Here is a 56,035-nt window from a genome sequence, read left to right on the forward strand (position 1 = left end):
GCGCAGGCCGTGCCGGCTCGTGAAAGCCTGCGGCTCAAGCAGCCTTCGGAGTTTCGCTACATCGGCAAAGAGTCGACCCGGGCGATTGACGGTGCGGACATCGTCAATGGTCGTGCGGTCTACGGTGCCGACGTGCACTTTGACGGTATGCTCTTCGCCACCGTGGCGCGGCCGGCGGTCTATGGCGGCAAGGTCAAGTCTTTCGATGCCAGCGCGGCGTTGAAAGTCCCTGGAGTAGTCAAGGTCATCCAGATTGAAAGCCGCCCATTGCCTTCGGAATTCCAGCCGTTGGGTGGGGTGGCGGTGGTTGCCAGCAATACCTGGGCGGCGATCAAGGGGCGTGAGGCGTTGAAGATCGAGTGGGATGACGGTGCCAATGCCGGTTACGACTCGATTGCCTATCGCAAGGAGCTGGAAGCCGCAGCCCTGAAGCCGGGCAAAGTGGTGCGCAGCACCGGCAATATCGAAGAGGCCATGAACAGCGCCGACAGCAGTCTGGAAGCGGCTTACTACTTGCCGCATCTGGCGCAGTCGCCGATGGAGCCGATGGTTGCCGTTGCGCGCTTCAAGGATGGCCATTGCGAAGCCTGGGCGCCGAGTCAGGCCCCGCAAGTGACCCGCGAGCGTATTGCCGAGCGTTTGGGCGTTCCATTCGACAAGGTCACGGTCAATGTCACCTTGTTGGGCGGTGGTTTCGGCCGCAAGTCAAAGCCGGACTTCATTCTGGAAGCAGCGATCCTGGCCAAGGAGTTTCCCGGCAAGGCTGTGCGCGTGCAATGGACCCGTGAAGACGACATCCACTGCTCGTACTTCCATACCGTCTCGGCGGAATACCTCAAGGCCAGCCTGAACAAGGACGGCATTCCGTCCGGCTGGTTGCACCGCACGGTGGCGCCCAGCATCACCGCGTTGTTCGCGCCAGGTATGAATCACGAGGCGGCCTTCGAGCTGGGCATGGGCTTTACCAACATGGCCTATGCGATTCCCAATGTGCGCCTGGAAAACCCTGACGCGGCCGCCCATACCCGAGTCGGTTGGTATCGCTCGGTGTCGAACATTCCTCACGGTTTCGCGATTCAGAGCTTTGTCGACGAGTTGGCACACAAGGCCGGACAAGACCCGCTGAAGTACCAGATCAAGCTGTTGGGACCGGACCGTCAGATCGATCCGCGAACCCTGAGCGAAGAGTGGAACTACGGCGAATCCCCTGAGCGTTATCCGATCGATACGGCGCGCCTGCGTGGCGTTCTGGAAGCGGCGGCCAAGGGTGCCGGCTGGGGGCGAAAACTGCCCAAGGGTCGTGGTTTGGGCCTGGCAGTGCATTACAGCTTCGTCACCTATGTGGCGGCGGTCATCGAGGTTGAAGTCAAGGATGACGGTACGCTGATCGTGCACAAGGCCGACATCGCGGTCGATTGCGGCCCGCAGATCAACCCGGAGCGGATTCGCTCGCAGTTCGAAGGCGCCTGCGTGATGGGCCTGGGTAACGCGGTGCTGGGTGAAATCAGCTTCAAGGACGGCAAGGTCCAGCAGGACAACTTCCATATGTACGAAGTGGCGCGCATGTCCCTGGCGCCGAAAGAGGTGGCGGTGCATTTGGTCACGCCGGCGGGCAACGTGCCGCTGGGCGGTGTCGGTGAGCCGGGTGTGCCGCCCATCGCTCCGGCGTTGTGCAATGCGATCTTCGCCGCCACCGGCAAGCGTATTCGCAGCTTGCCAGTTCGCTACCAGTTGCAAGGCTGGCAGCAGACCAACGCCTGATGCGCAGCGTCGAGCAGAGTTTGAAGCTGGGCGCGATCATTCTTGCGGCGGGGCAGGGTAGTCGTTATCGACTAGTGGCAGGTGCCGATCAGGACAAGTTGCTGGCGATGTGCGAAGGGCGCGACGGCAGTGTGCGACCGGTGATCGAACAGGTACTGCGCAATCTGCCGATGGGCGTGGGCACCCGGTTGTTGGTGACGACGCCGGATCGTCCAGAGGTTGCACGGCTGGCCCGGGCTTATGGTTGCCAAGTGCTGGTATTGGCGTCGGCGGGCATGGGCGACAGTATTGCGGCGGCGGTCGCTGCGTGCCCGGCGCTGGATGGCTGGCTGGTGGTGTTGGGGGATATGCCGTTTATCTTGCCGTCGAGTATCGAGCGGATTGTTGAGGGGATAGCGGTCGATACCATCAGCGTTCCCGTGCAGGGTGGCGAGTTTGGGCATCCGGTGGGGTTTGGGCGTTCGCTGGGGGCGGCGTTGATGGCGTTGTCCGGCGACCGCGGGGCCAAGCCGCTGTTTGCCTCGGTGAAAGTGGTTGAGGTGGCGGTGGAGGATCCGGGCGTGTTGTGGGATGTGGATGTGCCGGTCGCGCTGGTCTTTCAATAATCGTCGATTGGTCGTGTTACCTCGCGGGCCGAGGCCAGCCCTGAGGCCTCTATAGGGCAGAGTACTGAACTCTGCCCTTCTACTGCCTATTCGTATTTATCGATGGGTGCCAGATATAAAACTCGTTATTCATCCGTTTTTATCCGACATACGATCTTGTTGCGTGCGGTGTTCACTGTTGCGGTGTATGCCCGGTTAGTACTCATCAAGATAATAAAGAGCCTACATGATAAAGCAGTATATGGATGCGTCGGTTAGTGTTAACCCTATTGAACTGGACAGTGAGGTCCAAACGTTGGGCGCCTTGGAGCGGGCGTTGAGTTTTGACGATGTTTATCAGCCGGTTCCCCGTTATGTCAACACGCTGCGTCAACTCAGAAAGGCTTCTCAAACGATAAGTTGTCACCGTGACGAGATTAAGTTTGGTGTTACGTTTAGTGAGCGCTTGCAAGTACTCACCGATGACTTCGGCTTGTCAAAGGAGCACTTTTCGATCAATACCAGTGGCTCGCCATTGATTGTCAAGGAGCAAGTCGGGGAGCACCTTATTTCGCCCACTCACTTTGAAAACGGTGCGTATTTCAGCCATCCCCATGCGGATCATCAACTCGATCACTCGGCGGATGAGTTGCCTTCGATCAAGATTGGCCAGTATGTGCGTTTTGGTCGTAATGCCGCAGTCAACGCCGGTGGCGATGTGGATATTGGCGACGGTGTCTGGCTGTCGCCGGGCAGTCAGTTGCTTCGTCAGGACCATGATCCTTATGGCCGGCTCTCCATCGGTTCGCGGACCGTTGCGATGACGCGCCTGCCACCCGTGAGGTTGTGCGATTACGCATGGGTCGGGCGTGAAGCGATCGTCGGCTGGAACGCGGATTATCTGGGCAAGGCTAGCATCGTCGGCATCCGCTCCTTTCTCAATACCTGGGTCGGCGACTATTCCATCGTTGGCGATCAGGGGAAAGTCCTGCAATACCTGCCGTTCAAGGCTCACCTCATGGAGACGTATCAGCCGTCGATCGAGCAGACGCTGCAAGTCAGCGATTGGGCCGCAATCAATTCGGACTGGTTGATGATCTACCGTGATACCCCGAAGCGTGAGACATCGCTATTGCCAGCCTCCCTGGCGGAGTATCTGGACACGCCGGGCAAGAAGTCCGTGTTGCTGATTGCGCCGACCGATAACGCCCAGCTTCAAGCATTCGCCCGGCACAGTCTCGATGTCATCTCCACTACCCGGCAGCAGTTTGCCCACCACTTGCAGTGGGCGCAGGACCACGGCCACAAGCAGCTCAGACTGCGCGCCGACCTGGATTTTTCGAGGTTGCCGTTTGCCTCGGCCGGCGATTTTCACTATCGCCGTCGATTGGGTTATTCACTCATTGTCGCAAACAGTTCGCCTGTCGACGCCGAGCCTTGTCGAGTCTTTGTCAATGAGCTGGCCCGGGTGTTGGCGACAGAGGCACTTATGTTGGTGCCCATCACAGATGTGTTGCAGGCGCAATTGTCTGTGTATCAAGACGCGTTCCATCTGCTGGGGGAAGTCGAGTTCGACGGCGCCTCTTTCATGTTAATGAAGAAGATCTAACGAGGGTTCCAATGCCGTACTTACTACTTTCACTCGCTGCCGTGTTCTGGGGCGGTAATTATGTCGTCGGAAAATTGATGGTGGTGGATGTTGATCCTGTGCTGCTGTCGCAACTTCGATGGCTGATTACCAGTGCATTATTGCTGGTGATTAACTATAAGTCTGTGGTCGCCAGTTTGCCGGCTGCACGCAAATCATGGTTAACCCTGGTGATGTTGGCGGTCTGTGGGCAGGTTATATTTCCGCTGACATTGTATATAGGGTTGCAATACACCAGTTCTTTGAATGCAGCGATTTACCTGTCGGCTACGCCGTGTCTGGTACTGGCCCTCAATCGTTTCGTTTTCGGTGATTTCATCTCCAGGTCGAATATGCTTGGCGTGGTCATCAGTACGGTTGGTGTGTTCTGGCTGGTGACCATGGGGCACCTTTCCGATTTGAGTTTTCTGGAGGGCTTCAACAAAGGCGATTTCTGGACCATGGCCTCGGCCGCTAGTTGGGCTGTCTATTGTTCCTTTCTGCGGACAAAGCCCAAAACCATAGCTGGCAACGCCTTTGTGACGTATTGCGCGGTGGTGGGCGCGCTATGCCTGATTCCGTTCAGCCTGGGGGTTTGGGTCTTGCATCCTGACTTAACCTTCAACCTGGGGCAGGGCACAGCCCCCTGGCTCGGTCTGGCGTATCTGGTGATCTTCCCGTCCTGGTTGTCGTACTTGTTCTGGAGCAAAGGCATCGGTGAAATCGGTGCCACTCGTGGCGAGATCTTCACCCATCTGGTGCCACTGTCCGGGGGGCTGTTTAGTATTCTGTTCCTGGACGTACAAATGCATGCCTATCACTTGGTCAGTCTGGTGCTGATTGTGTTTGGGGTGGTCCTCTGTTCCATCAAGCGACGGGCACCGGTTGCTCTACGTACGGAGGTCGCGTGATGGACAGAATCATCGATTCGGTCGATCGTCAGGGCGTTCGGTGGGTGGGCCTTGTACAGGGCAAGGGGGCATCGACTTCGGTCTGGCAGGTCGCAGGTGTCGAGACCTCTCAGGCGTTGGCCGTGCGGTTCATGCGTAGCAAGCAATCCTGGGAGCGCTTCAGGAGCGGCTTGTCCCTTGCTGCGGTGCCGCTTGAGGCGCTTTCATCGATGGCCTTTAACGTGCCGCTGCGACCTGCTCAAGATGCCGTATGCATGGTGAGCGGTTTCGGTTACACGCACCGCTCGGTCAATGGTCTGCCCATGCCTGAGCGGTCCTCCCCGGACTGGTACTACAAAGGCAACGGCAAAGGGCTGGTTGCTGCTTCTCGGGCGATTAAATCACCGTGCCATGCCAGTGGGGCGGGAGTCGAGATCGAGTACGCCTGTGTATACCTTATCGACGACTGCCGAAACCCACGCTATATCGGCTATACCTTGGCAGTGGATTTCTCTGACCCGGTGCTGCGCCACGCTCAACCCGGGCTGGCCGGTCTTTCCAAGTTGCGCAATACCGCGTTGTGCCACGAACTGGTAATCGCTGAGCCACCGCACCATTCGGTGGTGAGGAGTTCGATTGTCCGGCGTGGAGAAACTGTATGGAGCAAACAGTCGCTATTGGGGCTCGATCAATTGATGTTCACCAAAAGCGAACTCGAAGCCTTGTTGTTCCAGCATGAAGAGCTCTGCGAGCCAGGTACGGTCCACTACGTTTTGCTCGGCGCTTCAATAAGTACTGACAAGGATGCCTTCGAGTTGCAGCACGGTGACGTGATTCAGGCGAGCAGCCAAGAGGAGGGGCTGCAACTGTCCAACCTTTTCGAAGATGAAGTGGTGCGTCAATCGTGTAACTGCTGACGAGTGCCCGGCCTGTTATATCGCTGTTGCCTTCAGCGGTAAGCGGGCCGACTTTTCGTAGTCCAGCACCCATTGCGCCAATGCCCTGGGGGCCGGCTTGCCGGGGTGATCGAAATACACGAATTCAGTGGTCAGCGAGGCATATGGACCACTCAGGAAGTAAGTCTGCACCTGTTCACTGCGGCAGCACGAATCGACCAGTGACAATGGCACCATGGCGACACCCACGCCGTTGATCACATTTGAAAACAGCAGCGGATAAGAACCGCACTCGATGATCTTTTCAGGGGTGATGTTGCCCATCATAAACAGTTCATCGAGATTGCGTTGCGAAGCGCTACGCCGGCTGTTGACGAGGAATACTTGACCACTGAACGCTTTCAAGTCCTGGACAGCAGGCTGTGTCGCACTGTAGATCAGGGCCAGCGGATCGTTGAACAGTGTCACCCGGCGATAATGCGCAGGCGCAAAGCCGGCGCCGACAATTACTGCGTCGAGTTTGCCGGCCTCAAGATCCTTGAGCAGTGACTGTGTGTTGCCAATGCTGACATCCACCGCCAGGCCGTCGGGATTGGCAACGATGCTTTGCAGCAGATTCTGGCGAGTGATGGTGAGATTTTCGATGACTCCCAGGCGAACGCGTGTTTCGGTTTTTACCTGATTCAGGCTGGCTTGAGCGAGAGCAACCAGATCGAGGATTTTTGAGGCGTAGGCATAGAGTTCCTTGCCTTGAGCCGTCATCGTGATGCCGCGACCGGAGCGTTCGAACAACTTGGTATCGAGTCGTGATTCGAGTGTCTTGATTCGGAAGGAAATACTGGATTGAGCGCGGTTTAATCTGATCGCGGCTTGCGTGACGCTGCCATAGTCAACAATCGCCTTGAAAGCGTCCAGTTCAGCAATTTCCATAGTCATGCACTCTTTGCTCCATAACGGGCCGAAGGCTTTCGGGTCGTGGCAGGGGCTGCTTTTAGCCCTGCAGCCGCTCTATTCTGCACGTTGCGTTGTTATTTTGTAAAAAAGTAATACAAAGTATTAAGCAAGTGTTTAACCGGGAGCGCAGGAACTTCGGTAATGAGCCATTGTTAAGCCACGATGGGCTATCAGTATTCAAAGGCATAAAAAAGCCCCGCCTGGGTTACCAGGCGGGGCTTTTTAGTGGCTGATGGAATCAGGCGAGGGGTTTAGGCTCGTGTTCTTTTTCCAGGGCCTCAGGTTTGTGCTCTACCACTTCTTCGACGGAACGCAGGTTTTCGTCGATGGTTGGGGTAGCAGGCTCGGCAGTCACTTCGGCGGCCGGGGCAGGGGCTGCCTCGACGACTTCAGCAACAACCGAAGCAGGCTCGGCAGCAACAGCCGGTGCAGCAGCGGCAGCCAGTTCGGCTTCCTTCTGCAGGCGCTCGGCTTCACGCTTGCGGCGACGCACTTCACGTGGATCGTTTGGCGCGCGGCCACTTGGCGTCAGGGCGCTGACCGGAGCGGCTTCGACAACCGGTGCAGCCACTTCGGCGACAACCGGCGCTTCAACCACCGGAGCAGGCTCGGCAACAACAACCGGGGCTTCAGCGACTGGCGCTGGAGCTTCGACAGCTGCTGTTTCTGCAACCCAGTTGAACGCAGTTTGCTCTTCGCGAACCTCAGGCGCTTTTTCAGCGACCGGGGCTTCGACCACAGGCTCGGCAGCGACTACTGGCTGTTCGGCAACTACGGCTGGTTCAACAGCAGCGCGAACTTCAGGCTGTGCTTCACGAACTGGAGCTACTTCAATGGCAGGGGCGACTGGTACTTCGACCGGAGTGGTGGCTTCCACGACTGGCGCTTCAACCTGAGCCACTTCCTGGACAGCCTCTTGAGTCACGGCGGTAGCGCGTTCAGCTTGCTGATGAGCCTGAGCTTCGGCAGGAGCGCTGATCACAGTGCTGGCAACAGCGGCGGTAACGGCCAGGCCGGCAGCCAGTTCAGCGCCGGTTGGCTCTTCGCTGGTTTCGGACTCTTCCGAGCCTTCGATTACGTTGCCGTTGGCATCGCGTTGACGCTCGCGACGGTTGCTGCGACGACGCTGACCACGGGAACGGCGGCGTGGACGATCGCCTTCGGCGTTTTCCTGGCCCTCTTCCTGCAGTTGCTCTTCGTTGGTTGGCAGCTCTTCTTCAGCAACCGCGGCAGCGGCTTGCTCGGCACGTGGTTGACGTTCTTCACGCGGTGGGCGTGGAGCGCGCTCTTCACGTGGCTGACGAGCCGGACGCTCTTCAGCAACAGCCGTTACAGCGGCGGCAGCGGCTGGCGCGGCATCCAGAGGTTCACGCAGTTCACGAACCGGGCGCTCTTCACGCTCGCCACGTGGCTTGCGATCTTCACGAGGGGGGCGTGGTGCGCGCTCTTCACGCGGTGGACGCGGTGCGCGTTCTTCGCGAGCGACTGCTGGAGTCTCTTCGCGGGCTTCGCGTGGTTGACGCTCTTCACGAGGCTCGCGCGGTGCGCGTTCTTCACGAGGGGCGCGTTCTTCGCGTGGTTTGCGTTCTTCGTCGCGGCGACCGTTACGGTTGCGGCTCTGCTGACGACCGTTACGACGCTCTTCGTTGCGTGCCGGACGCTCGGCGGCTGGTTTTTCAACCACAACCGGAGCAGCAGGCTCTTCCTTGGTGGCGAACAGGCTCACCAGCGATTTCACCAGGCCTTTGAACAGGCTTGGCTCTGGCGCTGCGACCGGAGCGGCAACCGGGGCAGCAACGACTTCGGTCGGAACCGGAGCGTTGGCACGGGCTGGAGCGGTTTTCACGGCGGCTTCCTGGCGAACCAGGGTGCGGGTAGCGGCGGCCGGTTGAACTTCTTCCACTTCAGCAGCGGCAGCAGCGATTTCGTAGCTGGACTGGTTGATGTGGGCTTCCGGGCTGTCATCGCGCAGACGCTGAACTTCGAAGTGCGGCGTTTCGAGGTGATCGTTCGGCAGGATGACGATGCGGGCACGGGTGCGCAGTTCGATCTTGGTGATCGAGTTGCGTTTTTCGTTCAGCAGGAACGCAGCGACCGGGATCGGCACTTGTGCGCGAACTTCGGCAGTGCGGTCTTTCAGGGCTTCTTCTTCGATCAGGCGCAGGATCGCCAGCGACAGCGATTCAACGTCACGGATGATGCCGGTGCCGTTGCAGCGTGGGCAGACGATGCCGCTGCTTTCGCCCAGCGATGGACGCAGGCGCTGACGGGACATTTCCAGCAGGCCGAAGCGCGAGATGCGACCGACTTGCACGCGAGCGCGGTCGGCTTCCAGGCATTCGCGGACTTTCTCTTCCACGGCGCGCTGGTTCTTGGCAGGGGTCATGTCGATGAAGTCGATGACGATCAGGCCGCCGATGTCGCGCAGGCGCAACTGACGGGCAATTTCTTCGGCGGCTTCAAGGTTGGTCTGCAGGGCGGTTTCTTCGATATCGCTGCCTTTGGTGGCGCGCGCCGAGTTGATGTCGATGGACACCAGGGCTTCGGTCGGGTCGATAACGATGGAGCCACCGGAAGGCAGTTCAACGACGCGCTGGAAAGCGGTCTCGATCTGGCTTTCGATCTGGAAACGGTTGAACAGCGGAACGCTGTCTTCGTACAGCTTGATCTTGCTGGCGTACTGCGGCATCACCTGGCGGATGAAGGTCAGGGCTTCGTCCTGGGCTTCAACGCTGTCGATCAGCACTTCGCCGATATCCTGGCGCAAGTAGTCGCGGATCGCGCGGATGATCACGTTACTTTCCTGGTAGATCAGGAATGGCGCGGAACGATCCAGCGAGGCTTCTTTGATGGCAGTCCACAGTTGCAGCAGGTAGTCGAGGTCCCACTGCATTTCTTCGCTGCTGCGGCCAAGGCCGGCAGTGCGCACGATCAGACCCATGTCGGCCGGGGCAACCAGGCCGTTCAGGGCTTCACGCAGTTCGTTGCGCTCTTCACCTTCGATGCGACGGGAGATACCGCCGGCACGCGGGTTGTTCGGCATCAATACCAGGTAACGACCGGCCAGGCTGATGAAGGTGGTGAGGGCGGCGCCCTTGTTGCCACGTTCTTCTTTTTCGACCTGAACGATGACTTCCTGGCCTTCGCTCAGGACGTCCTTGATGTTGACGCGGCCTTCAGGGGCTTTCTTGAAGTATTCGCGGGAGATTTCTTTAAGGGGCAGGAAGCCGTGGCGCTCAGAGCCGAAGTCGACAAAGGCAGCCTCAAGGCTTGGCTCGATGCGAGTGATCCGGCCTTTATAGATGTTGGCCTTCTTCTGCTCGCGTGCACCGGACTCGATGTCCAGGTCGTAGAGGCGCTGGCCGTCTACCAGTGCAACACGCAACTCTTCGGGTTGAGTTGCGTTAATCAGCATTCTTTTCATGTAGTACCGTCGGTTTCCGGGCTGCCGGAAACGGCGTTCGGCACACACGACTTCTCACGGTCGGTGTCAGGTGCGTCAGGAGTGGTTGGCCACTCCAGTGTCTAGCGAGGTTCGACCAATTGGGCCGGAGTCGCGACGTACGCGTCCTGCTTGCTGTGGCTACTTAAGCACTCAGTCAGGAGGAGGAATCAACCGGCGACTGTGGACGAGATGAAGCGTCTAAATATAAGCCTAGTGCTACACAGTCCGACGGTTGTGCATCTCCACCCTACACGTATCCCTGATAATTCGGGTGCTGCCGCGCGCAGAATCCGCAGCGGGTTGGCATTTACCGTGTTCTCCAATGGGGAGTTCACGCTCATGGCTACACAAGACTGGGTGACAGCTGTTTTGCTAGCACTCAGCTTGTAACAGGCGTTGTTTCCGAAGCACTCGCTCAAGGGCTGGTTCGGGACTGACTGCACTTTGTGAACTGGCCGTAAATATCGGCGCATCAGATGAGTGGTTACTCTGTTGCTGCGCTCGCTTCAGGCCTCATGTCACCTGCGCTTGTTACAATCACAAACCTTCCAATCGTTGCGAAAGCCCCGTAGGACGGCCTCGCGTCCTGATGAATTGCGTTGGTCAGGGCCGGCAATTTGCCGTTTGTCCTCTGTCCAGGCCGCTTTTGGCGGCGTTCGCGACTATAGCAGCAATGATTAAGTGCTTCAATTCCATAAAAAATTGTTATCATTCGCGGCATGACGACTACTGCCCCCTCGACCCCAAGCGTACAACTGCTGGAGGTCTCGCCGGAATATGCCGGCCAACGTATTGATAACTTCCTTCTTGCTCGGCTCAAAGGCGTGCCCAAGACCTTGATTTACCGCATTTTGCGTAAAGGCGAAGTGCGTGTGAACAAAGGTCGGATCAAGCCCGAATACAAGCTGCAGGCGGGCGACATCGTGCGCGTGCCGCCGGTGCGTGTGCCGGAACGCGATGAGCCTGTGCCATTGGCGCAAGGGTTGTTGCAGCGACTCGAAGCCTCGATTGTCTTCGAAGACAAGGCGCTGATCGTGGTCAACAAGCCTTGCGGCATCGCTGTTCACGGCGGCAGCGGGTTGAATTACGGCGTGATCGAAGCCTTTCGTCAGTTGCGTCCGGATTGCAAGGAGCTTGAGCTGGTCCACCGTCTCGATCGTGACACTTCCGGCCTGCTGATGATCGCCAAAAAACGCAGCATGTTGCGTCACTTGCACACGGCATTGCGCGGCGATGGCGTCGATAAGCGCTATATGGCGCTGGTCCGCGGTAACTGGGCTACCTCGATCAAGCAAATCCGTGCGCCGCTGGGCAAGAGCAATCTGCGCTCCGGCGAGCGCATGGTCGAGGTTGACGAGGAGGAGGGCAAGGAGTCCGTGACCGTGTTCAAGGTCCTGCGTCGCTTTGGCGACTTTGCCACCCTGATCGAAGCCAAACCGATCACCGGCCGGACTCACCAGATTCGCGTCCACACCTTGCACGCCGGGCACTGCATCGCCGGCGACACCAAGTACGGCGATGACGACTTCAGCAAAGAGATTCGCGATCTGGGCGGCAAGCGCCTGTTTCTCCATGCCTACATGCTGACCGTGCCGCTGCCTGATGGCGGTGAGCTCAAGCTTCAGGCGCCGGTGGATGAAATGTGGGTCAAGACCGTGGAGCGCCTGAGTGCATCCTGATTACAAGTTGCTGATTTTCGATTGGGACGGCACGTTGGCCGACTCCATTGGTCGGATTGTCGAGGCGATGCATGTGGCGTCGCAGCGATCCGGTTTTCAGTTGCGTGATGATCTTGCTGTCAAAGGCATCATTGGTCTGGGGCTGCCCGAAGCGATTCGCACGCTGTATCCGGAGATTGGCGATGACGAGCTGGTGGCATTCCGTCAGCACTATGCGGATCACTACATCGCCTCGGAGGCCGTGCCTTCGCCGTTGTTTGACGGTGTTGTCGAGTCGCTTGAGGCATTTCGTGCAGAGGGTTATCACCTGGCAGTGGCTACCGGCAAAGCGCGTCGCGGGCTGGATCGCGTGCTGAAGTCCCACGGCTGGGGGGATTATTTCGATATCACTCGCGCCGCCGATGAAACCGCCAGCAAGCCGCATCCGCTGATGCTCGAGCAGATTCTCGCCCATTGCGACGTCCGCCCTGAGCAGGCGTTGATGGTGGGGGATTCGTCGTTCGATCTGCAGATGGCGCGCAACGCCGGGATGGATTCGGTTGCCGTCAGCTATGGTGCTCAATCGATGGAAGCCTTGCGCGTGTTCGAGCCGCGTCTGGCCATTGATCATTTTTCGCAATTGCACGCCTGGCTGGGTCAGCGGGCCAATTAAGTTTTTGTTGGGGTGGATGGAATGACCGACGAATGGAAGGCGCCAGCCAAGGCCAGTGCCGAAGAGGGCGAAGACAAGAGCTGGAAGCTGCTTGAGAAAACCCTGCTTGCGGGGGTGCAAGAGCAGCGTCGCTCACGGCGTTGGGGGATTTTCTTCAAGCTGCTGACCTTTGTTTATCTGCTCATCGCGTTGGTCCTCTTCACGCCGCTGATGGATATTGAAAAAAGCGCGACTCGCGGGTCGAGCTACACGGCGTTGATCGAAATAACCGGGATGATCGCCGACAAGGAGTCGGCCAGTGCCGACAACATTGTCGGCGGTTTGCGCGCGGCGTTCGAAGATCCGAAGGTCAAGGGTATCGTGCTGCGAATCAACAGTCCGGGCGGCAGTCCGGTGCAGTCGGGTTATGTCTACGATGAGATTGGTCGTCTGCGTGCCCTGCATCCGGCGATCAAGGTGTATGCAGTGATTTCCGATCTGGGGGCTTCGGGGGCGTACTACATCGCCAGCGCGGCGGACCAGATCTACGCCGACAAGGCGAGCCTGGTGGGTTCGATTGGTGTGACGGCGGCCGGTTACGGGTTTGTCGGGACTATGGAAAAGCTCGGTATCGAGCGTCGGACCTATACGTCGGGTGAGCATAAGTCGTTCCTCGATCCGTTCCAGCCGGAAAAGCCGGATGAGATCAAGTTCTGGCAGGGCGTTCTGGATACCACTCACCAGCAGTTTATCAACAGTGTCAAAAAGGGCCGCGGCGATCGCCTGAAAGACAAAGAGCATCCGGAGCTGTTCTCCGGGCTGGTCTGGTCGGGCGAGCAGGCGCTGCCATTGGGCTTGATCGATGGTTTGGGCAGTGCCAGTTCGGTGGCGCGTGACGTAATCGGCGAGAAAGAGCTGGTCGACTTCACGATCCAAGAGTCGGCGTTCGACCGCTTCTCGAAAAAACTCGGCGCCAGCGTGGCTGAGCAGTTGGCGATGTGGATGGGCTTTCATGGGCCGGCATTGCGCTGATCGTCGCGCAATATAAAAAAACCGGCCTGCGAGGCCGGTTTTTTTTGAGCAAAAGGTCGCAGCCTCAGGGAATCTGCACGCCTTCAGCCAGCAGCATGTCCACCAGGCGAATCAGCGGCAGGCCGACCAGGCTGGTGGCATCCGGGCCTTCGGTGCTTTGAAACAGGCTCACACCCAATCCCTCGGCCTTGAAGCTGCCAGCGCAGTCGTAGGGTTGTTCGGCGCGCAGGTAGCGTTCAATGCGCGGCTGATCCAGTGTGCGCATGTGTACGGTGAAGGGGATGCAGTCGAGCTGGCAATGGCCGGTCTGGCTGTTGAGCACCGCCAGGCCGGTCAGGAAGGTCACGCTGGCGCCGCTGGCGGCCAATAATTGATCGCGAGCCTTCTCGAACGTATGGGGTTTGCCAATAATCCGTCCGTCGAGCACGGCGACTTGGTCCGAGCCGATAATCAAATGGGCGGGATGACTGCCGGCCAGCGCCTGGGCTTTTTCGCGGGCCAGGCGTTTTACCAGTTCGATGGCTGGCTCTTCCGGTTGATGGCTTTCGTCGATATCCGGTGAGCTGCAGGTGAATGGCAGTTGCAAGCGGGTCAGTAATTCGCGGCGATAGACCGAGCTTGAAGCAAGTAATAAAGGCAGCATACGGCTCTCCAAAAGTCAGTCGCAAATTCTAGCGGGGCTTCCAAGTGACGGACAGGACTGAATTTCCTTTGACATGGCTGGGGGCATCCCTATAATGCTGCGCCTATGTTGAATGACCCGATTCCACCTCACGTTGACCCGCGCAAATTGGCTGATCGTGGCACCACCCTTCAAGGTGAAATGCTGCTGGCCGATTTGGAGAGACTCTGCGACCCGCTTTCCGACACTGTCGGTACGGTGCAGGCTAAATTCGTTTTTGAACGAGATGAACGTAAATCTGTGGTTATCCACAGCTTTATCGACACTGAAGTCAAAATGGTTTGCCAGCGTTGTCTTGAGCTGGTCACCCTGCCGATTCACAGCGAATGCAGTTATGCTGTGGTAAAGGAGGGTGCGAATACCCAGTCGTTGCCGAAAGGTTATGACGTGCTGGAACTGGGCGAAGATCCTTTGGATCTGCAGTCACTGATCGAGGAGGAGCTTTTGCTCGCCTTGCCCATTGTGCCTGCTCATCATCCGGAAGAATGCCAGCAGCCGGCGGGTCTCGATGAGCCCGAACCGAGCGAGGACGAGGTAACGCGGTCCAACCCGTTCAGTGTATTGGCGCAGTTAAAGCGTGACCCAAACGTTTAGGAGTTAATCAATTATGGCTGTTCAGCAGAACAAAAAATCCCGCTCCGCCCGTGACATGCGTCGTTCGCACGATGCTCTCGAGGCAAGCACCCTGTCCGTAGAAAAGACCACTGGTGAAGTTCACCTGCGTCACCACGTATCGCCAGAAGGCGTATACCGTGGCCGTAAAGTGATCGACAAGGGCGCTGACGAGTAATCCTTGTCCGCTCAAGTCATCGCGATTGACGCAATGGGCGGGGACTTCGGTCCCCGCAGCATTGTTCAGGCCAGCCTTGCTTGTCTGTCAGCTACGCCCTCGCTGCACCTGACCCTCGTCGGTCAACCCTCCCTTTTAGAAGAATTGATCGCCAGCCAGTCGGCTGTGGATCGCGCGCGCCTGACGATTGTGCCGGCCAGCGACGTGATTGGCATGGACGAGAAGCCTTCCCAGGCCCTGCGTGGCAAGCCGGACTCCTCAATGCGGGTTGCGCTTGAGTTGTTGCGTGATGGCAAGGTTCAGGCGTGTGTCAGTGCCGGCAATACCGGTGCGCTGATGGCGTTGTCGCGTTATGTGCTCAAGACCTTGCCGGGTATCGATCGACCGGCCATGGTGGCGGCGATCCCGACGCAACGTGGTTATTGCCAGTTGCTCGATCTGGGGGCGAATGTCGATTGCAGTGCCGAGCACCTGTTCCAGTTCGCGGTGATGGGCTCGGTGGCGGCTGAAACCCTGGGCATTGCTCGGCCGAAGGTCGCATTGCTGAACATTGGCACGGAAGACATCAAGGGCAATCAACAGGTCAAGCTGGCGGCGACGCTGCTGCAAAACGCTCGCGGGCTGAATTACATCGGCTTCGTCGAGGGTGATGGCTTGTACCGCGGCGAGGCTGACGTGGTGGTGTGCGACGGTTTTGTCGGCAATATCCTGCTCAAATCCAGCGAAGGGCTGGCGACCATGATCGCCGGGCGGATCGAGGCATTATTCAAGCAAAGCCTGGCGTCGAGAATGGTCGGGGCTCTGGCGTTGCCGCTGATGAGGCGTTTGCAGGCTGATCTGGCGCCTGCGCGACATAATGGCGCAAGCTTCCTCGGTTTGCAGGGGATCGTCGTTAAAAGTCACGGTTCGGCCGGTGTGCAGGGCTTTCAGAGTGCCATTCAGCGCGCCTTGATCGAGATTCAGGAGAACCTCCCGCAGCGGCTTCACGGTCGCCTCGAGGATTTGTTGCTTTAGGCATTTTCGCTCGACAATGCTTAAATGTGACCGCTCAGTTCAATTAGCCATCCAACTGTCAGTTTCTTGCGTCCAGCAGTACAGGACGTTAATTCTCCGACGACAAGATCATTAGGGGCTTGTTACATGTCTGCTTCCCTCGCATTCGTCTTTCCAGGACAGGGTTCGCAGTCCCTCGGCATGCTGGCCGAGTTGGGCGCGCAACATCCGTTGATCCTCGAAACTTTCAAAGAAGCCTCCGATGCCCTGGGTTACGACCTGTGGGCACTGACCCAGCAAGGGCCGGAAGAGCAGCTCAATCAAACCGACAAGACCCAGCCGGCGATTCTCACCGCTTCGATCGCTTTGTGGCGCCTGTGGCTGGCTGAGGGCGGCGCACGTCCGGCTTACGTTGCCGGTCATAGCCTGGGTGAGTACAGCGCGCTGGTCGCGGCCGGCAGCCTGAGCCTGGGTGATGCAGTGAAGCTGGTAGAGCGTCGCGGTCAGTTGATGCAGGAAGCGGTGCCGGCCGGGCAGGGCGGTATGGCCGCCATTCTCGGTCTGGACGACGCTGATGTGCTGGCTGCCTGTGCCGAAGCGGCGCAAGGCGAAGTCGTCAGCGCGGTCAACTTCAACTCGCCGGGCCAGGTGGTAATCGCCGGTGCCAAGGCGGCTGTCGAGCGCGCCATTGAAGGCTGCAAGGCGCGTGGCGCCAAGCGCGCCATGCCGCTGCCAGTCAGCGTGCCGTCGCACTGCGAACTGATGCGCCCGGCTGCCGAGCGCTTTGCCGAGTCGATCGCTGCGATCAACTGGCAGGCTCCGCAAATTCCGTTGGTGCAGAACGTCAGCGCTGATGTGGCGCCGGACCTGGAAACCCTCAAGCGCGATCTGCTCGAGCAACTCTACAAGCCGGTTCGCTGGGTTGAGTCGGTCCAGGCGCTGGCCGCCAAAGGCGCTACTCAACTGGTTGAATGTGGTCCGGGCAAAGTCCTGGCTGGCCTGAACAAGCGCTGCGCCGAAGGCGTGTCGACCTCTAACCTGAACACCCCGGATGCTTTCGCTGCTGCTCGTGCAGCGTTGGCCTGAACTTAGGAGAAGCCTGCATGAGTCTGCAAGGTAAAGTTGCACTGGTTACCGGCGCGAGCCGTGGTATTGGCCAGGCTATCGCACTGGAACTGGGTCGTCAGGGCGCTATCGTGGTGGGCACTGCGACTTCCGCTTCGGGCGCTGAGCGCATCGCTGCAACCCTGAAAGAAAACGGCATTCAAGGCACTGGCCTTGAACTCAATGTCACCAGCGACGAGTCCGTAGCGGCCGTGCTGGCGAGCATTCAGGAGCAGTTCGGCGCGCCGGCGATTCTGGTGAATAATGCCGGTATCACCCGCGATAACCTGATGATGCGCATGAAAGATGACGAGTGGCATGACGTTATCGACACTAACCTGAACAGTCTGTTTCGCCTGTCCAAGGGCGTTTTGCGTGGCATGACCAAGGCGCGTTGGGGTCGAATTATCAGTATTGGTTCGGTTGTGGGTGCCATGGGCAACGCAGGCCAAGTAAACTATGCAGCCGCCAAGGCAGGTCTGGAAGGTTTCAGCCGCGCTCTGGCGCGTGAAGTGGGTTCGCGCTCGATTACGGTCAACTCGGTGGCCCCAGGGTTCATCGATACCGATATGACCCGCGAACTGCCAGAGGCACAGCGTGAAGCCTTGCAGACGCAAATTCCGCTGGGCCGTCTGGGGCAAGCTCAAGAGATCGCGTCCGTGGTCGCTTTTCTTGCATCGGACGGTGCGGCTTACGTTACTGGGGCTACAATCCCGGTGAACGGCGGGATGTACATGTAATTCAAATGTGACGGATTGCTTCAAAAAAATGTCATACGAGCTGTCTAAAATCCGTTATAAAGCTGCAATCTATTTATAGGCAGAGGGTCGTCAGGGTTTGAGGAGTGAAGCTTTCAGTTGAAAAACTGAAAAGCCTTTCTATACACTTACCCACTGGCCAGCTGCCTGAATTTGTCCATTAGGAGTGAAAACAAGGTATGAGCACCATCGAAGAGCGCGTCAAGAAAATCGTTGCTGAGCAACTGGGCGTTAAAGAAGAAGAAGTTGTGAACACTGCTTCCTTCGTTGAAGACCTGGGTGCCGACTCCCTTGACACCGTTGAGCTGGTGATGGCTCTGGAAGAGGAATTCGAGACCGAAATTCCTGACGAAGAAGCTGAGAAGATCACTACTGTACAAGCTGCCATCGACTACGTTACTAGCCATCAGGCGTAATAGTTTGTAGCCGTTGTTAGCTGTCATGGAAAAACCGCACTGCCATCACGGCGTGCGGTTTTTTCCTTTAGGCCTGATGCAAAGTCGTCATTTGAAAAAAGGAGAGTGCTGTGTCGCGTAGACGCGTCGTAGTCACCGGTATGGGTATGTTGTCGCCACTGGGCACGGATGTGCCGAGCAGCTGGCAGGGTATTCTGGCTGGCCGCAGTGGCATTGGTCTGATCGAACACACCGACCTTTCTGCCTATTCCACCCATTTTGGCGGCTCGGTAAAGGGCTTCAATGTCGAGGAATACCTGTCGGTCAAGGAAGCTCGCAAACTCGACCTGTTCATTCAATACGGTCTGGCAGCAGGGTTTCAGGCAGTGCGTAACGCTGGCCTGGAAGTCACCGACGCCAATCGTGAACGCATCGGCGTGGCCATGGGCTCGGGTATTGGCGGTCTGACCAATATCGAAGAAACCAGCCGCACGCTGCATGATTCGGGGCCACGGCGGATTTCTCCGTTTTTCGTGCCGGGCTCGATCATCAATATGATTTCCGGTTTCCTGTCCATCCATCTGGGTACGCAGGGGCCTAACTACGCCATTTCGACAGCCTGTACCACCGGTACGCACTGTATCGGTATGGCGGCGCGCAACATTGCCTACGGCGAAGCCGACGTGATGATTGCCGGTGGTGCCGAGATGGCCGCTTGCGGTCTTGGCATGGGGGGCTTTGGTGCTGCTCGTGCGTTGTCGACCCGCAATGACGAGCCGACCCGCGCCAGCCGTCCATGGGACAAGGGCCGTGATGGCTTCGTGTTGTCCGACGGTGCCGGTGCGTTGGTGCTTGAAGAGCTGGAGCACGCCAAGGCGCGTGGTGCGACCATTTACGCCGAGCTGATCGGCTTTGGCATGAGTGGCGATGCGTACCACATGACCTCGCCGCCGGCCGATGGCGCAGGCGCTGCACGTTGCATTGTCAATGCACTGCGTGACGCCAAGCTGAACGTCGACCAGGTCCAGTACATCAACGCCCATGGTACGTCGACCTCGGCCGGCGACCTCGCCGAAGTCTGCGCGATCAAGTCGGTGTTTGGCGATCACGCCTACAAGCTGGCGGTCAGCTCGACCAAGTCCATGACCGGTCACCTGCTGGGTGCGGCGGGCGCGGTTGAAGCGATTTTCAGTGTGCTGGCAATCAACGGCCAGGTGGCGCCACCGACCATCAACCTCGATGAGCCGGATGAAGGTTGCGACCTCGACTTCGTGCCACACGTGGCGCGTGATACGAAGATCGATGTGGTGCTCTCCAACTCGTTCGGTTTTGGCGGTACCAATGGCTCGCTGGTGTTCCGTCGGTTTGCCGATTGATGGAAAGCTGGGTCGACGGTCAGCCGGCTGACGCACTGTCGCTAAAAGACCGCGGCCTGGCGTATGGCGATGGTCTGTTCGAGACCATCGCCGTCAAGGGTGGGCAGCCATTGTTGCTGGACCGACATTTGAGTCGTCTGGCCGATGGCTGCTCGCGCTTGGCGATTAACGCGGATCATGCATTGATTCGCAGTGAGCTACTGATGTACGCCACTGCCCTTGGCGAAGGTGTGCTCAAGCTGATGCTGACCCGTGGCGATAGCCAGCGTGGTTACGCGGCCGATCCTTCGGTGTCGCCGCGACGTATTCTTCTAGGCAATCCTCCAGCGGCTTATCCTGCCGTGCATGCGCAGCAAGGTGTTCGGCTGTTTCCCTGCGCTACTCGACTTTCCGACCAGCCGTTGCTGGCTGGCCTCAAGCACCTCAATCGTCTCGAACAAGTCATTGCCCGTTCCGAATGGCAGGATACCGAGCACGCCGAAGGCTTGATGCTGGATCTTCAGGGGCGGGTGATCGAGGGTGTTTTCAGCAATCTGTTCCTGGTGCGTGATGGCGCGTTGTTGACGGCTGATCTGAGTCGTTGCGGCGTTGCCGGAGTGATGCGCGCCGAACTCTTGTCCCAGGCCGAGAGGTTGGGGATTGTCACGCATGTCACTGACATCAGCCTTGATCAGCTGCAACAGGCTGATGAAGTTTTCGTCTGCAACAGCGTGTACGGCATCTGGCCGGTACGCGCTTATGCTGCACTGAGCTGGCCGGTTGGGCCGCTCACCCGTAAACTGCAAGGCATTGCCCGCGCGCTACTGGATGCTTGATTCGTGAGACGTAAATTCTTGCTGCTGCTGGAAGCCGGACTGGTTCTGGCGGGGCTACTGCTGGGCGCTTCGGCCTGGAAGATCAACTCGGCGCTGGAGCAGCCACTCAAGATTACTCAGGAAGAGTTACTGGATGTACCGAGCGGTGCGACACCGTCCGGGACCTTCAATCGCCTCGAAACCGATGGCGTGCTTCAGGACGCCTTCTGGCTGCGCCTGTACTGGCGCTTGAACCTTGCCGCGCAGCCGCTGCACAGCGGTGAATACCGCATGCTGCCGGGGATGAATGCACAGGGCTTGATCGGTCTTTGGCAGCGCGGTGAAGTGGTTCAGTACAGCCTGACGCTGGTCGAGGGCTGGAACTTCCATCAGGTCCGTGCGGCGCTGGCAAAAAATGACAAACTCCAACAAACCCTTGCGGGGCTGAGCGACAGCGACGTGATGGACAAGCTCGGTCACGCCGGAGTGTTTCCGGAGGGCCGGTTTTTCCCGGACACCTATCGTTTTGTGCGGGGCATGACCGATGCCGAGCTGCTGGAAAAAGCTTACGAGCGCCTCGACGACGTCCTCGCAAAAGAGTGGAACAAGCGCTCCCCTGACGCACCCTATACCGAACCCTATCAGGCGCTGATCATGGCCTCGCTGGTCGAGAAGGAAACCGGTGTGCCGCAAGAGCGAGGGCAGATTGCCGGGGTGTTCGTGCGGCGCATGCAGATCGGCATGTTGCTGCAAACCGATCCGACGGTGATCTATGGCCTGGGTGATCGCTACAACGGCAAGTTGACCCGCGCCCACCTGAAAGAACCGACGCCCTACAATACCTATATGATCGCTGGGTTGCCGCCGACGCCGATTGCCATGGTCGGTCGTGAGGCGATTCACGCGGCGCTGAATCCGGTGTCCGGCACCAGTTTGTATTTCGTGGCGCGCGGTGACGGCAGTCACGTGTTCTCCGATGACCTGGATGCCCACAACAGTGCTGTGCGCGAGTTCCAGATCAAACGACGCCCCGATTACCGTTCCAGCCCGGCGCCGGCCAATGGGGTCGCGGCACCTGATGCGCAGGCGCCGACTCCTCCAGCGTCGCCCGACACGGCACCAGAGGCGGCACCGCAACTGCCGTCATCGCAACCGGCTCCGGCCCCAGCTCCGGCACCGAATGCCGATGAGCCGCAAAGCCCGCAATGACTCTGACTAAGGACTGCCTGTGACTGGCTTGTTTATTACTCTGGAAGGCCCGGAAGGCGCGGGCAAGAGCACCAATCGTGAATACCTGGCCGAGCGTCTGCGCGCCGGGGGTATCGAAGTCGTGTTGACTCGCGAGCCTGGCGGCACACCGCTGGCCGAGCGGATCCGCGACGTGCTGCTGGCTCCGGTCGATGAGGTCATGAACCCGGATACCGAGCTGTTGCTGGTGTTCGCAGCGCGAGCGCAGCATCTGTCCGAGGTCATCCGCCCGGCGCTGGCGCGGGGCGCGGTGGTGTTGTGCGACCGCTTTACCGATTCGACTTACGCCTATCAGGGCGGTGGTCGCGGATTGTCGCTTGAGCGTATCGCGACCCTGGAAACCTTCGTTCAAGGCGATCTGCGCCCGGACCTGACGCTGGTGTTCGACTTGCCGATTGAAATCGGCATGGCGCGTGCCAGTGCTCGCGGTCGGCTGGACCGTTTCGAGCTGGAAGGTCGAGTGTTTTTCGAGGCGGTGCGCAACGCGTTCCTGAAGCGTGCCGAGGCTGATCCGGCGCGTTACCTGTTGGTGGACGCCTCGCAGCCATTGGCACAGGTTCAGCAATCGCTGGATGCCTTGCTGCCGCGTCTGCTGGAGCTGGCCCGTGGCTGAAGCCTATCCGTGGCAAGACAGCCTCTGGCAGCAACTGGCCGGTCGCGCCCAGCACGCCCACGCCTATTTGCTGCATGGCCCGGCCGGGATCGGCAAGCGTGCGCTGGCCGAGCGGCTGATGGCCAGTTTGCTCTGCCAGCGTCCAACCGCAGAAGGCGCCTGCGGCGAGTGCAAATCCTGCCTGCTGCTCAAGGCCGGCAGCCACCCCGACAACTACATCCTGGAGCCTGAAGAGGCCGACAAGGCGATCAAGGTCGATCAGGTGCGTGATCTGGTCAGCTTCGTGGTCCAGACCGCGCAGATGGGCGGGCGCAAAGTCGTGCTGATCGAGCCCACCGAGTCGATGAACATCAACGCCGCCAACGCCTTGCTGAAAAGTCTCGAAGAACCCTCGGGCGATACCGTGTTGCTGCTGGTCAGTCACCAGTCCAGCCGTCTGCTGCCGACTATCAAGAGTCGTTGCGTGCAACAGGCCTGTCCGTTGCCGAGCGAAGCCATGAGCTTGCAATGGCTGGCCAAGGCCTTGCCCGATTGCACCGAAGAAGAGCGTGCCGAGCTGTTGACCCTGGCCGCAGGTTCGCCGCTGGCGGCTGTCAAGCTGCAAGGGCAGGGTGTGCGTGAGCAGCGTGCGCTGGTCGTCGAGGGCGTGAAGAAGTTGCTCAAGCAGCAACAGTCGCCGACGCAACTGGCTGAAGAATGGAAATCCATTCCGATGTTGCAGCTGTTCGACTGGTTCTGCGACTGGTCGAGCCTGATTCTGCGTTATCAGCTGACTCAGGACGAAGCCGGGCTCGGCCTGGCGGACATGCGCAAAGTGATTCAGTACCTGGCGCAGAAAACCGCCCAGGAAAAAGTCTTGAATATTCAGGACTGGATTCTCGCCCAGCGGCAGAAAGTGATGAGCAAGGCCAACCTCAATCCCGCGTTGCTGCTGGAAGCGCTGTTGGTGCAATGGGTGTCCTTGCCTGCCCCGAAGTGAGCGTCTGCGCCTAGACTCTGATCATCAGCCATGGAGGTCAGCATGAATGAACTCGTCAGCCCAGGCCCGCGGAACGGCATCCTGTCCCTGACCATCAAGGACAAATCCGTGCTGTATGCGGCCTACATGCCGTTCATCAAGAACGGCGGTCTGTTTATCCCGACCAACAAAAGCTACAAGTTGGGCGACGAGGTATTCATGCTGCTGCACTTGATGGATGAGCCGGAAAAAATTCCGGTGGCCGGTACCGTGACCTGGATTACCCCCAAAGGTGCACAGGGTAATCGCGCGGCCGGTGTCGGCGTGCAGTTCAATGAAGGCGATGACACCGCTCGAAGCCGAATCGAAACCTATCTGGTCGGAGCCCTGAAGTCCGACCGTCCCACTCATACGATGTAGTTGCCGTCTTTTATGCTCGTAGATTCCCATTGTCACCTTGACCGTCTCGACCTCGCCGCACACGACGGCTCGCTGGATGCTGCACTTGCCGCTGCTCGTCAGCGCGGGGTGGGGCACTTTCTGTGTATCGGCGTCAGTGTCGACAACGCCAAGGACGTCAAGGCCCTTGCCGAGCGTTACGACGACGTCGATTGTTCGGTGGGCGTGCACCCGCTGGATGTTCAGCCGGGCGCCGCGCCGGCGTTGGACTGGCTGCTGCAGGAGCTCAATCACCCGCGGGTGGTGGCAATCGGTGAAACCGGCCTGGACTACCACTACGAGCCGGAAGCGGCCGAGTTGCAGCAGGAGTCTTTCCGTTTGCACCTGCAAGCGGCCCGGCAGACTGGCAAGCCGGTAATTGTCCACACCCGTGGCGCCCGCGCCGATACGCTGGCGTTATTGCGTGAGGCCGCGTTGCCGCAGGCCGGGGTGTTGCATTGCTTCACCGAAGATTGGGACATGGCCAAGGCTGCGCTGGATCTGGGGTTTTATATTTCATTGTCGGGGATCGTGACGTTCCGCAATGCCGATGCCTTGCGCGATGTGGCTCGGCAAGTACCGGCGGACCGCCTGCTGGTGGAAACCGATTCGCCGTACCTGGCGCCGATCCCTCATCGCGGCAAGCCGAACCTTCCGCAGTACGTGCGGGATGTGGCGGAGTTCCTGGCCATGTTGCGGGGCGAATCCTACGAGCGCTTTGCCGAGCAGACGACGGAGAATTTCAAGCGGCTGTTTCCGTTGGCGCACGTCAAGTCGATTTGACCGGTTGAGCCGCTGGCTCAAATCGCAGGCAAAAAAAACCCGGGTTCTGGGGGGTGAATCCGGGTTAAGACCATTAGGAGTAAAACAAAGGTACGCGGTCCTTTGGTACCTTCATCGGCGCAACACTTGGGGGAGATGTCACGCCGACAGTTCAAGTATTGATCACTATTGCGCCGAGTCCAGTTTGCCCCTGCTGTTTCTTAAACATATTTGGAATACAGGCGCTTCGCTTGGGTTCTCACTGCTTGGCGATCGACGCGACAATGGCGACAGTTTCGTCAATCACGCGCTTTTCGGTGTAGAAGTGCGGTGAAAAGCGAATGCCTGGGCCGCGCGGGATGCAGACTACCTGTTGGGCTTTCAGCGCCTCGTAAACAGCCTGATTATCGATGCCATCGATACTGAACGAAAAGATCCCCCCGCGCCGGGCCGGATTCAGCGGGCTATGCAGTCTGACGCCGGGAATTGCGCTCAGGCCGTCCTGCAGCCATTTCACTCGCTCGGCGATCAGGGCGGCGACTTGCTCCATGCCGACTTCTTCCAATAACGACAGGCTGGCTTCCAGCGCCATCGCCCCGAGCATGTTCGGGCTGCCGCATTCAAAGCGTCGTGCACTCTTGGCCGGTTCCCACCCGGTGCGAGTGTAATCGCCCATGTGTTCGAGCATGTGCCAGCCGAACTCGTGCAGTTTCAGTTGTTCACGCAATTCGCTGCGCACATAGAACACCCCCAGGCCTTCTGGTCCGAGCAGCCATTTGTGGCCGTCGGCCATGGCGAAGTCGCATTGATAGCTCTGGACGTCGAAGGGCAGGGCGCCCAGCTGCTGGATGGCGTCGATGCAAAACAGCACGTTCTGTTGTTTGCAGCCGGCACCCAGGCGTTGCAGGTCGAGGCGCAGACCGCTGGCGAATTGCACCGCACTCACCGACATCAACCGGGTACGCGGTCCGCAGGCTGCCAGCAGGGCGCCTTCCGGGTCATCACCGGTGAGACTGGCCTGCACCACTTCCACACCTTGTGTCGCCAATGCTTCCCAGACGATGCGATTGGAAGGGAATTCTTCATCGCTGATAACGATCTGGTCGCCGCTTTGCCATGGCAGTCCGAAGGCGACAAAAGACAATGCTTCAGAAGTATTTTTGACCAGCGCCACATCATCCGTCGACGGTGCATTAAGCAGGCGCATCAGCCGTTCACGCAGGCGTTGTTCCAGGTCCATCCAGTCCGAATAGTCCCGTGCGCCCAGTAAAACGTTCTCTTGAGCGAAGCGTGTCACTGCCATGGCGGCGCGATTTGGCCAGGGTGCAACGGCTGCATGATTCAAATAACGCAGGCCTGGAGCCTGTACAAATTCATCAAGAAACATAGTCATGGTCGGATGATCCGTGCAATTTGGCGCAAGTTAGGCATAATACGCGGCTTCGTATTTTGACCCCTACAGACCTTTTCTTATGCATAAAGAACCTCGTAAGGTCCGTGAGTTTCGTCGCCGCGAGCAAGAAATTCTCGACACCGCGCTCAAGCTGTTCCTCGAACAAGGTGAAGACAGTGTCACCGTCGAGATGATCGCTGATGCCGTGGGTATCGGCAAAGGCACCATCTACAAGCACTTCAAGTCCAAGGCGGAGATCTATCTGCGCTTGATGCTCGATTACGAGCGTGACCTGAACGAGCTGCTGCACTCTGCCGATGTCGATAAGGATAAGGAAGCCCTGTCCCGGGCCTACTTCGAATTCCGCATGCGCGATCCGCAACGTTACCGGTTGTTCGATCGCCTGGAAGAGAAGGTGGTCAAGGGTAATCAGGTGCCGGAAATGGTCGAGGAGTTGCACAAGATTCGCGCCTCCAACTTCGAACGCCTGACCTTGTTGATCAAAGGCCGCATCAGCGAAGGCAAGCTTGAAGACGTGCCGCCGTACTTCCACTACTGCGCTTCCTGGGCGCTGGTGCACGGCGCTGTCGCGCTGTATCACTCGCCGTTCTGGAGCAACGTGCTGGAAGATCAGGAAGGTTTCTTCCAGTTCCTGATGGACATCGGCGTGCGCATGGGCAACAAGCGCAAGCGTGATACCGACACACCGAGCAGCTGAACCATTCAGATGCCTTATTGCGCCATGTTTTCTCTGTATGGCGCAGTGCCCCAGGAATATACTCAGGCTTAGGTATTGCTAAAACTTGATTTGTGAGTCAAGTTTTAGCGCATCCGAATCTACTTCCGCCGGAGTGATCCATGATCGTTGATCGACAAGGCAGGCAGTTCCGCAATTTGCGGGTCAGTCTGACCTCCGCCTGCAACTACGCCTGTACCTATTGCGTGCCCAATGGCAAGCGACTGGTGGCTGCGCAGGATGAACTGTCGGCCGAGGCCATGGCGCGCGGTGTTGCCTATCTGATCGAAGCCGCGGGCATCGAGCGCTTGCGCATCACCGGTGGCGAGCCGCTGGTGAGCCCGAAGCTGGAAACCTTCATGACGGCTGTCGGGCAGATGGGCCTTGCCGACATCAGCCTGACCACCAACGGTCAGTTGCTGGCGAAAAAACTGCCCTTGCTGGTGGATGCCGGCATTCGGCGAATCAACGTTTCCCTCGATACCCTGGACGCCGATGCGTTCCGCAGCATTGCGCGCGGTGGCGATTTGGCGACCGTGCTCAACGGCATGGACCAGGCTCGCGCAGCGGGCATGAAGATCAAGGTCAACATGGTGCCGTTACGCGGGCAAAACCTCGATCAAGTGATGCCGTTGCTCGATTATTGCCTGGAGCGCGGTTATGAATTGCGCTTCATCGAGTTGATGCGCATGGGCCATCTGGCCAGCGATTCGAACGCATTCCTGCAGCAGTTTGTCAGCCTCAAGCAGTTGCTGGGTCTGATCGGCGAGCGCTATGAGTACCTGCAGGCCGACGCGCCGGTGGATGCCACGGCAGTGCGTTACGAAATTCCGGGGCGCGGCTATTTCGGCGTGATCGCCAATGAAAGCGTGCCGTTCTGCCGCACGTGCTCGCGCTTGCGACTGTCCTCCACTGGCTGGCTGCATGGCTGCCTGTCGTCGAGTAACCGCCACTATGTCGGTGACTTGCTGGACAAACCCCGTCATCAAGCATTGCCGGCGCTCCAGCGTCTGCTGGTGAAAGCTCTGGGCGACAAGCAGGAAGTGGCATTTTCCGGTGGTGCGACCGTGATGAAGATCATCGGCGGCTGATTAATCTCTGTGGAGAGCTTGCTCCCGCTGGGTCGCGAAGCGGCCCTGAAAACATATCCCCGCAACCTGTCAGGCATACCGCATTTACCCGTTTTACGACGGCTGCGCCGCCGAGCGGGAGCAAGCTCCCTCGCCACAGGTCCTCATTCTGAATCCGGAAATGTTCGAGTCCTCAGGGACTGGCGCGGAAGCTGCATCCTGCCGACATTCGCCGGTTTTCCGTCACCGGCCTCTGGAGGATAGGATGCGTAGCCTGGTTTTGCTGCTGGCCGTTTTGGCGCTCGGCGGCTGCATGAATGTCAGCGACATGGGCGAGGGGATTCACTACCACATGAGCGACGCAGGTCTGCTCGATCACAGTGACAGCCGTCGCGTGAATAATCTGCGCATTCAGCCGGACTCGTTTATCTACATCGCTCAAGGCGCTTTTGCACCGCCGGGCAGTGCCTATCCGCGGCCGAACGTGGTCGCTGAAGAAGCCTTCAACGGCTTCATCGAATATTTCCCGATGGTTCGCCGTGCCCGCGCCCCCGAAGGTCTCGACACTGCTATGGGGGAGGCACGTGCGGCTGGCGCGCATTACCTGCTTTACACTCGATTTGCCAACGCCGACGACCGTATCGGCAACTCGGATGAATTGCTCGATCAGGGCGCCGTGGATCGCCTGGGGATCGACAGTGGAGTGATTCAGATCATGCTGATCGAGACCAGCACCCAGTATTTGATCGATACTGCACGAATCAAGAGTCGTGGCGGTTTACTGACGTTCCACGACAACAAGCCAGAAGACTTGATCGCCCAGCCGCTGGCGCAATACGCCCGTAGCCTGCTGGGCATGAGCGATCAATAGTTCACCAGGAGAGCCGCATGAATGGTCCGCAAAAAGCTAACGATCTGTTGGGGCAAATCCCCAAATCCAAAGGCTTGCCGCCGGTCCATTTGTGGAACCCCGACTTCTGCGGCGATATCGACATGCGCATCGCCCGCGACGGTACCTGGTATTACCTGGGCACGCCGATCGGGCGCAAGCCGATGGTCAAGCTGTTCTCCACCATCATTCGCCGCGACGGCGATGATTACTTCCTGATTACTCCGGTAGAGAAGGTCGGGATCAAGGTCGATGACGCGCCTTTCATTGCCGTGACGCTGGAGGTCGAAGGCGAGGGTGAAGCCCAGTTGTTGCGCTTCACCACCAACGTTGATGAGCAATCCGAGGCGGGTGCCGAGCATCCGTTGCGGGTAGTGATCGATCCCGTTACCCAGGAGCCTGCGCCTTACGTGCATGTACGCACCAACCTTGAAGCGCTGATCCATCGCAACGTGTTTTATCAACTGGTCGAACTGGCCGTGACCCGCGAAATCGACGGGCAGCGCTGGTTGGGTGTCTGGAGCGGCGGCGAGTTTTTCCCTATCGGCCTTGAGCCGTAACGCGCCGAGCTTCTGTACGCTGGAAAATGGCCCGGTATTTAAACCGGGCCATGGCCGATGGGCTTACAAGCCCTTGCTCTTGAGCCGGGCGGCATGTTCCAGATAGAGACTGACCGGGCTCACGTTCCAGCTGGTGATCCCGGCCATTTGATTGACGGCGTCAAAGTGGTCCATGGGGTAATCCGAGCGGATCACTTTTCCCAAGTGCGAGCTGTATCGTCCGACCAACCCATCGTTGGCGTTTTTCTCTTTATAAAATAACTTCGACAGCACAATGCAGTTGATGTGGGTCGGATCGAGTATTTGCGGGGTTTGGAAGTTCTGCAGGATCCCGCTCCAGGAGTAGTAATACACGCCGTTTTCGATTTCGTTGCCTTCACCGCCCCAGACTTTCGGCACCCCTTGCGGGTACTTGCGATTGAATTCAGCCAACCCTGCGCTGGTCAGCGATTCGAAAGCTGCTTGAGGGTCCTGAGGGTTTTGCGGGTGGCCGCTGATCAGCGAAATGAACGTGCCGACTGCGCTGAACAAGGCCAGCACGAACGCTTCGGGCAACTCTCCGGGTGTCAGCGCCTTATGCAATTGGTCGGCAATCTCGGAGCCGTGGTTGGGACAACTGACAGAGGTGACCGACGCGACCTTTTCCGGGTGCAGCGCTGCTACGTAACGTGCGGCCAGTGGACCTTGGCTATGGCCGATCAGATTGACCTTGGCGGCGCCTGTTTCCTGCAAAATGCGGTTGACCTGTTCGAGCAGTTTTTCACCGCGCTCCTCATTGCCGTTTACGGCTGGAATATTGACCGTAAACACCCGAGCACCAGCGTGTTCCAAGGCTTCCTTGATATCGAAGAAGTAGGGATAACCGGCAATCGTATCGAAACCGAAAAGGCCGTGAACCAAAACAATCGGGTATTGCGTAGACGCATCCATGTTCATGCTTATACCTGTCGATAGCGGATTCAAGTGGAACAGATGCTATTGACTGCTTGATCTGTCGCGGCTAACCGTAGTTTACAAAGCGCAATGGTACAAATTGCTCCGGGCGGGACCCCGGTCTTCGTGTCGTGTTGGCCGAAACGACGGTTGAACGGCAGGCGCAGTTGCTATCACGGACAATCCCGCTCCTGCACATTTATCTCCCGCAGGAGCGGGACGCCTTGGAAGTCGCCTTCTGTTCTCTCTAGCCCGCCTTGCGCAATGCGTCGATCAACTCCTGTTTGCGCATTGTCGAGCGCCCGGGAATGTTCTTTGCCCGGGCTTCTTTCATCAGGCTGTCCTTGGTCTGTGTCTCGCGTGACGCGTTGCTGTTTCGTGAGAGCCCTTTGCGGGTGGCGACGGCGCGTCTGGCCGACTCCCGACGGTCGGAGGCTTTTTTGGCGGCAGGTTTGGTCCGACCAGCCCCGCCTGCGCGCTCACCGCCACCGGATTGTTTGTTGACTGTCGCCCAGGCGCGGGCTTGGGCCTCTTCTTTGGAGATCCCTTTGTCTTCGTAGCTGGCCTCTATGTGCGCAGCTTTGCGCTTCTGTTCGGCAGTGTATTTGGCTTTGCTTCCACGAGTCATGGTCATGCTCCCGTGTCTGATCAGGGGTGGCGGCTCCAGAAAACCAGAGCCGTTACCTGATATTGGTGTTGTCAGCGTTTTGATTGGTGCCGTAGTCACGACGAACGGTCTATGTCTCTTGTGGAGTGTTGCAAGGTTTAACGGTTTCAAGGATGGCGGAAATCGGAGTAATCACCTCAGGCAGCGCTGGGCGATAAACCGATCTCCTCGATGAATTCGTCCATGAAGCGCTTCAGGCGTTCGTGGCGTCGCTGCGCCAGACGCTTGCCGGTCGGTGTCTGGAAGCCATTGGCGAGGTGCAACAACTTGGTCTGGAAGTGATCGAGGCAGAAGCGCTTGTCGTCGTACTCGCGGGATGCTGCCGTGGGATCTTGCGCGTCGTAGAGCGTGCTACCCATGCGTCCGGCGATGTAAAACGTGCGCGCAACGCCGAGCATGCCAAGGGAGTCGAGGCGATCGGCGTCCTGGAGTATTTTTGCTTCAATCGTGATCGGTGCGATGTTCGCTGAAAAACTGTGGGCCTCGATGGCGTGAGCGACTGCCGCGCTTTTATGCATGGGCCAATTCAACTGGCTGAGGATTGCCGAGGCTTTTTCCGCCGCCAGCCGCGATGCCCGAGAACGCAGCGGCGAGTTCTTTTCCACCGCCACGCAGTCGTGCAGCAACACTGCGGCCAGCAGCACTTCAAGGTCACCGCCTACTTCGGTGTGAATCTGCTGAACGTTGCGCCACACCCGTTGCAAGTGCGACAGATCGTGGGCGCTATCCTCGGACGGCTCCAGCGCGTGGGGCAGTAAGGTTGAGGCGAGGTTTTGCAGTGGGGCGAAGGCCGCGAGGCTCATAACAATCCTTTTGGGTGGAGCACTTTTGTGGTGACGCCCGTAGATCAAGTTTTGAAGTGACATGTGACGAGCGCTGATCGCCGACATAGTATGGCGGTTTCAACTGTTCACAAGGCACGTCCATGTCGATCGAAATCCGCCCGGCCACCCCCAGTGATGCGCCACAAATTCTCGCGTTCATCACCGAACTCGCCGACTACGAGCGCGCCCGGCATGAAGTCATCGCCAGTGTTACCGACATTGAGCGCAGCCTGTTCAGTGAAGGCGCCACCGCCCATGGCCTGATCTGTCTGCGCGACGGTTTGCCGATTGGCTTCGCGGTGTTTTTCTTCAGCTACTCGACCTGGCTCGGCAGCAACTGCCTGTACCTCGAAGACCTCTACATCACCCCCGAACAACGCGGTGGCGGCGCCGGCAAACAACTGTTGCGCCACCTCGCAAAAATCGCCTGCGCCAACGACTGCGGCCGCTTCGAATGGAGCGTGCTGGAATGGAACACCCCGGCCATCGACTTCTACAAATCCCTCGGCGCCCAGCCGCAGGAAGAGTGGGTGCGTTATCGCATGGATGGCAATGTGTTGCGTGAGTTTGCCGAGGGCAATTGATCTGTCGCGAGGACCTGTTTGAAGGTCTTCGCGAATAAGTTGTGGAGACCGTATTAGTCCGGCATTCTGTTCGCCCTTTGCGCGCTCACGGACGACACCTGCAATGCCTTTGGCACTATTTTCCCCGCGCCCGTGGGGCCTTCGCCGCATCAACGAGTGACCGGCGATGAGCGGATTTCGGGCGTCAATGCGTCTGTATGGACTGGTGAAAAACCTTGGCTCCACTGACGTCATCCTTCAGCAGTCTGTAGAAATTCTTTGTACCGTCAGCCGCGCTGGCAGCAAAGCCATTCGCGCGTTCGTGTCGCGTCTGGATGCCGAATTGATGGTGCGCACGGTCGGTCTCAATGAGTACCGCGTGGTGCCACTGTCCAGTTTCAACCCCAATCTGTTTATTCAAGAGCAGCAAGGTTGGCTGGCACTTCACGTCAGTTGCGGTTTTGCAGTCAGGGCGGGCTGCCGTTACTGAGTGACGGCGCATTGCTGCCGATGGGCTGGTATGCCTATTCCGATATTGGCCAATGGACAGCTAGCCACCATCTGGACTTCGGCCCACAGATGGCCAGTTTGTTGCAAACCGCTTATGAGCGAGTCGGTCAGCGCAACTACAACGCCTTTCTCAACGAACTCGACAGCGCCTCCCATGCCGATCTGCAATGGCAGGTCGACGAGGCGTGGCGCGCGCTCGGTTCGTCTTCAGTCCCACTACCTGGTGGCGACCATCACGCGTTGTTCGATCCCGTTGAAAACCGTTGGTGCTTCGCCGCTACCGACATCGATATCTATCACTTTCATCCTGAAACCCAAAAGCAAGGAGCTTTGACGTGAGTGGAAAACCCACTGCCCGCGTAACCGACCCAACCGCGTGCCCGTTGCCGGGCCATGGCACCAACCCGATTGTCTCCGGCTCCTCGGACGTGTTCTTCGACGGCCTCGGCGCGGCGCGCATGACTGACAAGTCTGCTTGCGGTAGCCCAATCACGGGAGAGGTGTCCGGTACGGTATTCATCAACGGCCTCAATGCCGCCATGCTTGGCAGCACCGGTGGTCACGGCAATGTGGTGACTGGCGGCTCAGGCACCGTGATCATCGGCCAGAGTGGTGGAGGCGCCGCGTTCAGTGGGCTGCTGCCGATGCCGGTGCATTTTACGGACAAGCTCCAGGTTACGAATGAGGTGACTGGAGAGCCGGTTCCGAACCATCCCTACACCATTTTGCGCGGCGACGGCAGCGAAGAACATGGCATCACGGATGCTGCTGGCTTCACCCATACCGTCAGTTCACATCTGGCTGAAACCATTAAATTGTTTGTGGAGTGATTGGGGATGGCGGGTGAAAGCACGGCGGTGAAGCAAGAGCAGCCAAAACGAGAAGTGAAGACTCATACGCTGACGTGCAAGACGGATAATTCCGTGAAGCAGGTACCTATTGCGTTACGGGACATAGTTATATTCTTTATTGGTGGTGCTGGGGACCAAGAAAGTTATTATGGTACGGGACCTAATAATATAGACGCTGTTCGTAAAATTGCCGTTGACGATGCAAAGCAGTTGGAGATTTTGGCGCGATGCCCTTCATGGGCTCTTGGTTATAATGCATTTGTTAATGATGAGGGTCTTGAAAAGAATGTCTTGAGTAGAATTCCTAATTGTTCTACTGCGATTTATATTGTTGGTCATAGCCTTGGTGGCTGGAATGGTGCACACCTCTCTAGTGTTTTGACTGATAAAGGGTTTGCTGTGAGTAATGTTGATTACTTTAGATCCCGTTGGAGAGGGGAAAATTGTCTTTGGCATATCAAATATCTTTAGGAGGAAGCCAAAGCCAAAGGCCGACTACTGGATTAATATTCGAGCTGCTGCAGTGGACTGGAATGTGTCAGATCTTGTTGCGGATTTTGGCGAGCAATGGGAGGTGGTGGAAGGGCCAAATGTAATGGGGAGGGTTGATGTCAATCATGCGGATGCCGATAGGATGTTTTTGAAGCCATTGCCCGGTGGAAAGTCTGCGCGACAGATATTTAATGAATCAATTTTGAGCTATTTCAGGGGGTGAATTGAAGTGCATAAGTTTCTTTTGCTAATATTTATGTTGATGTGTGCTTCCTGCTCGCTGAATCATGGAAAGCCCATCGCTACACTTGAGTATTTGAGTGTGGATGAGCTTCGTAAAACGGGTATATATCAGGTTTATTTCGATTCCGATGTGGCAATTCTTGATTTGTTCAAGTCTCGGATTGGAGAGGGGCTAGTTTGTTCGCTGGAAGATGATCTCGACTTTTCGCAGGCGCATCACATTAAGCTATCAGGCTTCGGGTTGGTTGAGTTGGTCAAAGATAAGGGACAGGCCAACTACAGGGCAAATATGATTTTCACTGACTCAGAAGAGGGCAAGGGGGGAGAGATCTATCTCGAGGGAGATACCTTGAAGCCGTTGTTGCTCAAGCGAGATTATATTTCTTGCGTGTTTCGAGTCCATACCACCCCCTACAAGACCTACTTCTCAAAAATCATGCACGTTCCTACGGCAGACTTATTGAAAGCAATTAACAAGAAATAAAGGTGTTGGCTCTTTCAGTCAGACTGACAGTTTAAAGGGACGCAACGCCCCTACGTCAGGACGAACGGTTCGAATTTGAGCATCAGTGATTCAGGTGAGGGGGATACCGATCGGCTCGGTATGGGCGAACCTGGGATGGTGAAGTGTTGCTCAGAAAGCGTCGGGTTCGGAGCGAAAGATCAAGAATAGCTTTTACCAAATCCCAATATGTGGGAATTAAATTTACATATTGAGATTTTTCTTCCGCTAGGTTTATAGTCCAGCTCACTCACTGCCAAAAACAAAACAGGTGAAGCGATGCTGGCGCAATTGATCGCGCTCGATTGGGGGACGACGTCCCTTCGTGCGTACAAGCTTGGCCCGAATGGTTGTGTTCTCGATCAGCGCTCGCTGGCGTCGGGGATCATGCAGTTGCCGAAAGCGCCGCGGGTGATCGCCGGCCAGTTATGCACCGACGGATTTGAACTGGCGTTCGATGAGGCCTGCGGTGACTGGCTCGATGCGCAGCCCGGTCTTCCGGTGATCGCCTGCGGTATGGTCGGCAGTGCGCAGGGCTGGCGTGAAGCGGCTTACTGCGATACGCCGGCGAATGTCGCCAATCTCGGCACGTCCCTGCAAACCGTGCGCAGCCTGCGCGGCGTCGATGTGCATATCGTGCCCGGCGTCATCCAGCGTTCGCGGTTGCCGAATGTGATGCGCGGCGAGGAAACCCAGGTCCTTGGCGTGCTGCAAAACCTGCCAGTCGGGGTAGGGGACAATCTGCTGATCGGCCTGCCGGGCAGCCATTCGAAATGGGTCGAAGTGGTCGAAGGCTGTATCACTCATTTCGACACGTTCATGACTGGCGAGCTATTCGCAGTGCTCAGCGAGCACAGCATTCTCGGGCGCACGCAACAGCGCGACGCCGCCTTCGACAGCGAGGCCTTTGATCGCGGTGTACAGGTGGCGTTGTCGGCGGACGGTGAGATCGGCCCGCTGTCGACGCTGTTCAGTGCACGCAGCCTTGGCCTGACCGGCGAGCTCAGTGCCACAGCACAGCCGGACTATTTGTCTGGCCTATTGATTGGTCATGAGTTGTCCGCGCTGGCAACGGTGCATCGTCATCGCCGCCACAGCGCAAAGCTTCCATCGATCGTTCTGATCGGCAATGCCCAACTCTGTGCCCGCTATCAACGAGCCCTCGCTACCTGCGGTTTTTCTCATGTGACCTTGGCCGAACAAGCCACCGAACGCGGTTTGTGGCAACTGGCGGTCGCGGCCGGGCTGCTCGGTAAAACTACTTCCGTTCAACCCGACTAGAGGTCTGACATGCTCAAGCAAGCACTGGCGAAAAACGGTCTGATCGCAATCCTCCGCGGCCTGCGCCCGCAAGAGGCGGCGGCCATCGGGGAGGTGTTGTATCAGGCAGGTTTTCGCGTCATTGAAGTGCCACTCAACTCCCCCGAACCGTACKAAAGCATCCGCATCCTGCGCAGCATCTTGCCCGCCGATTGCCTGATCGGCGCCGGTACGGTGTTGACCCCGGAACAGGTCCTGCAAGTGAAGGCGGCCGGCGGCCAGGTGATCGTCATGCCCCACAGTGATCCCAAGGTGTTGCGTGCGGCCAGGGCGGCGGGTTTGTACTTGTCGCCTGGCGTTGCCACGCCGACCGAAGCCTTTGCTGCACTGGCCGAAGGCGCCGATGTCTTGAAGATGTTCCCGGCAGAGCAAATGGGCCCTGCGGTGGTCAAGGCCTGGTTGGCGGTGCTGCCGGCCGGGACCGTGCTGCTGCCGGTAGGCGGGATTACTCCAGACAACATGCAGGCGTTTGTCGAGGCAGGCGTCAAAGGCTTTGGCCTGGGTTCCGGGTTGTTCAAGCCGGGACTCACGCCTGAGGAAGTAGCCGTTCGGGCCAGGGCGTATGTCGCGGCCTGGAACGCGCTGCGCTGAGATTTGTCTGGCGCCGCGTGCGCTGCATCCATCAAGACTGCATTAATAAAAAGAGAGCAGAAGATGAAAATCACCAAACTGACGACCTTCATCGTTCCGCCGCGCTGGTGCTTCCTCAAGGTCGAAACCGACGAGGGCGTGACCGGTTGGGGCGAGCCGGTGGTCGAGGGGCGCGCCCATACCGTCGCTGCGGCGGTGGAAGAACTTTCGGATTACTTGATCGGTAAAGACCCACGCAATATCGAAGACATCTGGACCGTGCTCTATCGCGGTGGTTTCTACCGTGGTGGCGCGATTCACATGAGCGCCCTGGCCGGGATCGATCAGGCGCTGTGGGACATCAAGGGTAAAGCCCTCGGTGTGTCGGTGAGCGATCTGCTGGGCGGTCAGGTGCGCGACAGGATTCGCGTCTATTCGTGGATCGGCGGCGACCGCCCGGCCGACACCGCAAGGGCTGCCAGGGACGCCGTCGAGCGTGGTTTCACCGCGGTGAAAATGAACGGTACCGAAGAGCTGCAATTCGTCGACAGCTTCGAGAAAGTCGATCTGGCGCTGGCCAATGTCGCCGCCGTGCGTGATGCGGTGGGACCGAATGTGGGAATCGGCGTGGACTTCCATGGCCGGGTCCACAAACCGATGGCCAAGGTGCTGATGAAGGAGCTCGACGCCTACAAGCTGATGTTCATCGAAGAGCCGGTGCTCAGCGAAAACTACGAAGCATTGAAAGAGTTGGCGCCGCTGACCAGCACACCGATTGCGCTGGGCGAGCGGTTGTTTTCCCGTTGGGATTTCAAGCGGGTGCTCAGCGAGGGCTATGTCGACATCATCCAGCCGGATGCCTCTCATGCCGGCGGTATCACCGAAACCCGCAAGATCGCCAATATGGCCGAAGCCTACGACGTGGCGCTGGCGTTGCATTGCCCGTTGGGCCCGATTGCCCTGGCGGCGTGCCTGCAACTGGACGCGGTTTGCTACAACGCGTTTATCCAGKAACAGAGCCTGGGCATCCATTACAACGAAAGCAATGACCTGCTCGATTACGTCAAGGATCCGCGGGTGTTCGACTATGACCAGGGGTTCGTGAAGATCCCGAACGGCCCGGGCCTGGGCATCGAGATCAACGAGGAATACGTTGCCGAGCGCGCCGCCATCGGCCACCGCTGGCGCAACCCGATCTGGCGCCATGCCGATGGCAGTTTTGCAGAGTGGTAATAGTGGCCTGACCCAACGTAGTTCCCCTGTGGGAGCGAGCTGCTCGCGAAGACGGCGGCATGTGCAGCGAGGATGTTCAGGCATACCGGTCGGCCCAATCGCGAGCGAGCTCGCTCCCACAAAGCATCAGCACAAGTCTTTGTATCGCCCTCAATAATCATAAGAAGAGGCACCCCATGCATCCTGAGACTTTCACCGGGCAGGCGTCGTTGGTGACGCCGAGCCGCAAGCGTTTTTTCATCATGGTCCTGTTGTTCATCACCGTGGTGATCAACTACCTGGACCGCAGCAACCTGTCGATTGCGGCCCCGGCGCTGACCAGCGAACTGGGTATCGATCCGATCCATGTCGGGCTGATCTTCTCGGCGTTCGGCTGGACCTACGCCGCCATGCAGATCCCCGGTGGCTGGCTGGTGGACCGGGTGCCGCCGCGCATCCTTTACAGCGTCGCGCTGCTGCTGTGGTCGCTGGCCACGGTGCTGCTCGGTTTCGCCGCCAGCTTCATCGCGCTGTTCGTTTTGCGCATGGCCGTGGGCGCGCTGGAAGCGCCTGCCTATCCGATCAACAGCCGGGTGGTGACCACCTGGTTTCCCGAGCGTGAGCGCGCGACCGCTATCGGCTTCTACACCTCCGGGCAGTTCGTCGGGCTGGCCTTTCTGACCCCTGTATTGGCCTGGCTGCAACAGCAATACGGCTGGCACATGGTGTTCGTCAGCACTGGTGTGGTGGGGATTCTCTGGGCGGCCGTGTGGTACGCGGTGTATCGCGAGCCACGGGATTTCAAGGGGGCCAATCTGGCGGAAGTCGAGCTCATCCGTGAGGGCGGCGGGCTGGTCGATATCCAGGCCGAGACGGCTCGGCGCAAGGCACCGTTCAGCTGGACGGACCTGGGCACTGTGTTGAGCCAACGCAAGTTGTGGGGCATCTACCTCGGACAGTTCTGCCTCAATTCGACGTTGTGGTTTTTCCTGACCTGGTTTCCGACCTATCTGGTGAAGTATCGCGGTATGGACTTCATCAAGTCCGGTCTGCTGGCGTCGCTGCCGTTTCTCGCGGCGTTCATTGGCGTGCTCTGCTCGGGGGTCTTCTCTGACTGGCTGATCCGCCGCGGCGCGACGATCGGTTTCGCCCGCAAGTTGCCGATCATTGGTGGGTTGCTGATTTCCACCTCGATCATCGGTGCCAACTTTGTCGAATCGACGCCGTGGGTGATCGCCTTCCTGGCGCTGGCGTTTTTCGGCAACGGGCTGGCTTCGATCAGCTGGTCGCTGGTCTCGACCTTGGCACCGGCACGCTTGTTGGGGCTGACGGGCGGGGTGTTCAACTGCATCGGTAATCTGGCGGCGATCGCCACGCCGATCGTGATCGGCTTTCTCGCCAGCGGCGACTCCTTCGCCCCGGCGATCACCTACATCGCCGCGCTGGCGTTGATCGGCGCCCTGTCCTATGTGTTGCTGGTGGGCAAAGTGGCGCGGATCGAGCTCTAGGCTCTGTACGATAACTGCCTGCGCGACGATCATGCTGCGTTAAAAACAGGCTCGGAAAGCTCATTTACAACCCGTAAACTCCGCTTCCTCGCCTGTTTTTGCCTTGCCTGATCGCCGCTCGGCGAGTTCTCGTACAGACCCTGGCAAGCGCAAGACCGGGCGACCATAATGCCGCCGGTTCCCTCGCTGATTGTTGAAGGCCAGATATGCAGGAAGACGTCGCAAAAAACGCCAAGGACGCCGCGCCGACAGGTACCCAGACGCTGCTACGCGGCCTGGGGGTGGTTCAGGCCGTGGCCAGTGGTGCTCGCGACCTCAAGGAAATTGCCCGGCTGATCGGTACCACCCGCAGCACCACCCACCGGTTGGCCAGCTGCCTGGTGGAGGAGCGCTATCTGCGGGTGGTGCCGCAAATCGGTTACCTGCTGGGGCCCAAGCTGATCGAGCTGGGTTTCCAGGCGCGCGAAGCGCTGCCGCTGGTGACCCTGGCCGGGCCGTATCTGGACGAGTTGTCGGCGTTGACCGGCGATACCATTCACCTGGCGATTCGTGAAGACGACGACGTGCTGTACTTGCACAAGAATCCCGGGCGCAATGGTCCGGAAATGCGTTCGCGGGTCGGCCATCGCATGCCCTTGGCGCGCACCGGGATCGGCAAGGCGCTGATGCTCGATGACTCGCCGCAGGAGTGGCAGCGCCTGTATCGGATCAGCTTGCCGGCGGACGGGAAAAATGTGTTATGGCCGCAGCGCCCGGAGCCAACCTGGGAGCAATTCCAGCAGCGCATGCTGGAGTACGTGGCGGGTGGCTACGCCTTTGACCTGGAAGACAATGAACCGTCGATCCGCTGTGTCGCGGCGCCGGTACGCGATGCCAGCCGGCGAATCGTCGCCGGGATCAGCATCGCCAGCACCGTACCCTATATGCCGCTGGAGAAAATGGCCGAGCTGATTCCGCTGATCAAGCAGGTCGCCGCCCGGCTTTCCGCCGAGTTGGGGGCCAAGGCCTGAGCCGGGCCTGCGTTACAGCGGGGTAAGGACATTCATCACGGTATCCAGGGCGACACGGGTGTCGTCAAGTTGCACCAGCGAGGCATGCCGGGCACCGAGGGCGTCACGATTCTTGATGGCGGTCAGTATCGCCTTGTGCCGGGGCAGGCTGAGCCTTTGAATGTCGGGGCGCCGGTTGGTGATACTGATTGACTCGCGCAGCGGCAGCGAAAGCATGTTGCACATGTAGGCGAGCAAGTCGTTGCGGGTCGCGTCGGCGATCGCATGGTGAAAATCCAGGTCCGCCTGCAAGAGGTTCTCGTGGGTCGTTGCCGTTTCCATGGCCTGGTAGGCTTTTTCGATGATCGCGATGTCGGCATCGGTCGCCGTAGTGGCGGCCATGGCGGCGATTTCCGGCTCAAGGATTCGGCGCACGCCCGACAAGGTGTTGAAGAACTCGCTGTGAGGTGTGGACTGCATCAGCCAGGACAGCACGTCGGGATCCAGCAAGTGCCATTTCGAGCGTGGGCGCACCAGCGCGCCGACCCGTGGCTTGGAGTACACCAGCCCCTTGGCGCTCAGCACCCGGGTGGCTTCGCGCAGTACCGACCGACTGACCTGATAGGTCTCGCACAGCGTTGCTTCCTGGGGCAATCGTTCTTCCGGCTTGAGGCGTCCGGAGACAATGTGCATGCCCAGCTCCTGGACGATCTGGGCATGCATGCTCTTGCGTGGCTTGGGGGACTGCTGATCCATGACAGGGGCGCTGCTCTGACGAAATACACGGCATCATAACATCGCTGCCGCCTCTATCAGGCGCTCCTGTACGCCTGAACCGATTCACTATCAGTGTGAATGACGCGGCACCTCGGCGCCGCGGCAACCCACCAGAAAGTCGAAGTCGCAGCCCTGGTCCGCCTGTAGCACGTGGTCGATGTACAGCTGGCGATAGCCGCCCACGATCAGTTTCTGTGGCGCTTGCAGGTCGGCCATGCGCGCCGCCAGCTCGGCGTCCGGGATGTCCAGGTGCAGACGCCCATTGGCACAATCGAGTTCGATCCAGTCGCCTTCTTTCACGGCGGCCAAAGGTCCGCCGGCAGCTGCTTCCGGGGCGACGTGCAAGACCACCGTACCGTACGCCGTGCCGCTCATGCGCGCGTCGGAAATCCGCACCATGTCGGTGACGCCCTGGGCCAGCAATTTGGCCGGCAAGCCCATGTTGCCTACTTCCGCCATGCCGGGATAACCCTTGGGACCGCAGTTTTTCATCACCAGGATCGAGTCGGCATCGACGTCCAGCTCCGGGTCGTTGATCCGCGCCTTGTACATGTCGAAGTTCTCGAACACCACCGCACGGCCGCGATGCTGCATCAGTTCGGGGCTGGCGGCGGAAGGCTTGAGCACAGCACCGAGAGGGGCCAGGTTGCCACGCAGCACGCAGATGCCGCCGTCCGCGCGGATCGGGTTGGAGAGGGTGCGGATCACTTCGTCCTGGCCGTAGATCGGTGCCTCTCTGGTGTTGTCGCCGATCGACTTGCCATTGACGGTCAAGGCGTCGGGATGAGGAATCAGGTTGGCTTCGCCGAGGCGGCGCAGGACGGCCGGCAGGCCCCCGGCATAGTAGAACTCTTCCATCAGGAAACGCCCGGACGGTTGCAGGTCGACAATGGTTGGCATGCCGCGACCGATGCGGGTCCAGTCATCCAGTTCAAGCTCGACGCCGATGCGTCCGGCGATGGCTTTCAAGTGAATCACCGCGTTGGTCGAGCCGCCGATGGCAGCGTTGACGCGAATGGCATTTTCGAAGGCTTCCCTGGTGAGAATCTTCGACAGTTTCAGGTCTTCGCGAACCATCTCCACCGCGCGCATCCCGGACATGTGCGCCAGGACATAACGGCGCGCATCCACCGCCGGAATCGCCGCGTTGTGGGGCAGGGAGGTGCCCAGTGCCTCGGCCATGCAGGCCATCGTGGAGGCGGTGCCCATGGTGTTGCAGGTCCCCGCCGAGCGAGACATGCCGCCCTCGGCCGCCAGGAAGTCGTCGAGGCTGATGGTGCCGGCCTTGACCTGTTCGCTGAGTTGCCACACCACGGTACCCGAGCCGATGTCCTGGCCTTTGTGTTTGCCGTTGAGCATCGGTCCGCCGGTGACGACGATGGCGGGGACGTCGCAACTGGCGGCACCCATCAGCAGCGCCGGCGTGGTCTTGTCGCAGCCGGTCAGCAGCACCACACCGTCGATCGGGTTGCCGCGAATGGCTTCCTCGACGTCCATGCTCGCCAGGTTGCGGGTGAGCATGGCGGTGGGGCGCAGGTTCGACTCACCGTTGGAGAACACCGGGAACTCCACGGGAAAGCCGCCGGCCTCGATCACCCCGCGTTTGACATGCTCGGCAATCTGACGGAAGTGCGCGTTGCACGGGGTCAGCTCCGACCAGGTGTTGCAGATCCCGATGATGGGCTTGCCATGGAACTGATGGTCGGCAATGCCCTGGTTCTTCATCCAGCTGCGGTACATGAAGCCGTTCTTGTCGGCGGTACCAAACCACTGGGCGGAGCGCAGGTCGGGTTTTTTATCAGACATGGCTAGATCTCTTATAGTAAGACTATATTGTTCTTTTCTGGCCTTAACTTAAGCGCAAAATCTCAGATTTGGAAGTCTTGTTGAGTAAATAGTAATACTATATAGTCGTTTGCAACTGAGGTATGACCCTGGCGGTTTTCCGCGAGAGGCGTCCCCGAGCTTCCATAAAAATAACAATTGGAGATCGATCCCATGGGTCAGGAGCTGCGACCGATTCGTCGCATCACGCTGAAACCAAAGCTTTTCCTGAGCCCGCGATCAGGAGAAGGTTCATGCGTTTAGTTCAGTTCGAATTGAGTAACGGCGAGCGCCGGGTCGGGGTGGTCGAGGACGGTCTGGTCCGTGAAGTGCAATCCGCGCGCACGGTGCGCGAGCTGGCGCTGGCCGCCATCGAGACGGGCGTCGATCTGCGGCAGCAGGTCCAGCGCCTCGGCCTGGGAGGGAGTCACGACTATGCGCAATTGCTGGCCGAACTCAGGATCCTGGTGCCACTGGATCACCCGGACCCGGCGCATATGCTGGTCAGCGGCACCGGCCTGACCCATCTGGGCAGCGCGGCGGCACGGGACAAAATGCATCAGCAGGCCGGTGACGACAGCGCGATGACCGACACCATGCGGATCTTCAAGTGGGGTGTGGAAGGCGGTAAACCCGCTGCCGGTCAGGTCGGTGTGCAACCGGAATGGTTCTACAAGGGCGACGGCAGCACCGTCGTGCGTCCGGGTCAGGCATTCGCGCTGCCGCCATTCGCTGAAGACGCCGGCGAAGAGCCGGAAATCGGCGGCCTGTATGTCATCGGCCACGACGGCAAGCCTTATCGCCTGGGGTTTGCCGTGGGCAACGAGTTCTCCGATCACGTCATGGAGCGCAGGAATTACCTGTACCTGGCCCACTCCAAATTACGCAACTGCAGCTATGGTCCTGAACTGCGGGTCGGTGAGCTGCCCCGGCACCTGGCTGGCAGCAGTCGCATTTTGCGTAATGGCAAGGTCGTATGGCAGAACGAGTTCCTCAGTGGCGAAGCCAATATGTGCCACAGCCTGGAAAACCTTGAATACCACCACTTCAAATACCGTCAGTTCCTGCGGCCGGGGGATGTACACATTCACTTCTTCGGCACCGCGACCCTGTCTTTCGCAGACGGTATCCGTACGCAGCCGGGCGATGTGTTCGAAATCAGCCAGGCGGAGTTCGGCGCGCCCTTGATCAACGGTATCTCCAGCGGCGACGCGGAGCTGGCCCCCGGTCAAGTAGGCACACTTTAAGGAGACAGGCATGACTCGGATTCTTGGTCACAACTACATCGGCGGCCGGCGCAGTGCGACTGGCACCGTGACCCTGCAGAGCTTCGACGCGCAGACTGGCGAAGCATTGCCCCATGCTTTCCACCAGGCGACGGCGCAGGAGGTCGATGCCGCCGCCAATGCTGCCGCGACGGCCTATCCGGCCTATCGAGCCTTGAGTGCGCAGCGTCGCGCGTATTTCATGGCGTCAGTGGCCGATGAACTGGATGCGCTGGACGATGAGTTCATCGCCCTGGTTTGCCGTGAAACCGCGCTGCCCGTTGCCCGCATCCAGGGCGAGCGCAAGCGTACCAGTGGCCAGATGCGCCTGTTCGCCGACGTGYTGCGTCGTGGCGATTTCTACGGGGCGCGCATCGATCGGGCGCTGCCTGATCGCCAACCGTTGCCGCGCCCGGATCTGCGTCAGTACCGCATTGGCCTGGGGCCGGTGGCGGTGTTTGGCGCGAGCAATTTTCCGCTGGCGTTTTCCACTGCCGGCGGCGACACGGCGGCGGCGCTGGCAGCCGGTTGTCCCGTGGTTTTCAAGGCGCACAGCGGGCATATGGCGACCGCCGAACGGGTCGCCGATGCGATCATCCGGGCGGCCGAGGCAAACGGAATGCCCGCTGGCGTATTCAACATGATCTATGGCGCCGGGGTCGGTGAGGCGTTGGTCAAGCATCCGGCAATCCAGGCGGTCGGTTTCACCGGCTCGCTCAAGGGCGGTCGAGCGCTGTGCGACATGGCTGCGGCACGCCCGCAACCGATCCCGGTGTTCGCCGAGATGTCGAGCATCAACCCGGTGATCGTGTTGCCCCAGGCGCTGCAAGCGCGGGCAGATACCATCGCCCGTGACCTGACCGCCTCGGTGGTGCAAGGCTGCGGTCAGTTCTGTACCAACCCGGGCCTGGTGATCGGCATCGGTTCGCCGCAGTTCACTGCGTTCACTCGGCAGGTCGCGCAACTGATCGGCGACCAGCCCGCCCAGACCATGCTCAACACCGGCACCTTGAGCAGTTATGGCAAAGGCTTGCAAAGGCTCCTTGCGCACCCTGGCATCGAGCACCTGGCCGGCCATCCACAAGCGGGTAATCAGGCGCAGCCACAGTTGTTCAAGGCTAATGCGAGTTTGCTGGTCAATGGCGATGAAGTGCTGCAGGAAGAAGTGTTCGGTCCAACCACCGTGTTTGTTGAAGTGGCCGATCAGGCGCAACTCAGCGCCGCATTGCATGGGCTGCACGGCCAACTGACGGCGACGATCATTGGTGAAACCGCGGACTTCGCGCAGTTCAGCGAGCTGACGCCGTTACTGGAGCAGAAGGTCGGTCGCATCTTGCTCAATGGTTATCCGACCGGTGTCGAGGTCTGTGACTCGATGGTGCATGGCGGGCCTTTTCCGGCGACCTCGGATGCCCGCGGCACGTCGGTGGGGACCCTGGCCATCGACCGTTTCCTGCGCCCGGTGTGCTTTCAAAACTACCCCGACAGTTTGCTCCCGGACGCATTGAAAAATGCCAACCCGTTGCGCATTCAACGTCTGGTGGATGGACAGCCATCGCGTGACCGGCTGTAACGCGAGCAAGCTCGTCAGCGCCCGAAAAACAGTAACTATCCAGGAGGCTTCATGGTGTGGACCGCAGTGACCGAACACCGTGCGCAACTGGGCGAGGGTCCGTTCTGGGACGCGCCGGGGCAGGCCCTGTATTGGGTCGATATTGCCGGCCAACAGGCATTACGCCTGAGTGGCGAAAATCTGCAGGTCTGGCAATTGCCGGAGCCTGTGTCGGCGTTCATTCCCTGCGAAAGCGGCGATGCGTTGGTGACCCTGAGCAGCGGCGTGTATCGCCTTGACCTGAGCTCCACGCAAGCGGCGCCGCGCCTGACCTTGCTCTGCGTCGCCGATTCGCAACCGGGCAATCGTCCCAACGAGGCCCGTTGCGATGCCGGGGGCAGGCTCTGGCTGGGCACCATGCAGAACAACATCGGGGAGCAGGGCGAAGACCTGCCGGTCCTGCGGCGTTCCGGTGGCTTGTTCCGTATCGACGCCGATGCGCGAGTTACGCCACTACTGCGTGGCCTGGGTATTCCCAATACCTTGCTTTGGAGCGAGGACGCCACGCAGGTGTATTTTGGCGACAGCCTGGACGGCACGCTGTATCGGTATTCGATCGGTATCGACGGCCAACTCGAACCACCCCGGAAGTGGTTCGGGCCGCACCCGCGCGGCGTCCCGGACGGTTCGGCCATGGACGCCCAAGGCTATCTCTGGAACGCCCGCTGGGACGGCGGTTGCCTGCTCAGGTTGGCGCCCGACGGCGAGGTCGACCGCGTGGTCGAGCTCCCCGTCAGCCGACCGACCAGTTGCGTGTTCGGTGGCAAGGATCTGCGAACCTTGTACATCACCAGCGCCGCAAGCCCGCTCAATCATCCGTTGGACGGGGCGGTGCTGGCCATTGAGGTCGATATCGCCGGGAAAATCTGTCACCGATTTGCAGGATAAATTTCAAGCATCAGGCTGCACTGGTTCACAGCTCGTACTCACAAAAACAACAAGGAGTCACCTTATGAATCGTCGTCATCGTGTAATCCGTTCCCTGTGCAGTATCGCCCTGGCGGCATCGGCCGTCAGCATGAGCAGCCTGTTGCTGGCCGCCGCCGAGCCCGCGAAGATCGGGTTTCTGGTCAAGCAAGCGGAGGAGCCCTGGTTCCAGACCGAATGGGCTTTCGCTGAAAAGGCCGGTAAGGACAAGGGCTTTACCGTGATCAAGATCGCCGTGCCGGATGGCGAGAAAACCCTCTCGGCCATCGACAGCCTCGCCGCCAACGGCGCCAAGGGCTTCGTGATTTGCGCGCCGGATGTGTCCCTGGGCCCTGCGATCGTGGCCAGGGCCAAGGCCAATGATTTGAAAGTAATTGCGGTGGATGACCGCTTCGTCGATGCCAGCGGCAAGTTCATGGAGGACGTGCCCTACCTCGGCATGGCCGCCTTCGAAGTGGGTCAGCAGCAAGGTGCCGCCATGGCTGGCGAAGCGAAGAAGCGCGGTTGGGACTGGAAAGACACCTACGCGGTGATCACTACCTACAACGAACTCGACACCGGCAAGAAACGTATCGATGGGTCAGTCAAATCCCTTGAAGACGCCGGCCTGCCGAAAGACCACATCCTGTTTGCGCCGCTCAAGACCCTCGACGTGCCGGGCAGCATGGACGCCACCAACTCGGCACTGGTGAAGCTGCCGGGTGCGGCGAAAAACCTGATCGTCGGCGGCATGAACGACAACAGCGTACTGGGCGCCGTGCGCGCCACCGAAAGCGCCGGTTTTGCCGCCGCCAATGTCATTGGTATCGGTATCAATGGCACCGATGCCATCGGCGAATTGAAGAAGCCCAACAGTGGCTTCTTCGGCTCGATGCTGCCCAGTCCGCACCTTGAGGGTTACAACACCGCGAGCATGATGTTCGAGTGGGTCACCACCGGCAAGGAACCCGCGAAATACACCGCGATGGACAAGGTGACACTGATCACACGCGACAACTTCAAGCAGGAACTGGAAAAGATCGGTCTGTGGAACTGAGGTCGGTTGCTTTCCTCGGCGGCCTTGGCGACAAGGCTGAGTGATCGGTGTGATGAGGTGGTTATGCATGCGCAATTGAACAAACAACAGCACAGTGCCAGCGGCAGTCTGTGCTTCAACGGCATTGGCAAAACCTTTCCCGGGGTCAAGGCGCTGGACGCTATCAGCTTTACTGCCCACCCGGGGCGGGTGCATGCCCTGATGGGCGAAAACGGCGCAGGCAAGTCGACCTTGCTCAAAGTCCTCGGCGGCGCCTACAGCCCCAGCAGCGGAAGCCTGCAGATCGGCGAGCAGACGATGGTCTTCAAGTGCGCCGCCGACAGCATTGCCTGCGGAGTGGCTGTCATCCACCAGGAGTTGCACCTGGTGCCGGAAATGACCGTGGCGGAAAATCTGTTTCTCGGGCATTTGCCGACCCGTTTCGGTGTGATCAACCGCCGTGCGTTGCGCGAGCAGGCACTGGCCTGTCTCAAGGGCCTGGCCGATGAAATCGATCCGCTGGAAAAGCTCGGCCGTCTGTCCCTGGGGCAACGGCAGTTGGTGGAGATCGCCAAGGCGTTGTCCCGTGGCGCCCATGTGATTGCCTTCGACGAACCCACCAGCAGCCTGTCGGCCCGGGAAATCGAGCGCTTGATGGCAATCATCGGACGCCTGCGGGATGAGGGCAAAGTGGTGCTGTACGTTTCCCATCGCATGGAGGAAGTGTACCGTATCTGCGATGCAGTGACCGTGTTCAAGGACGGTCGTTACGTGCGCACGTTCGAGGACATGAGCGAGCTGACCCACGATCAGTTGGTCACCTGCATGGTCGGTCGCGACATTCAGGACATCTACGACTACCGCCCTCGTCAACGGGGCGAGGTGGCGCTCAAGGTCGATGGTCTGTTGGGGCCTGGCTTGCGCTCTGCGGTGAGTTTCGAGGCGTATAAAGGCGAGATTCTGGGCCTGTTCGGGCTGGTCGGTGCCGGGCGCACCGAGCTGCTGCGCTTGCTTGGCGGGCTTGAGCGCAGTACGGCCGGAAGCCTGCGGCTGTGCGGTGAGGAACTGAAACTGCGCTCGCCGCGCGATGCCATTGCCGCCGGGGTCCTGCTGTGTCCCGAGGACCGCAAGAAGGAGGGCATCGTGCCGCTTGCGAGCGTTGCCGAGAACATCAACATCAGCGCACGCGGCGCTCATTCCCGGTTTGGCTGGCTGTTGCACGACGGTTGGGAGAAGAGCAACGCCGAGAAGCAGATCAAGGCGTTGAAAGTGAAAACGCCCCATGCGGCGCAGAAAATCATGTACCTGTCGGGGGGCAATCAGCAGAAGGCCATTCTGGGGCGCTGGCTGTCGATGCCGATGAAGGTGCTGCTGCTCGACGAGCCGACGCGCGGTATCGATATCGGCGCGAAAGCCGAGATTTACCAGATTATCCATAACCTGGCCGCCAGCGGGATTGCGGTGATCGTCGTGTCCAGCGACCTGATGGAGGTGATGGGCGTCTCCGACCGCGTCCTGGTGCTTTGCGAAGGCGTGATGCGCGGCGAGAAAAGCCGCGAACAGGCCAATGAATCCAACTTGCTGCAACTGGCCTTGCCGCGCCAACGCGCTGACGGCCAGGTGAACTGAGAGGTGACTATGACAACCCAAAACAACGCGTTGCCGACGACGCACAAACCCCTGGATGTGCGCGCCCTGCTCGATAATTGGGCGATGCTGTTGGCGGCGCTGGGGATCTTTGTGCTCTGCACCCTGCTCATCGACAACTTCCTCTCGCCCCTGAACATGCGCGGTCTGGGGCTGGCGATTTCCACCACGGGCATCGCCGCGTGCACCATGTTGTATTGCCTGGCGTCCGGGCATTTCGACTTGTCGGTGGGCTCGGTGATTGCCTGTGCCGGGGTCGTTGCCGCGGTGGTGATGCGCGACACCGACAGCGTGTTGCTCGGTATCGGCGCGGCACTGCTGCTGGGGCTGCTTGTCGGGCTGATCAACGGGATCGTGATTGCCAAGCTGCGGATCAACGCGCTGATCACCACGTTAGCGACCATGCAAATCGTGCGTGGCCTGGCCTATATCTTTGCCAACGGCAAGGCCGTCGGCGTGTCCCAGGATCAGTTCTTCATCTATGGCAATGGCCAGTTGTTCGGCGTGCCGGTGCCAATCCTGATCACCATCGGCTGTTTCCTGTTTTTTGGTTGGCTGCTCAATTACACCACCTACGGGCGCAACACCATGGCCATTGGCGGCAACCAGGAAGCGGCGCTGCTGGCCGGGGTCAACGTCGACCGGACCAAGATCATCATCTTCGCCGTGCACGGGGTTATCGGTGCCTTGGCCGGGGTGATCCTGGCTTCGCGCATGACCTCCGGCCAGCCGATGATCGGCCAGGGTTTTGAATTGACGGTGATTTCCGCCTGTGTGCTGGGTGGGGTGTCGTTGAGCGGCGGGATCGGCATGATCCGGCACGTGATTGCCGGGGTGCTGATTCTGGCGATCATCGAGAATGCGATGAACCTGAAAAACATCGACACGTTTTACCAGTACGTGATTCGGGGTTCCATCCTGCTGTTGGCCGTGGTGATCGACCGCATGAAGCAACGCTGATCGTGGTTGTTCAACGTAGGAGCTATCGAGCCTCAGCGAGGCTCGATAGCTCCTGCAAGGCGAGGTTCCAGGTCAGGTTCAGTCGGCCGAGAACTTCAGGACGGTGTTCTGGGCATACGTCTGGCCTGGATCCAGCCGTGTGCTAGGGAAGCCCGGCTGGTTCGGCGAGTCGGGGTAGTGCTGGGTCTCCAGAGTGAATGCGCTCCAGTGTCCGTAGGCCTTGCCAGCCTTGCCCTTGACCGAGCCGTCGAGGAAGTTGCTGGTGTAGAACTGCACCCCGGGTTCGCTGGTGTAGAGCTGCAAGCGGCGGCCGGATTGCGGGTCGCGCACATCGGCGGCGAGTTGGCTGACATCACCCTTGGCATCCAGGACCCAGTTGAAGTCAAAACCGCCTTGTTTCGGCTCGGCGAATTTGAGTTGCGGATGATCGTCCTTGATGCGCTGGCCGATGGCGGTCGGTTGCCGAAAGTCCATCGGTGTGCCGGCTACCGGGGCCAGTTCACCGGTTGGAATCAAGGTGCCGTTGACCGGTGTGTAATGGCTGGCGTGCAAGGTGGCGAGCTGTTTGAGCACGTCACCGTTACCGGCCCCGGCGAGATTGAAGTAACTGTGGTTGGTGAGGTTCAGCACTGTGGGTTTGTCGGTGGAGGCCTTGTACTCGATGCGCAGCTCGTTATGGTCGTTGAGGCTGTAGGTGACCTCGACCTTCAGATTGCCGGGAAAGCCCATCTCACCGTCTGGCGACAGGTAGCTCAAGGTCACGCCGACCGAGTCCTTGCTGTTGACCGGTTGTGCTTTCCAGACGCGCTTGTCGAAACCCAGCGCACCACCGTGCAGCGAGTTGGGGCCATCGTTGAGCGGCATCTGGTAACGCTTGCCGTCCAGTTCGAAGGCGCCCTGGGCCAGGCGATTGCCGTAGCGTCCGATGGTCGCGCCGAAGAATGCCTTGCCGCTCTGATAACCCTGGACATCGTCAAAGCCCAGTACCACGTCTTCGAACTTGCCGTTCTTGTCCGGCACTTTCAACGATTGCAAGACGCCGCCGTAGGTAATGACCGTGGCTTGCATGCCATGGCTGTTGCGCAACACATATTGCTCGATGGCGGTTCCATCACGGGTCTTGCCAAAAGCCTTGTGTTCGCTGGACAGGCCACCGGCCTGGACGCCGAGGCTGGCCATCATCAGGGAAAGGCCGAGGCCGGAAAGCAGGTGTCGGGATTGCGGCATGGTTGAACGTCCTTTTGTTGTTTTTAGTTTAATAGTTCTACTAATAAGCGATATCTTGTCGAAATAGCAGTAAATTTATAGTCTGAAACGCTGGTTTTGCAATATAAAGTAAGACTAATTTGAAGGCTGGGAAAATACTTCATGAGTGCCCGAGCGCACCTGGAGTCCCGCTGCTTGAATCGAAGTGCCTACTGTGGAGTAACCGTCATATGACTAATGAAACAGGCGCCGGCGTGCCGGCCGTGTACACCGACCTCAAAGATAAAACCGTATTGATTTCCGGCGGTGCTTCGGGGATCGGTGAGGCCATGGTTTGCGCTTTTGCCCGGCAGGGAGCAAAGGTTGCGTTCGTGGACATGGCCAAAAGCCAAGGTGAGCGGTTGGCGGCCCAATTATTGGCTGAGGGCCATAGGGTCGAGTTCGCTCACTGTGATATCACTGACGAGAGCGTCTATAAGGAGGCGATTGGACGCTTTGCGCAGACCCTGGGGCCTGTGACTGTCCTGGTGAACAATGCCGCCAATGATGTCAGGCACACCTTGGATGAAGTTGACTCGGAGACGTTCGACAAGCTGATTTCCGTCAATTTGAAGCATGCTTTTTTTGCCGCCCGGGCGGTGGTCCCCATGATGAAGGCCGCCGGGGAAGGCGCGATCATCAATCTGGGTTCCATTGGCTGGATGATGGCCTCCAGTGGATACCCGGTCTACGCGGCCAGTAAAGCGGCAACCCACGGCATGACCAGGGCGTTGGCACGGGAGTTGGGGCCATGGCGCATCAGGGTCAACACCCTGGTTCCAGGATGGGTGATGACAGAAAAGCAGCTCGCGCTCTGGGTTGACGATGCTGCCAGGGAGTTGATTAGCCGCAGCCAATGCCTGCCGGGTAGCGTGGAACCTTTCCATATAGCAAACATGGCACTTTTCCTGGCCTCCGAGGCGTCTTCCATGTGTACGGCGCAAAACTTCATCGTCGATGGTGGTTGGGTCTAGGTGTTTGGGGGCAGCCTCAAAAAAACGGCTGTATCGAAGGCAATGAACGAAAGTCCCCTAGCTCCGCCGATAGCCGAGCTGATTCCCCTGGTCAAAGGAGTCACGGCTCGGCTATCGGCGGAGCTAGGGACCAGAGGCTAAGCCACTGGAGTCTGTTCAGGCTTTCAAGGTCGCCATGTCGATGACGAAGCGGTACTTCACGTCACCGGCGATCATGCGGCTGTAAGCCTCGTTGATCTGGCGGATGTCGAGCATTTCGATGTCGCAGGTGATGTTGTGCTCGGCGCAGAAATCCAGCACTTCCTGGGTTTCTGCGATACCGCCGATCAACGAACCGGCCAGCACCCGACGACCCAGCACCAGTTTGGCGGCGTGGATGGGCGGGTCGATCGGCTCGATCAGACCGACCAGGATGTGCACGCCGTCGAAGCGCAGCGTATCGAGGTAGGGGTTGAGATCGTGCTGCACCGGAATGGTGTCGAGCAAAAAGTCGAACTGTCCTGCAGCAGCCTTCATCTGCTCGGCATCGGTGGAGACGATCACGTGGTCCGCGCCCTGGCGGCGACCTTCTTCGGCCTTGCTCGCCGAGCGGGTGAACAGCGTTACTTCAGCGCCCATGGCTTTGGCAAACTTGATGCCCATGTGACCGAGGCCGCCCATGCCGAGAATCCCGATTTTGTCACCGGCTTTCACGCCGTAGTGTTTGAGCGGCGAGTAGGTGGTGATGCCTGCGCAGAGAATCGGTGCAGCGCTGGCCGGGTCGAGTGTCTCGGGGATACGTACGACGAAGTGCTCGCTGACCACGATGCTGTCGGAGTAACCGCCCATGGTGTTACTGCCGTCGACCCGGTCCGGCGTCGCGTAGGTCATGGTCGGACCTTCGAGGCAATATTGTTCGAGGTCGGCGTGACAGGCTTCGCAGTGGCGGCACGAGTCGACCATGCAGCCGACGCCAACCAGATCACCGATCTTGTGGGCGGTGACATTGGCGCCGATGGCGGTGACTTTGCCGACAATTTCGTGGCCGGGCATCAGTGGGTAAACGGCGATGCCCCATTCGTTACGGGCCTGGTGGATGTCGGAGTGGCAGACGCCGCAGTAGAGAATCTCGATCGCTACGTCGTCGGCACGCGGGCTGCGACGTTCGAAGGTCATCGGGGCGAGGGGAGTGGTGGCCGACTGGGCGGCGTAACCGATGGCGGTGTACATGGTGAACCTCGTAAAAGCAGTGACGGGGAGGTGGGGGATTTTCCGCGCCGTCCGCTTCACCGGCCATGACGATTCCTCCGCGTCTTATGCCTATTCCTCCGGCATCCTTGGTGGAACGGTCGCATTGGCGCTCAGACCTGCGATGATGCTTTCATCCCTTTTTTCGTGAAGTTTTTGCCATGCTGTTGACCCGTCATCTCGATGCCAATGCCGCGCTGGTTGGGCTGATTCAGCCGTTGGCGACCCGTGATGGTTTCGTGCCGACACGCTTGCCCGGCGTGCACGTACTCAGAGCCAGTTGCGATGTGGCGCGTGGTCCGCAGATCTATGAGCCGAGCCTGATGATCATTGCCCAGGGCAGCAAAGTCGCTTACCTGGGAGCGCGTACGCTGGAATACGGTGCCGGGCATTACCTGATTCAGGCGCTGCCGGTGCCGTTCGAATGCGAAACGTTTGCCATGGCTGATGCGCCATTGCTCGGGGTTTCGATTGCCATCGACCGCGCGCTTTTGGGCGAACTGGTGTTGGCCATGGGGTTGGTGCATGGGCGCAATACGCCTGCGCAAACACCCGAATCCATGACCTCGGCGGTACTCGATGACGGCATGCGTGGCTGTGTCGAGCGCTTGTTGCACTGCCTGCACGATCCGCTGGAGTGTCAGGTCATGGGGCAGGCTCGGTTGCGTGAATTGTTGTTCGTGGCGTTACGCGGTCCGCAGGCTGATGTTCTGCGGGCGTTGGTCGAGCAGCAGGGGCAATTTGCCCGGGTTGCGGCTTCCTTGAGTCATTTGCATGCGCACTTCACCGAGCCGCTGAACGTCGAGACGCTGGCCAGTTGCGCGAACATGAGTACGTCGACCTTTCACGAGCATTTCAAGCGCAGCACCTTGTTGTCGCCGGTGCAGTATTTGAAGCGCTTGCGATTGCTCAAGGCGCAGCAGTTGTTGCTGTCGGAAGGGCTGGGAGTGGCGCAGGTTGCGCATCGGGTGGGTTATCAGAGCACGTCGCAATTCAGTCGCGAGTACAAGCGCTACTTCGAGCGTAATCCGGGAGATGAGCGGGTGGCTTAGATTTCAGGCGCCGCGAGGTCTCCGTAGCAGCAGGCTTCGCCAGCTGCTACGGAGGGGGGTGTCGTTTTCTCCAGGCAACAAAAAGGCCCCCGTTCGGGAGCCTTGATGTTCAAGTCTACGACTTACATGTTCGGGTAAGTCGGGCCGCCAGAACCTTCCGGCGTTACCCAGGTGATGTTCTGCGCAGGGTCCTTGATGTCACAGGTCTTGCAGTGCACACAGTTCTGGGCATTGATCTGGAAGCGCTTCTCGCCGTCTTCCTTGGTGATCACTTCATATACGCCAGCCGGGCAGTAGCGTTGAGCAGGCTCATCGTACAGTGGCAGGTTCTTGCTGATCGGGATGCTCGCGTCGGCCAGCTTCAGGTGGCAAGGCTGTTCTTCTTCGTGGTTGGTACCGGAGATGAACACCGAGCTGAGTTTGTCGAAGCTGAGTTTGCCGTCCGGTTTCGGGTAGTCGATCTTCTTGCTGTCGGCCGCCAGCTTGAGGCAGGCATAGTCCGGCTTGGTGTCGTGCAAGGTGAACGGCAGTTTGCCGCCGAAGATGTTCTGGTCGAGCCAGTTGAAACCACCGCCGACGATAGCGCCGTACTTGTGGATCGCCGGGCCGAAGTTGCGGCTGGCGAACAGTTCTTCGTAGAGCCAGCTGGCTTTGAACGATTCAACGTAGCTGTTCAGTTCATCAGCGCCTTCGGAACCTGCAAACAAGGCATCCGCCACGGCGTCAGCGGCGAGCATGCCGGACTTCATCGCGGTGTGGCTGCCTTTGATCTTGGCGAAGTTCAGGGTGCCGAGGTCGCAACCGATCAGCGCGCCGCCCTTGAAAACCATCTTCGGCAGCGAGTTCAGGCCACCTTTGCAGATAGCGCGGGCGCCGTAGCTGATGCGCTTGCCGCCTTCCAGGTACTGCTTGAGCACCGGGTGATGCTTGAGGCGCTGGAACTCGTCGAACGGCGACAGGTAAGTGTTGCTATAGGACAGGTCAACGATCAGGCCGACTACAACCTGGTTGTTTTCCAGGTGATAGAGGAACGAGCCACCGGTGTTTTCGGTGCCCATGATGTCCAGCGGCCAACCGGCGGTGTGCACCACCAGACCTGGCTGATGCTTGGCCGGATCGATTTCCCAGATTTCTTTCAGGCCGATGCCGTAGTGCTGGGCGTCGGCATCAGTGTCCAGGTTGAAGCGCTTGATCAATTGCTTGCCGATGTGGCCACGGCAGCCTTCGGCGAACAGCGTGTACTTGCCACGCAGTTCCATGCCTGGGGT

57 protein-coding genes (2 of these 57 only partly in view) are annotated in these 56,035 nt (G+C 59.2%); 45 read left to right on the plus strand and 12 right to left on the minus strand.

All coding sequences use genetic code 11. The features are described 5' to 3' along the window. From AC1DHT_RS08520 to AC1DHT_RS08540, 5 genes are all read left to right on the plus strand, one after another. A protein-coding gene (locus AC1DHT_RS08520; RefSeq protein ID WP_427545287.1) for a xanthine dehydrogenase family protein molybdopterin-binding subunit crosses the window boundary here: on the plus strand, window positions 1-1,761 show its 3' portion. It extends 555 nt beyond the left edge of the window; 1,761 of the gene's 2,316 nt are visible here — the last part of the coding sequence; the start codon falls outside the window, past its left edge; it ends in the stop codon at window positions 1,759-1,761. Continuing rightward, window positions 1,761-2,366 (plus strand): nucleotidyltransferase family protein, encoded by a 606-nt coding sequence (locus tag AC1DHT_RS08525; protein WP_427545289.1) that lies wholly within the window; start codon window positions 1,761-1,763, stop codon window positions 2,364-2,366. Before AC1DHT_RS08520 ends, AC1DHT_RS08525 begins: the two co-directional genes overlap by 1 nt. A 226-nt stretch (window positions 2,367-2,592) precedes the next feature. Beyond that, on the plus strand, window positions 2,593-3,954 hold the full coding sequence (locus AC1DHT_RS08530; protein WP_427545291.1) for an acyltransferase: 1,362 nt from the start codon (window positions 2,593-2,595) through the stop codon (window positions 3,952-3,954). An 11-nt stretch (window positions 3,955-3,965) separates the two neighbouring features. Continuing rightward, window positions 3,966-4,883 carry a DMT family transporter gene (locus AC1DHT_RS08535; protein WP_427545293.1) on the plus strand — a complete coding sequence of 306 codons (918 nt, stop codon included), beginning with the start codon at window positions 3,966-3,968 and terminating at the stop codon, window positions 4,881-4,883. Then, the gene (locus AC1DHT_RS08540) at window positions 4,883-5,779 is read left to right on the plus strand and encodes a hypothetical protein (RefSeq protein WP_427545295.1); all 897 of its coding nucleotides are present in this window, start codon (window positions 4,883-4,885) and stop codon (window positions 5,777-5,779) included. The genes AC1DHT_RS08535 and AC1DHT_RS08540 overlap by 1 nt, the downstream gene beginning before the upstream one ends. Window positions 5,780-5,794: 15 nt before the next feature. Here AC1DHT_RS08540 and AC1DHT_RS08545 read toward each other — a convergent pair whose 3' ends face one another. Both AC1DHT_RS08545 and rne read right to left on the minus strand, forming a co-directional pair. After that, window positions 5,795-6,694 carry a LysR family transcriptional regulator gene (locus tag AC1DHT_RS08545; RefSeq protein WP_427545296.1) on the minus strand — a complete coding sequence of 300 codons (900 nt, stop codon included), beginning with the start codon at window positions 6,692-6,694 and terminating at the stop codon, window positions 5,795-5,797. A 256-nt stretch (window positions 6,695-6,950) separates the two neighbouring features. Continuing rightward, on the minus strand, window positions 6,951-10,136 hold the full coding sequence (gene rne, locus AC1DHT_RS08550) for a ribonuclease E (protein ID WP_442114712.1): 3,186 nt from the start codon (window positions 10,134-10,136) through the stop codon (window positions 6,951-6,953). A 740-nt stretch (window positions 10,137-10,876) separates the two neighbouring features. Between rne and rluC the strand changes: the two genes are divergently transcribed. From rluC to AC1DHT_RS08565, 3 genes are read left to right on the plus strand one after another with little or no spacing between them, the layout of a single operon-like run. Then, on the plus strand, window positions 10,877-11,836 hold the full coding sequence (gene rluC, locus AC1DHT_RS08555) for a 23S rRNA pseudouridine(955/2504/2580) synthase RluC (protein WP_427547253.1): 960 nt from the start codon (window positions 10,877-10,879) through the stop codon (window positions 11,834-11,836). Further along, complete coding sequence (locus tag AC1DHT_RS08560) at window positions 11,826-12,488, plus strand: HAD-IA family hydrolase (protein ID WP_427547255.1); 663 nt, start codon at window positions 11,826-11,828, stop codon at window positions 12,486-12,488. Before rluC ends, AC1DHT_RS08560 begins: the two co-directional genes overlap by 11 nt. 21 nt (window positions 12,489-12,509) lie before the next feature. Further along, the gene (locus AC1DHT_RS08565; RefSeq protein ID WP_427547258.1) at window positions 12,510-13,499 is read left to right on the plus strand and encodes a S49 family peptidase; all 990 of its coding nucleotides are present in this window, start codon (window positions 12,510-12,512) and stop codon (window positions 13,497-13,499) included. A 64-nt stretch (window positions 13,500-13,563) separates the two neighbouring features. Here AC1DHT_RS08565 and AC1DHT_RS08570 read toward each other — a convergent pair whose 3' ends face one another. Then, window positions 13,564-14,142: a Maf family protein gene (locus AC1DHT_RS08570; protein WP_427547260.1), complete on the minus strand. Its 579-nt coding sequence runs from the start codon at window positions 14,140-14,142 to the stop codon at window positions 13,564-13,566. A 105-nt stretch (window positions 14,143-14,247) separates the two neighbouring features. Between AC1DHT_RS08570 and AC1DHT_RS08575 the strand changes: the two genes are divergently transcribed. From AC1DHT_RS08575 to AC1DHT_RS08635, 13 genes are all read left to right on the plus strand, one after another. After that, window positions 14,248-14,775 (plus strand): YceD family protein, encoded by a 528-nt coding sequence (locus AC1DHT_RS08575; protein ID WP_008152342.1) that lies wholly within the window; start codon window positions 14,248-14,250, stop codon window positions 14,773-14,775. Between the two features lie 13 nt (window positions 14,776-14,788). Then, window positions 14,789-14,971: a 50S ribosomal protein L32 gene (gene rpmF / locus AC1DHT_RS08580; protein WP_003179396.1), complete on the plus strand. Its 183-nt coding sequence runs from the start codon at window positions 14,789-14,791 to the stop codon at window positions 14,969-14,971. Between the two features lie 3 nt (window positions 14,972-14,974). Next, window positions 14,975-15,985, plus strand: coding sequence for a phosphate acyltransferase PlsX (gene plsX / locus AC1DHT_RS08585; RefSeq protein WP_427547385.1), 1,011 nt, complete (start codon window positions 14,975-14,977; stop codon window positions 15,983-15,985). 126 nt (window positions 15,986-16,111) lie between these two features. Then, complete coding sequence (fabD, locus tag AC1DHT_RS08590; protein WP_427528472.1) at window positions 16,112-17,050, plus strand: ACP S-malonyltransferase; 939 nt, start codon at window positions 16,112-16,114, stop codon at window positions 17,048-17,050. A 17-nt stretch (window positions 17,051-17,067) separates the two neighbouring features. Then, entirely contained in the window at window positions 17,068-17,808 is a 741-nt protein-coding gene (gene fabG, locus AC1DHT_RS08595; protein ID WP_427547382.1) for a 3-oxoacyl-ACP reductase FabG, read from the plus strand. A gap of 197 nt (window positions 17,809-18,005) precedes the next feature. Next, window positions 18,006-18,242, plus strand: coding sequence for an acyl carrier protein (acpP, locus tag AC1DHT_RS08600; protein WP_003175607.1), 237 nt, complete (start codon window positions 18,006-18,008; stop codon window positions 18,240-18,242). A 110-nt stretch (window positions 18,243-18,352) separates the two neighbouring features. Further along, window positions 18,353-19,597 carry a beta-ketoacyl-ACP synthase II gene (gene fabF, locus AC1DHT_RS08605; protein WP_442114710.1) on the plus strand — a complete coding sequence of 415 codons (1,245 nt, stop codon included), beginning with the start codon at window positions 18,353-18,355 and terminating at the stop codon, window positions 19,595-19,597. Beyond that, window positions 19,597-20,412, plus strand: a complete 816-nt coding sequence (gene pabC / locus AC1DHT_RS08610; RefSeq protein WP_427540510.1) for an aminodeoxychorismate lyase — start codon at window positions 19,597-19,599, stop codon at window positions 20,410-20,412. Before fabF ends, pabC begins: the two co-directional genes overlap by 1 nt. 3 nt (window positions 20,413-20,415) lie before the next feature. Further along, window positions 20,416-21,600 carry an endolytic transglycosylase MltG gene (gene mltG, locus AC1DHT_RS08615; protein ID WP_427540507.1) on the plus strand — a complete coding sequence of 395 codons (1,185 nt, stop codon included), beginning with the start codon at window positions 20,416-20,418 and terminating at the stop codon, window positions 21,598-21,600. 19 nt (window positions 21,601-21,619) lie between these two features. Continuing rightward, window positions 21,620-22,252 (plus strand): dTMP kinase, encoded by a 633-nt coding sequence (gene tmk, locus AC1DHT_RS08620; protein WP_427540504.1) that lies wholly within the window; start codon window positions 21,620-21,622, stop codon window positions 22,250-22,252. Beyond that, entirely contained in the window at window positions 22,245-23,231 is a 987-nt protein-coding gene (locus AC1DHT_RS08625) for a DNA polymerase III subunit delta' (protein WP_427528464.1), read from the plus strand. The genes tmk and AC1DHT_RS08625 overlap by 8 nt, the downstream gene beginning before the upstream one ends. A 42-nt stretch (window positions 23,232-23,273) precedes the next feature. Next, on the plus strand, window positions 23,274-23,630 hold the full coding sequence (locus AC1DHT_RS08630) for a PilZ domain-containing protein (protein ID WP_103317654.1): 357 nt from the start codon (window positions 23,274-23,276) through the stop codon (window positions 23,628-23,630). 12 nt (window positions 23,631-23,642) lie between these two features. Continuing rightward, entirely contained in the window at window positions 23,643-24,431 is a 789-nt protein-coding gene (locus tag AC1DHT_RS08635; protein ID WP_427540502.1) for a TatD family hydrolase, read from the plus strand. Window positions 24,432-24,669: 238 nt separating this feature from the next. On the opposite strand, the gene AC1DHT_RS08640 is transcribed toward AC1DHT_RS08635, so the two are convergent. Next, complete coding sequence (locus AC1DHT_RS08640) at window positions 24,670-25,803, minus strand: aminotransferase class V-fold PLP-dependent enzyme (protein ID WP_427540499.1); 1,134 nt, start codon at window positions 25,801-25,803, stop codon at window positions 24,670-24,672. Between the two features lie 79 nt (window positions 25,804-25,882). Between AC1DHT_RS08640 and AC1DHT_RS08645 the strand changes: the two genes are divergently transcribed. The 4 genes from AC1DHT_RS08645 to AC1DHT_RS08660 all read left to right on the plus strand — a co-directional run bounded on the left by AC1DHT_RS08645 (window position 25,883) and on the right by AC1DHT_RS08660 (window position 29,058). Beyond that, a complete protein-coding gene (locus tag AC1DHT_RS08645; RefSeq protein ID WP_019689364.1) occupies window positions 25,883-26,521 on the plus strand; it encodes a TetR/AcrR family transcriptional regulator in 639 nt (212 codons plus the stop codon). Window positions 26,522-26,661: 140 nt separating this feature from the next. Next, entirely contained in the window at window positions 26,662-27,630 is a 969-nt protein-coding gene (locus tag AC1DHT_RS08650; protein ID WP_427540496.1) for a GTP 3',8-cyclase MoaA, read from the plus strand. A 244-nt stretch (window positions 27,631-27,874) separates the two neighbouring features. Then, window positions 27,875-28,480, plus strand: a complete 606-nt coding sequence (locus AC1DHT_RS08655) for a DUF4823 domain-containing protein (RefSeq protein WP_427528455.1) — start codon at window positions 27,875-27,877, stop codon at window positions 28,478-28,480. 17 nt (window positions 28,481-28,497) lie between these two features. Then, complete coding sequence (locus AC1DHT_RS08660; protein WP_427540493.1) at window positions 28,498-29,058, plus strand: DUF1285 domain-containing protein; 561 nt, start codon at window positions 28,498-28,500, stop codon at window positions 29,056-29,058. A gap of 63 nt (window positions 29,059-29,121) precedes the next feature. Here the strand turns inward: AC1DHT_RS08660 and AC1DHT_RS08665 are convergent, their stop codons facing one another. The 3 genes from AC1DHT_RS08665 to AC1DHT_RS08675 all read right to left on the minus strand — a co-directional run bounded on the left by AC1DHT_RS08665 (window position 29,122) and on the right by AC1DHT_RS08675 (window position 31,461). Further along, window positions 29,122-29,994, minus strand: coding sequence for an esterase/lipase family protein (locus AC1DHT_RS08665; protein ID WP_427528452.1), 873 nt, complete (start codon window positions 29,992-29,994; stop codon window positions 29,122-29,124). Window positions 29,995-30,238: 244 nt separating this feature from the next. Beyond that, window positions 30,239-30,619 (minus strand): Rho termination factor N-terminal domain-containing protein, encoded by a 381-nt coding sequence (locus AC1DHT_RS08670; protein WP_427540490.1) that lies wholly within the window; start codon window positions 30,617-30,619, stop codon window positions 30,239-30,241. 176 nt (window positions 30,620-30,795) lie between these two features. Further along, window positions 30,796-31,461: an HD domain-containing protein gene (locus AC1DHT_RS08675; RefSeq protein WP_427540487.1), complete on the minus strand. Its 666-nt coding sequence runs from the start codon at window positions 31,459-31,461 to the stop codon at window positions 30,796-30,798. 122 nt (window positions 31,462-31,583) lie between these two features. On the opposite strand from AC1DHT_RS08675, the gene AC1DHT_RS08680 reads away from it, so the two are divergent. The 11 genes from AC1DHT_RS08680 (at window position 31,584) to AC1DHT_RS08730 (ending at window position 40,263) form a co-directional block, all read left to right on the plus strand. After that, a complete protein-coding gene (locus tag AC1DHT_RS08680; protein WP_427528448.1) occupies window positions 31,584-32,066 on the plus strand; it encodes a GNAT family N-acetyltransferase in 483 nt (160 codons plus the stop codon). Between the two features lie 166 nt (window positions 32,067-32,232). Continuing rightward, window positions 32,233-32,535: a hypothetical protein gene (locus AC1DHT_RS08685; RefSeq protein ID WP_427540484.1), complete on the plus strand. Its 303-nt coding sequence runs from the start codon at window positions 32,233-32,235 to the stop codon at window positions 32,533-32,535. Continuing rightward, entirely contained in the window at window positions 32,478-32,894 is a 417-nt protein-coding gene (locus tag AC1DHT_RS08690; protein WP_427540481.1) for a hypothetical protein, read from the plus strand. Before AC1DHT_RS08685 ends, AC1DHT_RS08690 begins: the two co-directional genes overlap by 58 nt. Then, window positions 32,891-33,385 (plus strand): PAAR domain-containing protein, encoded by a 495-nt coding sequence (locus AC1DHT_RS08695; protein WP_427540478.1) that lies wholly within the window; start codon window positions 32,891-32,893, stop codon window positions 33,383-33,385. Before AC1DHT_RS08690 ends, AC1DHT_RS08695 begins: the two co-directional genes overlap by 4 nt. A 6-nt stretch (window positions 33,386-33,391) precedes the next feature. Then, the gene (locus AC1DHT_RS08700) at window positions 33,392-33,877 is read left to right on the plus strand and encodes a hypothetical protein (RefSeq protein WP_427540475.1); all 486 of its coding nucleotides are present in this window, start codon (window positions 33,392-33,394) and stop codon (window positions 33,875-33,877) included. Window positions 33,878-34,127: 250 nt separating this feature from the next. Beyond that, entirely contained in the window at window positions 34,128-34,625 is a 498-nt protein-coding gene (locus AC1DHT_RS08705) for a hypothetical protein (RefSeq protein WP_427528441.1), read from the plus strand. 297 nt (window positions 34,626-34,922) lie between these two features. Further along, complete coding sequence (locus AC1DHT_RS08710; RefSeq protein ID WP_427540472.1) at window positions 34,923-35,924, plus strand: 2-dehydro-3-deoxygalactonokinase; 1,002 nt, start codon at window positions 34,923-34,925, stop codon at window positions 35,922-35,924. Between the two features lie 9 nt (window positions 35,925-35,933). Beyond that, the gene (locus AC1DHT_RS08715) at window positions 35,934-36,554 is read left to right on the plus strand and encodes a 2-dehydro-3-deoxy-6-phosphogalactonate aldolase (RefSeq protein ID WP_477761325.1); all 621 of its coding nucleotides are present in this window, start codon (window positions 35,934-35,936) and stop codon (window positions 36,552-36,554) included. Between the two features lie 63 nt (window positions 36,555-36,617). Next, the gene (gene dgoD, locus AC1DHT_RS08720) at window positions 36,618-37,766 is read left to right on the plus strand and encodes a galactonate dehydratase (RefSeq protein ID WP_477761326.1); all 1,149 of its coding nucleotides are present in this window, start codon (window positions 36,618-36,620) and stop codon (window positions 37,764-37,766) included. Between the two features lie 176 nt (window positions 37,767-37,942). Beyond that, window positions 37,943-39,253 carry an MFS transporter gene (locus tag AC1DHT_RS08725; protein WP_427540469.1) on the plus strand — a complete coding sequence of 437 codons (1,311 nt, stop codon included), beginning with the start codon at window positions 37,943-37,945 and terminating at the stop codon, window positions 39,251-39,253. Window positions 39,254-39,459: 206 nt separating this feature from the next. Next, complete coding sequence (locus tag AC1DHT_RS08730; RefSeq protein ID WP_427540466.1) at window positions 39,460-40,263, plus strand: IclR family transcriptional regulator; 804 nt, start codon at window positions 39,460-39,462, stop codon at window positions 40,261-40,263. Window positions 40,264-40,275: 12 nt separating this feature from the next. On the opposite strand, the gene AC1DHT_RS08735 is transcribed toward AC1DHT_RS08730, so the two are convergent. Together AC1DHT_RS08735 and AC1DHT_RS08740 are read right to left on the minus strand one after the other, a co-directional pair. Further along, window positions 40,276-40,998 (minus strand): FadR/GntR family transcriptional regulator, encoded by a 723-nt coding sequence (locus tag AC1DHT_RS08735; protein ID WP_427528430.1) that lies wholly within the window; start codon window positions 40,996-40,998, stop codon window positions 40,276-40,278. A gap of 90 nt (window positions 40,999-41,088) precedes the next feature. After that, window positions 41,089-42,825, minus strand: coding sequence for an IlvD/Edd family dehydratase (locus AC1DHT_RS08740; protein ID WP_427540463.1), 1,737 nt, complete (start codon window positions 42,823-42,825; stop codon window positions 41,089-41,091). A gap of 272 nt (window positions 42,826-43,097) precedes the next feature. Between AC1DHT_RS08740 and araD1 the strand changes: the two genes are divergently transcribed. The 6 genes from araD1 to araH all read left to right on the plus strand — a co-directional run bounded on the left by araD1 (window position 43,098) and on the right by araH (window position 50,269). Further along, window positions 43,098-44,090 (plus strand): AraD1 family protein, encoded by a 993-nt coding sequence (araD1, locus tag AC1DHT_RS08745; RefSeq protein WP_427540460.1) that lies wholly within the window; start codon window positions 43,098-43,100, stop codon window positions 44,088-44,090. Between the two features lie 10 nt (window positions 44,091-44,100). Beyond that, window positions 44,101-45,681, plus strand: coding sequence for an aldehyde dehydrogenase (NADP(+)) (locus AC1DHT_RS08750; RefSeq protein ID WP_427540457.1), 1,581 nt, complete (start codon window positions 44,101-44,103; stop codon window positions 45,679-45,681). 51 nt (window positions 45,682-45,732) lie between these two features. After that, the gene (locus tag AC1DHT_RS08755) at window positions 45,733-46,608 is read left to right on the plus strand and encodes an SMP-30/gluconolactonase/LRE family protein (protein ID WP_427540454.1); all 876 of its coding nucleotides are present in this window, start codon (window positions 45,733-45,735) and stop codon (window positions 46,606-46,608) included. 64 nt (window positions 46,609-46,672) lie between these two features. Next, window positions 46,673-47,683 (plus strand): substrate-binding domain-containing protein, encoded by a 1,011-nt coding sequence (locus tag AC1DHT_RS08760; RefSeq protein ID WP_427540451.1) that lies wholly within the window; start codon window positions 46,673-46,675, stop codon window positions 47,681-47,683. Window positions 47,684-47,746: 63 nt separating this feature from the next. Next, window positions 47,747-49,291, plus strand: coding sequence for an L-arabinose ABC transporter ATP-binding protein AraG (gene araG / locus AC1DHT_RS08765; protein ID WP_427540448.1), 1,545 nt, complete (start codon window positions 47,747-47,749; stop codon window positions 49,289-49,291). A gap of 9 nt (window positions 49,292-49,300) precedes the next feature. Beyond that, complete coding sequence (gene araH, locus AC1DHT_RS08770) at window positions 49,301-50,269, plus strand: L-arabinose ABC transporter permease AraH (RefSeq protein WP_123583067.1); 969 nt, start codon at window positions 49,301-49,303, stop codon at window positions 50,267-50,269. Between the two features lie 78 nt (window positions 50,270-50,347). Here araH and AC1DHT_RS08775 read toward each other — a convergent pair whose 3' ends face one another. Continuing rightward, the gene (locus AC1DHT_RS08775) at window positions 50,348-51,496 is read right to left on the minus strand and encodes an aldose epimerase family protein (RefSeq protein ID WP_427540442.1); all 1,149 of its coding nucleotides are present in this window, start codon (window positions 51,494-51,496) and stop codon (window positions 50,348-50,350) included. 209 nt (window positions 51,497-51,705) lie between these two features. On the opposite strand from AC1DHT_RS08775, the gene AC1DHT_RS08780 reads away from it, so the two are divergent. Next, the gene (locus AC1DHT_RS08780) at window positions 51,706-52,488 is read left to right on the plus strand and encodes an SDR family NAD(P)-dependent oxidoreductase (RefSeq protein ID WP_427540439.1); all 783 of its coding nucleotides are present in this window, start codon (window positions 51,706-51,708) and stop codon (window positions 52,486-52,488) included. 156 nt (window positions 52,489-52,644) lie between these two features. Here the strand turns inward: AC1DHT_RS08780 and AC1DHT_RS08785 are convergent, their stop codons facing one another. Continuing rightward, the gene (locus tag AC1DHT_RS08785) at window positions 52,645-53,697 is read right to left on the minus strand and encodes an NAD(P)-dependent alcohol dehydrogenase (RefSeq protein WP_427540436.1); all 1,053 of its coding nucleotides are present in this window, start codon (window positions 53,695-53,697) and stop codon (window positions 52,645-52,647) included. Between AC1DHT_RS08785 and AC1DHT_RS08790 the strand changes: the two genes are divergently transcribed. Beyond that, complete coding sequence (locus tag AC1DHT_RS08790) at window positions 53,696-53,866, plus strand: hypothetical protein (RefSeq protein WP_427540433.1); 171 nt, start codon at window positions 53,696-53,698, stop codon at window positions 53,864-53,866. The two genes, AC1DHT_RS08785 and AC1DHT_RS08790, sit on opposite strands and share 2 nt — an antisense overlap. 10 nt (window positions 53,867-53,876) lie before the next feature. Further along, window positions 53,877-54,767 (plus strand): AraC family transcriptional regulator, encoded by an 891-nt coding sequence (locus AC1DHT_RS08795; RefSeq protein ID WP_427540430.1) that lies wholly within the window; start codon window positions 53,877-53,879, stop codon window positions 54,765-54,767. Window positions 54,768-54,889: 122 nt separating this feature from the next. Here the strand turns inward: AC1DHT_RS08795 and AC1DHT_RS08800 are convergent, their stop codons facing one another. Further along, window positions 54,890-56,035: the 3' portion of an electron transfer flavoprotein-ubiquinone oxidoreductase gene (locus AC1DHT_RS08800; protein WP_103317628.1), read on the minus strand. It continues 519 nt past the right edge of the window; only the last 1,146 of its 1,665 coding nucleotides appear in the window; its start codon lies beyond the right edge, outside the window; its stop codon occupies window positions 54,890-54,892.

The organism is Pseudomonas sp. 05N432 (assembly GCF_056396945.1).

Excerpts from the sequence above, each read along its gene's own strand:
- AC1DHT_RS08525 (WP_427545289.1), top strand. The coding sequence starts at position 1,761 with ATGCGCAGCGTCGAGCAGAGTTTGAAGCTGGGCGCGATCATTCTTGCG.
- AC1DHT_RS08530 (WP_427545291.1), top strand. The coding sequence starts at position 2,593 with ATGATAAAGCAGTATATGGATGCGTCGGTTAGTGTTAACCCTATTGAA.
- AC1DHT_RS08535 (WP_427545293.1), top strand. The coding sequence starts at position 3,966 with ATGCCGTACTTACTACTTTCACTCGCTGCCGTGTTCTGGGGCGGTAAT.
- AC1DHT_RS08540 (WP_427545295.1), top strand. The coding sequence starts at position 4,883 with ATGGACAGAATCATCGATTCGGTCGATCGTCAGGGCGTTCGGTGGGTG.
- AC1DHT_RS08545 (WP_427545296.1), bottom strand. The coding sequence starts at position 6,694 with ATGACTATGGAAATTGCTGAACTGGACGCTTTCAAGGCGATTGTTGAC.
- rne (WP_442114712.1), bottom strand. The coding sequence starts at position 10,136 with ATGAAAAGAATGCTGATTAACGCAACTCAACCCGAAGAGTTGCGTGTT.
- rluC (WP_427547253.1), top strand. The coding sequence starts at position 10,877 with ATGACGACTACTGCCCCCTCGACCCCAAGCGTACAACTGCTGGAGGTC.
- AC1DHT_RS08565 (WP_427547258.1), top strand. The coding sequence starts at position 12,510 with ATGACCGACGAATGGAAGGCGCCAGCCAAGGCCAGTGCCGAAGAGGGC.
- AC1DHT_RS08570 (WP_427547260.1), bottom strand. The coding sequence starts at position 14,142 with ATGCTGCCTTTATTACTTGCTTCAAGCTCGGTCTATCGCCGCGAATTA.
- AC1DHT_RS08575 (WP_008152342.1), top strand. The coding sequence starts at position 14,248 with ATGTTGAATGACCCGATTCCACCTCACGTTGACCCGCGCAAATTGGCT.
- rpmF (WP_003179396.1), top strand. The coding sequence starts at position 14,789 with ATGGCTGTTCAGCAGAACAAAAAATCCCGCTCCGCCCGTGACATGCGT.
- fabD (WP_427528472.1), top strand. The coding sequence starts at position 16,112 with ATGTCTGCTTCCCTCGCATTCGTCTTTCCAGGACAGGGTTCGCAGTCC.
- fabG (WP_427547382.1), top strand. The coding sequence starts at position 17,068 with ATGAGTCTGCAAGGTAAAGTTGCACTGGTTACCGGCGCGAGCCGTGGT.
- acpP (WP_003175607.1), top strand. The coding sequence starts at position 18,006 with ATGAGCACCATCGAAGAGCGCGTCAAGAAAATCGTTGCTGAGCAACTG.
- pabC (WP_427540510.1), top strand. The coding sequence starts at position 19,597 with ATGGAAAGCTGGGTCGACGGTCAGCCGGCTGACGCACTGTCGCTAAAA.
- AC1DHT_RS08630 (WP_103317654.1), top strand. The coding sequence starts at position 23,274 with ATGAATGAACTCGTCAGCCCAGGCCCGCGGAACGGCATCCTGTCCCTG.
- AC1DHT_RS08635 (WP_427540502.1), top strand. The coding sequence starts at position 23,643 with ATGCTCGTAGATTCCCATTGTCACCTTGACCGTCTCGACCTCGCCGCA.
- AC1DHT_RS08640 (WP_427540499.1), bottom strand. The coding sequence starts at position 25,803 with ATGACTATGTTTCTTGATGAATTTGTACAGGCTCCAGGCCTGCGTTAT.
- AC1DHT_RS08645 (WP_019689364.1), top strand. The coding sequence starts at position 25,883 with ATGCATAAAGAACCTCGTAAGGTCCGTGAGTTTCGTCGCCGCGAGCAA.
- AC1DHT_RS08650 (WP_427540496.1), top strand. The coding sequence starts at position 26,662 with ATGATCGTTGATCGACAAGGCAGGCAGTTCCGCAATTTGCGGGTCAGT.
- AC1DHT_RS08655 (WP_427528455.1), top strand. The coding sequence starts at position 27,875 with ATGCGTAGCCTGGTTTTGCTGCTGGCCGTTTTGGCGCTCGGCGGCTGC.
- AC1DHT_RS08660 (WP_427540493.1), top strand. The coding sequence starts at position 28,498 with ATGAATGGTCCGCAAAAAGCTAACGATCTGTTGGGGCAAATCCCCAAA.
- AC1DHT_RS08665 (WP_427528452.1), bottom strand. The coding sequence starts at position 29,994 with ATGAACATGGATGCGTCTACGCAATACCCGATTGTTTTGGTTCACGGC.
- AC1DHT_RS08670 (WP_427540490.1), bottom strand. The coding sequence starts at position 30,619 with ATGACTCGTGGAAGCAAAGCCAAATACACTGCCGAACAGAAGCGCAAA.
- AC1DHT_RS08675 (WP_427540487.1), bottom strand. The coding sequence starts at position 31,461 with ATGAGCCTCGCGGCCTTCGCCCCACTGCAAAACCTCGCCTCAACCTTA.
- AC1DHT_RS08680 (WP_427528448.1), top strand. The coding sequence starts at position 31,584 with ATGTCGATCGAAATCCGCCCGGCCACCCCCAGTGATGCGCCACAAATT.
- AC1DHT_RS08685 (WP_427540484.1), top strand. The coding sequence starts at position 32,233 with ATGAGCGGATTTCGGGCGTCAATGCGTCTGTATGGACTGGTGAAAAAC.
- AC1DHT_RS08700 (WP_427540475.1), top strand. The coding sequence starts at position 33,392 with ATGGCGGGTGAAAGCACGGCGGTGAAGCAAGAGCAGCCAAAACGAGAA.
- AC1DHT_RS08710 (WP_427540472.1), top strand. The coding sequence starts at position 34,923 with ATGCTGGCGCAATTGATCGCGCTCGATTGGGGGACGACGTCCCTTCGT.
- AC1DHT_RS08725 (WP_427540469.1), top strand. The coding sequence starts at position 37,943 with ATGCATCCTGAGACTTTCACCGGGCAGGCGTCGTTGGTGACGCCGAGC.
- AC1DHT_RS08730 (WP_427540466.1), top strand. The coding sequence starts at position 39,460 with ATGCAGGAAGACGTCGCAAAAAACGCCAAGGACGCCGCGCCGACAGGT.
- AC1DHT_RS08735 (WP_427528430.1), bottom strand. The coding sequence starts at position 40,998 with ATGGATCAGCAGTCCCCCAAGCCACGCAAGAGCATGCATGCCCAGATC.
- AC1DHT_RS08740 (WP_427540463.1), bottom strand. The coding sequence starts at position 42,825 with ATGTCTGATAAAAAACCCGACCTGCGCTCCGCCCAGTGGTTTGGTACC.
- araD1 (WP_427540460.1), top strand. The coding sequence starts at position 43,098 with ATGCGTTTAGTTCAGTTCGAATTGAGTAACGGCGAGCGCCGGGTCGGG.
- AC1DHT_RS08755 (WP_427540454.1), top strand. The coding sequence starts at position 45,733 with ATGGTGTGGACCGCAGTGACCGAACACCGTGCGCAACTGGGCGAGGGT.
- AC1DHT_RS08760 (WP_427540451.1), top strand. The coding sequence starts at position 46,673 with ATGAATCGTCGTCATCGTGTAATCCGTTCCCTGTGCAGTATCGCCCTG.
- araG (WP_427540448.1), top strand. The coding sequence starts at position 47,747 with ATGCATGCGCAATTGAACAAACAACAGCACAGTGCCAGCGGCAGTCTG.
- araH (WP_123583067.1), top strand. The coding sequence starts at position 49,301 with ATGACAACCCAAAACAACGCGTTGCCGACGACGCACAAACCCCTGGAT.
- AC1DHT_RS08775 (WP_427540442.1), bottom strand. The coding sequence starts at position 51,496 with ATGCCGCAATCCCGACACCTGCTTTCCGGCCTCGGCCTTTCCCTGATG.
- AC1DHT_RS08780 (WP_427540439.1), top strand. The coding sequence starts at position 51,706 with ATGACTAATGAAACAGGCGCCGGCGTGCCGGCCGTGTACACCGACCTC.
- AC1DHT_RS08790 (WP_427540433.1), top strand. The coding sequence starts at position 53,696 with ATGGTGAACCTCGTAAAAGCAGTGACGGGGAGGTGGGGGATTTTCCGC.
- AC1DHT_RS08785 (WP_427540436.1), bottom strand. The coding sequence starts at position 53,697 with ATGTACACCGCCATCGGTTACGCCGCCCAGTCGGCCACCACTCCCCTC.
- AC1DHT_RS08795 (WP_427540430.1), top strand. The coding sequence starts at position 53,877 with ATGCTGTTGACCCGTCATCTCGATGCCAATGCCGCGCTGGTTGGGCTG.